The following is a 55,006-nucleotide window of genomic DNA, read 5'->3' as shown; positions in this document are numbered from 1 at the left end:
AACCGCCGACCTACGCCTTGTAAGGGCGCCGCTCTACCAGCTGAGCTAAGCACCCCACCGGATCAATCTGTCAGTTCAACGCATCCTTCAATGCTTTGCCCGGACGGAACTTTGGCACCTTGGCTGCCTTGATTTTAATCGTAGCGCCGGTGCGGGGATTGCGGCCGCTGCGAGCGGCCCTTTTGCCCACCGCAAACGTGCCAAAACCAACCAGCGATACCGAGCCGCCTTTCTTCAGCGTGGTCTTGACGGCGCCGATCGTGGATTCCAGCGCGCGGGTGGCGGCGGCCTTGGAAATGTCAGCGTGCTTTGCGATGTGCTCAATCAGTTCGGTTTTGTTCACAAGGGGCCCCTCGTAGAGAAAAAGAGTTGATCAGATATGTCTCTTCAAAAAATTTTTGTCTCCCCACTCTTGAGGCGGCCAGAACAGGCGCGCGAGGCAAGGGTGCGGGAGACTTCGTTCGCAGCATGAACTGCTGAATGTCATTAAAGCCACGGACTCACACCGTGTCAATACGACAAGCAGCTTTACAGCGCGTGGAGGCGGATTCTAGTCGCTTTTGGCACGCCCCACGGGCAGGGGTTCGTGCCATGGGCCACACATCAGGTGATTTATTCACATCGCCCGTGACGGGTGTCACGTGGCGCTCAATTGGTTACAACGCGGCCGCGATGGCTTTGCCCAAATCCATCGTGCTGGCCGTGCCGCCGATGTCGGGCGTGCGTGGCGCACCGCTTTGGGGAGCCAGCACCTTCTCGATCGCGGCCAGCACCGCGTCGTGCGCATCCTTGTGACCGAGGAACTCCAGCATCATCGCGCCGCACCAGATCTGGCCGATCGGGTTGGCAATGCCCTTGCCCGCAATGTCGGGCGCCGAGCCATGCACCGGCTCGAACAGCGACGGGAACCTGCCCTCGGGGTTGAGGTTGGCACTGGGTGCAATGCCGATGGTGCCGGTGCAGGCCGGCCCCAGGTCACTGAGGATGTCACCAAAAAGATTGCTCGCCACCACCACGTCGAAGAAATCGGGGCGCTGCACGAAGTGCGCGGTGAGGATGTCGATGTGGAACTTGTCCATCTTCACGCCCGGGTAGGCCCGGGCCATCTCGGCCACGCGCTCGTCCCAGTAGGGCATGGTGATCGAGATGCCATTGGACTTGGTGGCGCTGGTCAGGTGCTTCTTCGGGCGCGACTGGGCCAGCTCGAAGGCGAACTTCAGCACCCGGTCCACGCCGGTGCGCGACATCACCGTTTCCTGGACCACGATCTCGCGCTCGGTGCCGGGGTACATGCGCCCGCCGATGCTGGAGTACTCGCCCTCGGTGTTCTCGCGCACGATGTACATGTCGATCTCGCCGGGTTCGCGCGGCGAGCCGTCGCGCCGGACCACGGGCGCAATGATGCCGGGCATCAGGCGCGCCGGGCGCAGGTTGACGTACTGGTCGAACTCGCGGCGAAACAGCAGCAGCGAACCCCACAGCGACACGTGGTCGGCGATCTTGTCGGGCCAGCCCACGGCGCCAAAGTAGATGGCGTCGTGCCCGCCGATCTGGTCCTTCCAGTCGTCGGGCAGCATCTTGCCGTGCTTCTCGCAATAGTCCCAGCTCGAGAAATCAAAGTGGTCGAACTGCAGGTCGATGTTGAACCGGCTGGCGGCGGCCTGCATCACGCGCAGGCCCTCGGGCATGACTTCCTTGCCGATGCCGTCGCCAGCGATGACCGCGATGCGCTTCTTGCCTGTGGACTTGCTCATGGATAACTCCTCTTTGCTGATCAATGGATGAAAAAACCGGTGGCCTCGGCCAGCAGCACCTGCGGCGCCTCCTCGGCAATGTAGTGGCCGCACGGCAATGCGCGGCCCGACACGTCCGAAGCGCGCTCGCGCCACAGCGCCAGTGCGTCAAAGCACCGCCCGACCGCGCCGTGCTCGCCCCACAGCACGCGCAGCGGCATGTCGAGCCGGCGCCCGGCCGCCATGTCTTCGCGATCGTGCACGAGGTCCGGCCCCGCGCCCGCCCGGTAGTCCTCGCAGATGGCGTGCGCCGTGCCCGCAAGGGCAGCGCAACGTTCGTATTCCGCCAGTGCCCCGGGCGCAAACGCCGCCAGGCCCGCGTGGCGGCGGCCCATCACGCTGCGCACATAGCGCGCGGGGTCCGCGTCGATCAGGGCCTCGGGCAGCGGCCCGGGCTGGATCAGGAAAAACCAGTGCCAGTAGGCACGCGCGAAGGCCTCGGTGGTGTTCTGGTACATCGCGAGCGTGGGCGCGATGTCCAGCAACATGAGGCGCTGCACCGCCTGCGCATGGTCGGCCGCGAGCCGGTGCGCCACGCGCGCGCCGCGGTCGTGGGCCAGCACCTGGAAGCGGCTGAAGCCATGGTACGCCATGACCTGCAAGGCATCGCGCGCCATGCGGCGCTTGGTGTAGGGCAGGTGCTGCGCGTCGGACGCGGGCCGGTCTGAATCGCCATAGCCGCGCAGGTCCATCATCACCACGCTGAAGTGCTCCGCGAGGCCGGGCGCCACGCGGTGCCACATGGCATGCGTCTGCGGATGCCCGTGCAGCAACAGCAGCGGCGCGCCCTGCCCGCCCCGGCGCCCATGCAGGCGCACACCGTCCACGTGGACATCAAAGGGTTCAAACGCATCGAGCATGGTTGCATTCTGCGTCGCCGGCACGCCACCATCAAGCAATAATCTGGCAATCAATTATTTCCTGAAAAGAAATTGATGGAACGTCACGAACTCGAGCTTGCACTGGCCATCCGCGACCATGGCAGCCTTTCGGCCGCGGCCGCCGCGCTGGGCCTGGCCCCACCCGCCGTCACCAAGCGGCTGGCCGCGCTGGAAGCGCGCCTGGGCACGCGGCTGTTTTCGCGCACCACGCGGCGCGTCAGCCCCACCGCCGAAGGCGAGGCCCTGTGTGAACGCGCCACCGGCCTGCTCCAGGGCTTCCAGGAGCTGGAAGCCGAGCTGCAGGAGCGGCAAACCCAGCCCGCGGGGCTGATCCGGCTGGCGGCCACCTTTGGCTTTGGCCGGCTCTGGCTGGCGCCCGCGCTGGCCGTGTTCCAGGCGCGCTACCCGCGCCTGTCGGTGCAGCTGCAGCTCACCGAGCAATTGCCCGAGCTGGGTGCCCAGGGTTTTGACGGTGCGGTGTGGCTGTGGTCGGTGCAGGGCCGCCCGGCCAGCCAATGGGTGTCGCGCCGGCTCGCGCGCAACCAGCGCGTCCTCGTGGCCGCGCCGGCCTACCTGCGCGAGCACGGCATGCCCGGGGACCCGCAGGCACTGCAGGAGCACGCTTGCCTGATCACGCGCGAGAACGGCAACGCGCCGGGCCAGCGCTTTGACGTGTGGCAACTGAACCGGGGCCGCGAGCGCACACCGGTGCGCGTGCGGGTGCAGGGGCCGCTGTCCAGCAACTCGGGCGAGGCGGTGCGCGACTGGTGCCTGGCGGGGCGCGGCATCATGCTGCGCAGCCTCTGGGACATCGCGCCGCAACTCGCCTCGGGCCAGCTGGTGCGGGTGCTGCCTGACCATGCCATGGCCGACGCCGACATCCACTGGCTCGCGCCCTACCGGCCCCAGGTGCCACGGCGCATCCGGTTGCTGATCGACTTCCTCGCGGAGCAGTTTCGCGGCGAGCCCTGGAAGCTCACCCCGGCTGCCGCACCACGAGGCTCACCCCCACGGCGGTGAGTGCCATGCCAGCCACGGTGAAGGCGGTGATGCTTTCGCCAAACAGGGCCCAGGCCATCACGGCGGTGCACGGCGGAACGAGGTACAGCAGGCTGGTGACCGCCGTAGCCGCGCCGCGCTGGATCAGCAGGTACAGCAGCGAACTGCCGCCCAGCGTCAGCGCCAGCACCGACCAGGCCATGGCGCCCGCGAGCGCCGGGACCCAGTGCATGGCCTCGGGCTCGAGCAGCGCAAGTGGCAGCGTCACCACAAACGCCGCCGAAAGCTGCACGAAGCTGGCCGTGCGCACGTCGCAGGGCGCCAGGTAGCGTTTCTGGTACAGCGTGCCGGCGGTCATGCTGAGCAGGGCCAGCGCCGCCAGTGCGAGGTTGATCGCGCTGATCTCGCCCAGCCCCAGCTTCTGCCAGACCACCAGCGCCAGGCCTGCGAAGCCCAGCGCAAAGCCCGACCACTGGCGCCGCGACACCTGCCCGCCGCGGGACGACACCCACACCGCGGTCAGCACCGGTTGCAGGCCCACCAGCAGCGCCACCAGCCCCGCCCCCATGCCCAGCTTGACGGCCGACCAGACACCGCCCAGGTAGCCCGCGTGCATGAGCACCCCGGTGACCGCCAGGTGCTTCCACTGGGCGCGCCCGGCAGGCCACACCGCTTTGGACAGACCGGCCCACAGCGCAAAGCACAGCACCGACAGGAAGTAGCGCAGCGCCAGGAAGGTCATGGGCGGCGAATGCGGCATGCCAAAGCGCGCCACGATGAAACCCGTGCTCCAGATCAGCACGAACACCGCCGGCATCGCCCGCACCAGGGCGCCCTCACCCACGGGCTGGCTCATTTGGCGCGGGCCCGGATCTCCGGCAAGGCTTTTTGCAGGTAATAGACCATGGACCAGACCGTGAGCACGGCCGCCAGCCAGATCAGCCAGGTGCCCCAGACGCCGGTGTCGATCACGCCGAACAGCCGCCCGTCATAGAGCAGGAAGGGAATGGCCACCATCTGCACCGTGGTCTTGACCTTGCCCAGCATGTGGACCGCCACGCTCTTGGCGGCGCCGATCTGCGCCATCCACTCGCGCAGGGCCGAGATCGCGATCTCGCGGCCGATGATGATCAGTGCCACGAACACATCGGCGCGCTGCAGGTGCACCAGCACCAGCAGCGACGCGCACACCAGGAACTTGTCGGCCACGGGGTCGAGGAAGGCCCCGAACGACGAGGTCTGGTTGAGCTTGCGCGCAAGGTAGCCGTCGAGCCAGTCGGTCAACGCGAACACTACGAACATGATGGTGGCCGCGAGGTTGCTGATGGAGCGCTCGGGCCAGACGTAGAACACCCCCACGATCAGCGGAATCGCAACAATGCGGGTCCAGGTGAACAGGGTGGGTATCGTGAAGAACATGCCCGATTCTGTCACGAGGCGGCAAGCCCGTCGCGCTACTGGACTTCGGCGAGCGAGCGGATCTGGAACTTCAGGTCGTCGTTGTAGAGGAAAGTCTCGCTGTACTGCCAGGGCCGGGGCAGGTGGCCCACGGGCTCAAACGGCCCCGCGCGGCGGATCGCCTTCATGGCCATCTGCAGCGTCTGCGGCGAGAACTTGGGCACGCGCAGGACCTCGATGTTGCGCACGCTGCCATCGCGGTTGAGCTGCACCTGCAGCACCGGGATCGACTGCAGGCGCTCGGGCACCGGGCCGCTGAAGGTCTCGTCCCCGCTGGTCTGCACGATGCGGCGGGCCACGCGCAGCTTGTACTCGTCCCAGTCGCGCGCCGGTGCCTGGTGCACCACCGGGGGCGGCGCCGCGGGCCCCGGCGCCGTGCCCGCGGCGGGCGGTGCCACGGGGGTGGGCGGCGGCACGGGGGTGTCGGGCGGCATGGGCCGGCTCGCACAGGCCGCCAGGATCGCCACGCAGGCCGTTCCCATCCATTTAATGAAGCGCACGATAAATCTCCTCTGCCAGTTCCCTGGAAATGCCGTCCACGGTGGCGATGTCCTCCACGCCCGCCGAGGCCACGCCGCGAATGCCGCCAAAACGCTGCAGCAGTTTGGCACGGCGCTTGGCGCCGATGCCGGGAATTTCTTCCAGCTTGCTGCCGCCGGTGCGCACGCGCGCGCGCTGCGCCCGCATGCCGGTGATGGCAAACCGGTGGGCCTCGTCGCGGATCTGCGCCACCAGCATCAGCGCGGCCGAGTCCTTGCCCAGGTAGACCTTGTCGCGGCCATCGGCGAACACCAGCTCCTCCAGGCCCACCTTGCGGCCCTCGCCCTTTTCAACGCCCGCGATCAGGCCCAGGTCCAGGCCCAGTTCGGCGAAGACCTCGCGCGCCATGCTGACCTGGCCCTTGCCACCGTCCACCAGCACCAGATCGGGCAGCCGGGCCACGTTGCTGCCCGCGGGCGGCGTGGCATTGGCCGGGTCGCGCCCGGCCTCGGCCAGCTTGCTGTAGCGCCGCGTCAGCACCTGGCGCATGGCCGCGTAATCGTCGCCAGGCGTGATGCCGTCGATGTTGTAGCGGCGGTATTCGCTGTTCTGCATCTTGTGGTGGTGGAACACCACGCAGGATGCCTGCGTGGCCTCGCCCGCCGTGTGGGAGATGTCGAAACACTCGATACGGAATGTGTCCAGGTTGTCGGGCGCCAGGTCCAGCGCATCGACCAGCGCGCGCGTGCGGGCCTGCTGCGAGCCCTCCTCGGCCAGCAGGCGCGCGAGCTGCAGCGCGGCGTTCTTCTGCGCCATTTCAAGCCAGATCCGGCGCTGCTCGCGCGGGTTGTGCACGGCGCTCACGCGCACACCGCTTTGTTCGGTGAGCGCCTCGACCAGCGTCCTGCTGACCGGCTCGCTGGTAATCAGCGCCGGAGGCACCGGCACGCCGATGTAGTGCTGCGCGATGAAGGCCTCGAGCACCCGGGCCTCGACCGCCCCGGGCGGCGCGGCGGCCACGGCGATGGCGCCATCGTCCCTCTCCTCGTCCTCGTCCAGCGCCTGCCAGGCCGCGGCGTCTTCCACATGGGTCGGGAAGTAAGGTCGGTCACCCAGGTGCCGCCCGCCGCGCACCATGGCCAGGTTCACGCAGGCCTTGCCGCCCTGCACCTTGACCGCGAGGATGTCCACGTCCTTGTCGGACACCGTGTCCACCGACTGCTGGTGCAGCACCTTGGACAGCGCCGTCATCTGGTTGCGCAACTCGGCGGCCTGCTCGAACTCCAGGCGGTTGGCGTGCGCCATCATGCGGCCCTCCAGCGCATCGAGCACGACCTGCGTGTCGCCGCGCAGGAAGGCCGCGGCGTTGAGCACGTCCTGCGCGTAGGCCTCGGGGGCGATATGGCCCACGCACGGGCCCGAGCAGCGCTTGATCTGGTACAGCAGGCAGGGCCGCGTGCGGTTGCTGAACACCGTGTCCTCGCAGGTGCGCAGGCGGAACACCTTCTGCAGCAGCTGGATCGACTCCTTCACGGCCCAGGCGCTGGGGTACGGGCCAAAGTAGCTGTGCCGCCGGTCCACCGCGCCGCGGTAATAGGCCACGCGGGGAAACGCCGCGGCCACCACGCGCTCCCCGGCGGCTTGCGGCGCGGGGCTGTCCGCCGGGGCGGCGGCCGCGGGCAGCCGGGCGCCCGTGATCTTCAGGTAGGGGTAGCTCTTGTCGTCGCGAAACAGGATGTTGTAGCGCGGGTTGAGCGTCTTGATCAGGTTGTTCTCAAGCAGCAGGGCCTCGGCCTCGGAGCGCACCGCCGTGGTCTCCATGCGCACGATCTTGCTGACCATGTGGCCGATGCGCGTGCCGCCATGGTTCTTCTGGAAGTAGCTGGACACGCGCTTCTTGAGGTTGCGCGCCTTGCCCACGTAGAGCACGCCGCCCTCGGCGTCAAAGTAGCGGTACACGCCCGGCAGCGCGGGCAGCGCGGCCACTTCGGCAAGCAGGGCGGGCGGGTGAACGTCGGACATAGGCCCGTATTGTCATCAATCCGGCCGGCATCGCGCGGGCATGGACAATCGCGCCATGCGCTGGGACATCTTCTGCAAGGTCATTGACAACCACGGCGACCTGGGCGTGTGCTGGCGGCTGTGCGCCGATCTGGCGTCGCGCGGCGAGCAGGCCCGGCTGTGGGTGGACGAGCCCGAGGCACTGCGCTGGATGGCGCCCGCCGGCGCGCCGGGCGTGCAGGTGGGCCGGTGGGACGCCCACACCGTGTTCCCCGAGCCCGGCGAGGTGGTGGTGGAGGCCTTCGGCTGCGACCCCACTCCTGAATTCATAGCAGCTTATGCCCGCCAGGCAAGGACTACAGGCCACAATGGCTGCTGGATCAACCTGGAATACCTCAGCGCCGAGCCGTTTGTCGAGCGCGTGCACGGCCTGCCCTCGCCCGTGATGAGCGGACCCGGCGCCGGGCTGACCAAGCACTTCTTCTACCCGGGCTTCACGCCCCGCACCGGCGGCCTGCTGCGCGAGCCGGACCTGGCCGGGCGCCAGGCCCGCTTCGACCCCGACGCCTGGCTGGCGGGCCAGGGCCTGGCCCGCGATGGCGCGCGCCTGGTCTCGCTCTTTTGCTACGAACCGGCCGCCCTGCCCGCCTGGATGCTGCAATGCGCGCAGGCGGCGCAGCCCACGCACCTGCTGGTCACGGCAGGCCGCGCCACAGCGGCCGCGCGCGCAGCCCTGGACGCCCTGAGCTCCGCCGACCCGGCCTGGAACCACCGGCACCAGCTGCGCCTGAGCTGGCTGCCGCTGCTGGACCAGCCGGACTATGACCACCTGCTGTGGGCCTGCGACTTCAATTTCGTGCGCGGCGAAGACTCGCTGGTGCGCGCCCTGTGGGCCGGCCGCCCCTTTGCCTGGCACATCTACCCGCAGCACGACAACGCCCACCACGCCAAGCTCGAGGCCTTCCTGGACCAGCTGGCGCCGCCGCCGGACTGGGCCCGGTTCCAGCGCGGCTGGAACGCCACGGCGGCGGGCCCGCTGGCCCCGTTTGAACCGCTGGCGTGGCAGGAGGCCGCCCTGTCCTTGCGGGGCCGGCTGCTGGGGCAAGCCGACCTGGCCACCCAGCTGATTCGATTCGTTTCGAAAAAGCGTTAAAATTCAAGGCTTTGCGAAGCTTGCCCCGAAGGCAACCGGCGCGCCCCCGCTGCATGGCACCCCGACTTGAACCGTCGCCGTGCGGCCCAACCTCAAGACTGTTATGAAAATCGCTCAAGAAATCCGCGCTGGCAACGTGATCATGCACGGCAAGGACCCGATGGTCGTCCTCAAGACCGAATACAGCCGTGGCGGCCGCAACTCGGCCACCGTGCGCATGAAGCTCAAGAGCCTGATCGCCAACTTCAACACCGAAGTGGTGTTCAAGGCCGACGACAAGATGGACCAGATCGTGCTGGACAAGAAGGAGTGCACCTACTCCTACTTCGCCGACCCGATGTACGTCTGCATGGACAGCGAATACAACCAGTACGAAGTCGAGGCCGAGAACATGGGCGACGCGCTCAACTACCTCGAAGACGGCATGACGGTCGAAGTGGTGTTCTATGACGGCAAGGCCATCTCGGTCGAACTGCCCACCAGCGTCGAGCGCGAAATCACCTGGACCGAACCCGCCGTCAAGGGCGACACCTCGGGCAAGGTGCTCAAGCCCGCCAAGCTGGCCACCGGCTTTGAAGTGCCGGTGCCGCTGTTCGTCTCCCAGGGCGACAAGGTCGAAATCGACACCCGCACCGGTGAGTACCGCCGGCGCGTCTGAGGTGGCTCTTTCTCCGGCACCAAGGCTCCCGCGGGAGCCTTTTTTGCGGGCCACGCCCCGCGCGGGGCGCCGGGCGGGCGAACGCTCATGAGCTTCGACCTCGCGTTGCTCGACCGGCCGTTTCGCATGCAGCCGGGCTTGCGCCGCATGGGCCCCGGTGAAGCCCACCTGACGCCGCTGCCCGCCGGCAGCGCGCTGTACCGCGAGAAGCAGCAGGTGCTGCAGGCCGGCCAGTCACGCTGGTGCGTGCCGGGCTTCGACCCCCGGTTTGCTATTGAATCCATAGCGCAACATGCCCGTGCCACCTGGACTCCAGGCACTTTTGATGTAGAAACGCCGCTGGAACTGGCGGTTTCGGAGGATCTGGCGTTGCTGGACGCCGCCACCGGCACCGTGCCCTGGCTGTGCGTGTGCACGCCCTCGCACTGGGCCCCGGAAGACAAGCTGGGGCAGTCGCTCGCCGCGATCCATGGCCCGGTCGCCGACAACGCCCGCCTGCTCGCGGCCAGCGGCGCGCTGGTGCAACTCGTGACCTCGGGCACCGCCTGGGAGCGCTTTGTCTGGACCATCTCGCCCTCGGCCCGCCACGACCAGCACCTGCGGCGCCAGCCGCGCGCCCCCTGGCCCGCCACCGACGATCCCGCTGCTTTCGCAGCCCGGTGCTTTGTGCGCGTGGAACGCCAGACCTTTTTGCCGGTGCCCGGCCAGGCCCAGGCCGTGTTCACCATCGGCGTGACGCTGCAGCCGCTGGCCGAGGCCGTGGCCACGCCGGCGCAGGCCGGCGGGCTGCATGGTGCCCTGCAGTCGATGTCGCCGGCCGTGCTGGCCTACAAGGGCCTGGAAGCCGCCCAGCCGCTGCTGCTGCGCTGGCTGGCCGGCCGCGGGGCTACAGTGCCCGGCGAAACACCAGCACCAGCGCCACCAGGGTGAGCACGGCAATCACGCCGATCAGGGCGATCCAGACCAGGTAGCTGCTGGACACACCACCGCCGCCATGCATCAGCGCAAGCTCAGGCGTGGGCGGCGTGGCCGCCGGCAGCCACTCCACCAGTTCCCCCGCGGACTCGGGGCTGAACAGTTCCAGCGACAGGCGCTGCAGCGGCGCGCCGGCCGCCTGGGCCGGGCCACGCAGCCACAGATCGACACGCGAACCCACCGTGCGGGCATGGGCAAAGGCCGACAGCGGGATCTTGATGCGGTCGTCCTTCCAGCCCAGGGCCTTGCGGAACCGCCCCGCGATGCGCATCACGTCACCCTGGACCCGCACTTCAAGCTCGCCACTGAACGCCGGCACATGAAAGCCCCGGCCCTTGCGGCCCATCAGGCTGGCGGCGTAGGTGCCCTTGACCAGCGAATACACCCCGCTGCGCGAGGCATTGAAGCCGTTTTGCGAGACCCGCCGGCCCAGCAGGTCGCCCACGGTCAGGCGCGTGCCCGAGCTGTCGATCAGCACGTCGTCGCTGGTCAGCGTTTTCTTGATGCGCATGCCGACGATGGTGCGCCGGTCGTAGGGCCCCATGCTGCGGCCCTCGAGCAGCACGTGGTAAGCCGGTGATGTGTCCCCGTTCATGTCATGAATCTCTCTCCGCGGGCAAGGATACCGGAGAAAGTCGCCCCCGCCTCTCCGGGAATGGCCTGAATTGGCGTGAGAATAGCGCCATGGAATCCACCCAAGACCTGCACGACACGCGCCTGGCCGACGCCTGGGCCACCCTCCAGTCCCACGCCCGCGACGGCGTGCCGCTGCACAGCGACGCCAGCCGGCTGGCCTTTGCCGACCCCGAATTCCTGCTGCGCCGCGAGACGCGCGGGATCCGCTTCCAGCTCGAGATGCTCAAGCCCGACCTGGAGCAGCAGGCCCACGGCATCGAGAACACCGTGGTGGTGTTCGGCAGCGCGCGCTTCCACGACGAAGGCCGCGCCGCCGAGCTGGTGGCCGATGCGCTGGCCAGCGGCGACGAGGCCCGCATCCGCCGGGCCAAGAGCCTGGCGCGCAACGCCCACTACTACGAGAAGGCCCGGGCCTTTGGCAAGCTGGTGGCGCAGTACAGCGAGGGCAAGGACCCGGCCGACAAGCTGTTCGTCTGCACCGGCGGGGGCCCCGGCATCATGCAGGCCGCCAACCAGGGCGCGCACGAGGGCAAGGGCATCAGCGTGGGCCTGACCATTGCGCTGCCCATGGAAGAAGCCGCCAACCCCTACGTCACGCCGGCGCTCAATTTCAAGTTCCACTACTTCGCGCTGCGCAAGATGCATTTCATGATGCGCGCCAAGGCGCTGGTGGCGTTTCCCGGGGGCTTCGGCACGCTGGACGAGCTGTTTGAAGTCATCACCCTGGTGCAGACGCGCAAGGCCAAGCCCGTGCCCATCGTGCTGTTTGGCTCCGACTACTGGAAGAAGCTGATCAACTTCGAGATGCTGGTGGACGAAGGCGTGATCTCGCCGGACGACCTCAAGCTGCTGCAGTTCGCCGACGATGCGCAGACCGCCTGGGACCTCGTCAAGGCGTTTTACAAGCTTTGAGCCGCGTGGCCGTGTGGGCGCCCAGCCCGACCACGGCGCCGACAAACCAGAACACGCCGGAGATGCCGATCACGGCGCCGGCCACGCCGAACAGCATGGGCATCAGCACGCTCGATGCGTTGATGGCCATCAGCCGCAGCGCCAGCGCCTCGCCATGCCGGGCCTCGGGCGTGATCTGGTGCAGGGTGCTCATGACCATGGGCTGCACCGAGCCCAGCGCCACGCCCAGCAGCACCGAACACAGCCCCATGGCCAGCGCCGAATGCAGGAAGGGATAGACGCCGAACAGCGCCGCCGTCGCCAGCATCGCCGTGGCAATCACGGCCCATTCCCGCAGGTGGTGGGCCAGCAGCGGCAGCACCACGCGCACGGCCGCCGCCGCCACGGCGAAGGCGCCCAGGATGCTGCCGATCACCGAGGCACTGAGCCCGCGCTCATTGCCCAGGATGGGCACGACAAAGGTGTGCACGTCCCAGCATGAGGAAAGAAACCAGTTGACCAGCAGCAGGCGCCGGAACATGGGCTCGCGCAACAGGTCCCAGGCGCGCCCGCGCGGCTCGCCCCCGGCGCGGATCACCGGCGGCAGTTCCTGCGTGCGCCGCACCCAGAACCAGGTGGCCAGCGGCAGCAGCGCCATGAGCAAGAAGGCAAACCGGAAGCCCGCGTGGTCGATCACCAGTCCGGCCGTGAAGGGCCCGACAAAGTTGGACACCGCCGGGCCAATGGCCAGCCACGAGAACACCTGCTTGAGCTGGGTCGGCCCCGCCGCGGCGCGGCCCACATGGCGCTGCAAGGCGATGGACGCCGCGCCAGTCGCGCCACCGGTCATGAGCGCGCTCAGGCACAGCACCGGGAACACCGGCCAGGCGGCCGCCAGCGCGGCCCCCAGCACCGCCACCACCACGCTGATGGCCATGGGCCGCCGCAGCCCGTGGCGGTCGGCATAGCGGCCGGCCGGCAGGGCCAGGAACACCTGGGTCAGCGCAAACAGCGCCAGCAGCACGCCCACCGCCGCCTCGCTGTGGCCGCGGCGCAGCGCGAACAGCGGCGCCGCCATGCGCATGCCCGCCATGCAGGCGTGCAGAAAGACATGGCCCGCGATCAGGCGGGCCAGGGCGGGGTTCAAGTGTCGGCCTCGTCAGGCGGTGGCAGCAGGGTCTGGGCCTCGGCTTCGGGCAGGGCCTCAACCACCTTGAGCGCGCGGCGCATCTGGTTGGAGCGCGTGGCCGCGTTCTCCAGCGTGACCGAGGCCTTGCGCACCTGCTCCTGCACGGTCTCCACCCATTTGCCGTAGCGGTCGAACTCGGTCTTGACCGCGCCCAGCACCTTCCAGACCTGTGACGCCTGCTGCTCCAGCGCCAGGGTGCGAAAGCCCATGTGCAGGCTGTTGAGCATGGCCAGCAGCGTGGTGGGCCCCGCCAGCGTCACGCGGAAGTCGCGCTGCAGGCTGTCCATCAGGCCGGGGCGGCGCAGCACCTCGGCATACAGGCTCTCGATGGGCAGGAACAGGATCGCAAAATCGGTGGTGTGCGGCGGCGCCAGATAACTCGCGGCAATGGTCTTGGCCTCGAGCCGGATGCGCGCCTCCAGCGCCTTGGCCGCCAGCTCGGCGGCGGGCGCATCGGCGCGCTCATGGGCATCGAGCAAGCGTTCGTAGTCCTCGCGCGGAAACTTCGCGTCGATCGGCAGCCACACTGGCACGCCGTCGCTGCTGCGCCCGGGGAAGCGCACCGCAAAGTCCACGCGCTGGTTGCTGTGCGGGCGGGTTTCGACCTGCTTGCCGTACTGCTCGTTGGTCAGCACCTGCTCCAGCAGCGCTTCGAGCTGCACCTCGCCAAACATGCCGCGGGTCTTGACATTGGTCAGCACGCGCTGCAGGTCGCCCACGCCCTGGGCCAGGGTCTGCATCTCGCCCAGGCCCTTGTGCACCTGCTCGAGCCGGTCGGCCACCTGCTTGAAGCTTTCACCCAGCCGGGTTTCCAGCGTGGTCTGCAGTTTTTCGTCGACGGTGCGGCGCATCTCGTCGAGCTTGGTGGCATTGGTCTGCTGCAGCTGCATCAGCTGCGCCTCCAGCGTGGCGCGCACCTCGCCCAGCCGGCGGGCGTTGGACTCGCTCAGCCCCTGCAGTTGCAGCGTCAGGGTGTCGGCCAGCGTCTTCTGCAGCAACGCAAGCTGCTGGCCAAAGGCATCGATCTGGGTGTTCTGGGTGCGCGTGGCCTCGGCGCCCTGCTTGACCATTGCCTCCTGGAAGCTCGCGAGGTTGAGCGTGAGTTCCTGGCGCGCGCCGCGCGAGGATTCACTGATCTCGCGGCGCAGCTCGCGCTCCAGCCGCTCGTTGGCGGCCAGCAGCTCGGCGCGGGCCGCCTCCTGCGCGCCCGTGGCCGGCTTGCGCAGCAGCAACACGGCCAGCAGCAGCAGGTTGAGTGCCGCCAGCCCGATCAACAGCCAGAGTTCCAAGAGCGCCTCTCGCCTATTTTTTCAGCACTTCAGGGTTCAGCGGCGTGAGCGGCTTGCCCTGCGTCAGGTAGCCGATCAGGTTGTCCGCGGCCAGGTTGCCCATGGCCAGCCGCGTGGGCACGGTGGCACTGGCGATGTGCGGGGTCAGCACCACGTTGGGCACCTTGAGCAGGTCGGGATGCACCGTGGGCTCGCCCTCGAACACGTCCAGCCCGGCTGCCGCAATGCGCTTGTCGCGCAGGGCCGCGGCCAGCGCGGCGTCGTCCACAATGCCGCCGCGCGCGATGTTGACCAGGTTGGCCGTGGGCTTCATCTGCGCGAGCTCGGCGGCGCCGATCGCATGGTGCGACGAGGCCGAATACGGCAGCACCAGCACCAGGTGATCGGCCTGCGCGAGCAGCTCCTCCTTGCTCACGTAGCGGGCCTTGCAGGCCGCTTCCAGTTCGGGCGCCAGGCGCGAACGGTTGTGGTAGATCACCTTCATGCCAAAGCCGTGGGCTCCGCGCCTGGCGATGCCCTGGCCGATGCGGCCCATGCCCAGGATGCCCAGCGTCGCGCCGTGGATGTCGGAGCCCGAGAACATCTCGTAGTTCCACTTGGTCCACTTGCCGGCGCGCAGGAAATGCTCGCTCTCGGTGACCCGGCGCGCGGTGGCCATGAGCAGCGCAAAGCCGAAATCGGCCGTGGTCTCGGTCAGCACATCGGGCGCGTTGGTGGCCAGCACCCCGCGCGCGGTCATCGCGGGAATGTCGAAGTTGTTGTAGCCCACGGCCATGTTGGCCACGATCTTCAGGCCGGGGCAGGCCGCGAGCACTTCGTCGTCGACACGTTCGCTGCTGGTGGTGAAGGCGCCCACCTTGCCCTGCAGCTTTTCGATCAGCTGGGGCTTGGTCCAGACCGTATCAGCCTGGTTGGACTCGACCTCGAAATGCGCGGACAGGCGGTCGATGACCTCGGGGAAGATTGCGCGCGCGACAAAGACGGAAGGCTTGGACATGGTTGAAACCTCAGCGGAACCAGATGAAGGTCATGAAGACGAACAGCGGCACCAGGATGCCGCACGACCAGAGCATGTAGCCAAAGAAGCTGGGCATCTTGATGCCGCGGTCCTCGGCGATGGCCTTGACCATCAGGTTGGGCGCATTGCCGATGTAGGTGTTGGCGCCCATGAACACGGCGCCGGCCGACACGGCGGCCAGCGTCGGCGCCAGCGTGGTCATCAGCACCTTGGGGTCACCCCCCGCGGTGTTGAAGAACACCAGGTAGGTGGGCGCGTTGTCAAGGAACGAGCTCAGCGCGCCGGTGGCCCAGAAATACATCGCGGGATTGGGGCTTCCGTCCGCGCGTGTCACCGCGGACACGATGGCGCCAAAGGGGCCGTCGACCCCGGCCTTGAGCATGGCGATGACAGGGATGATCGTCAGGAAGATGCCGGCGAAGAGCTTGGCCACCTCGGCCATCGGCCCCCACGAGAACTGGTTGTCCGCGTGCACCGTGTCGGGCGTGATCTTCAGCGAGACCAGCGTGATGGCCACCAGGCCCACATCGCGCACCAGGCCGGGCAGGCCCACCTCGGTGCCGAACACATCAAACACCACGGAAGACTTCCAGAAGCCGCTGAGCAGCACCAGCCCCACCACCCCGCCCAGCAGGGCGAAATTGACCATGCCGTCAAAGCCGATGTTGCGCGAATCGGGGGTCGGGTCCATGGCCGACAGTTCCTCGCGGCGGTGATAGAACCAGGAGTCGAGCGCATAGAAGATCGCCAGCAGCGTGCCAACCAGGAACAGCGTCTCGGGGAAGATGTGCCCCACGGTCCAGAAGAAGTCAACGCCCTTGAGGAAGCCCAGGAACAGCGGCGGATCCCCCAGCGGCGTCAGCGAGCCCCCTGCGTTGGAGACGATGAAGATGAAGAACACCACCACATGCGCCGTGTGCCGCCGGTTGTCATTGGCCCGGATCAGCGGGCGGATCAGCAGCATGGACGCGCCCGTGGTTCCCATGAAGCTCGCCAGCACGGCGCCGATGGCCAGAATGGACGTGTTCAGCCCCGGGCTGCCGTGCAGGTTGCCGCGGATGTAGATGCCGCCGGCCACGGTGAACAGGGCGGTGAGCAGGATCACGAACGGGATGTACTCCGCCAGCAGGGCATGGACCAGGCTGGTGCCCGCCACGCCCGGCCCGAAGGCCAGGGCAAAAGGCACCAGGAATGCCAGCGACCAGGCAGCCGCCACCTTGCCGAAGTGGTGATGCCAGAAATGCGGTGCCAGCAGCGGCATCACGGCAATGCACAGCAGGATGCCGGCGAACGGCGCCCCCCACAGCGGCGAGAGCTGGCTGCCGTTGAATTCAGCGGCGGCCGCCAGGCCCGGCCAGAGCGTGATCGCCAGGCAGGTGCCGGCCCATCGTGAAAGTCTCATGCGTGTCTCCAGAAAACGGCCGCGCGCTGTGCCGGTCGGCCCGATTGTGAGTTCCAGCGGCTGAGCATACCCAATCACGGGAACCCTTCATTTCAGCGGCCTGACACGGGCCGGCTGGCCACTGTAGGCCACTGTAGGCCACTGCCTACCACCTGTGCCACGCGCCTCCTACCGGTCCGGCGACGCGGCCTGCCTACAGTCATTTCCATCCCCCGGCGAGCGGCGGGTCCGCAGGCCGGGGGCCCATGTAACTTTTCACTTTCAAACTGGAGAACACCATGAATCAGGATCGCATGGAAGGCAACTGGAAGCAGTTCAAGGGCAAGGTCAAGGAACAGTGGGGCAAGCTGACCGATGACGACGTGGACATCATCGCAGGCAAGCGCGACCAGCTGCTGGGCCGCATCCAGGAGCGCCACGGGCTGGCCCGCGACGAGGCCGAGAAGCAGGTCAAGAACTGGGAGCAGCGCAACCCGGACTTCCGCTTCGAAAAATCCCAATGAACAACCGCCCTGCCGGGAGCCACACCATGAAACAACAGCTCATCACACTCGCGGTTGCGGCCTGCTGCGCCTGGGCCGGCGCCGCCAACGCCATGACCAAGGACGAGTACAAGGCCCAGAAGGACCGCATCGAAGCCGACTACAAGGCCGGCAAGGAGCGCTGCTCGGGCCTGAAGGCCAATGCCAAGGACATCTGCATGTCCGAGGTCAAGGGCGCTGAAAACGTCGCCAGGGCGGAGCTGGAGGCCAGCTACAAGCCCGGTGCCAAGGCCCAGGAAAAGGTCCTGATCGCCAAGGCCGACGCGGCGTACGACACGGCCAGGGAAAAGTGCGATGACCTTGCAGGCAACGCCAAGGACGTGTGCATCAAGGATGCCAAGGCCGCCCATGTGAGCGCCAAGGGCGCCGCCAAGGTGAGTGCCGCGCAGGCCGAGGGCGCCCACCAGACGGCCGATGCACGCAAGGACGCCATGGCCGACACCCAGGAGGCCCGCTACAACGCCGCGGTGGAACGCTGCGACGCCATGGCCGGCCAGGCCAAGGACAGCTGCATCACCGATGCAAAGCGCCGGTTTGGCAAGACGTAGTCTTGCCGCGGGGGTCCCGCAGGGCCCTGGCAAGGGGGCGGCCTGAAGGGTCGCCCCCTTTTTTTCAGTCGAGCCAGCGCGTGAACTGCGCCACCGGCTCACGCGGCGTGTGAAATCCGTTCACCGGGGCAGACTCGTCGGCATAGCCCATCGCCATGCCGCACACCAGCATTTCGTCCGGTCCGGCGCCGATGTGGGGCAGGATGATCTTCGCAAAGCCGTTCCAGGCAGCCTGCGGGCAGGTGTGCAGCCCGCGCGCGCGCGCCGCCACCATGATGCTTTGCAGGAACATGCCGTAGTCGACCAGCGAGCCCCGGCCCATGACGCGGTCCAGCGTGAACATCAGGCCCACCGGCGCGTCAAACAACCTGTAGTTGCGCTGGTGCTGGGCGTGCATCTTGTCCTTGTCGCCCTTGGTGATGCCCAGCAGGCCATACAGGCTCCAGCCGTTCTCGCGCCGCCGGTCGATGTAGGGACTCACCCATTTTTCGGGGTAGTAATCGTATTCCTCGCGGTAGTCGGCCGCCAGCGCCGGGTTGGCATAGATCGCGTCATGCGCCTCGCAGACCTTGCGCACCAGGCTGTCCCGGCTTTCGCCCTGCAGCACATAGGTTTTCCAGGGCTGGGTGTTGGTGCCGGACGCGGCCCGGCTGGCCACCTTCAGGATGTCGGCGATCATCTCGCGCGGCACCGGCCTGGGCAGGAAGGCGCGTGCCGAGAATCGGCTTTCGATCGCGGCGTCGACGCTGGCCCGGTCCTTGATCACGGTGCTGACTTGGGAAAGACTCATTGAAGTTGCTCCAGAACGGCTTTGAGGGGGGCCGGCAGAGGCACCGGCCGCCGGTGCTGACGGTCCACATACACATGGACGAAATGGCCCCGGGCGGCACACAGGGGCGCGCCTTCGGCAAACAGGCCCACCTCATAGCGCACGCTGGAGGTGCCCATGTGGGCCACCCGCAGGCCGGCCTCGATGTTCTGCGGGAAGGCCAGCGAGGCAAAGTAGTTGCATTGCGTCTCGATCACCAGGCCGATGGTCTCGCCGTGGTGAATGTCCAGCACGCCCTGCTCGATCAGGTGCGCGTTGACCACGGTGTCGAACCAGCTGTAGTAGACGACGTTGTTGACATGCCCGTAGGCGTCGTTGTCCATCCAGCGGGTGCCGATGGTGCGAAAAGCCCGGTAGCGGTCACGCGAATCGGGCTCGGGTTTGGCGGGGCGGGGAGTGCTCATGCCGTCCGATTCTGCCAGCGCTGCCAATAGCCCATGGCGACGCGGTACGTGGTGACCTGGACCTGGACCGTGTCCTCGATCCTGTGGCCATAGCCACCGGCCATGGCAAAGGCCAGCGGCACCCGGCGCTGCCAGGCCCAGTCGAACACGCGCCGGTCGCGGGCCTCCAGGCCGTCCCAGGTCAGCTTGAGGCGCCCCAGGCGGTCGCCCTCGTGGGGGTCGGCACCGGCCAGGTAGATGACCAGGCCCGGCTCGAAACGGCGCTCCATCTCGGCCAGCGCGATCTCCAGCGCCTGCAGGTACTCGTCGTCCCGGCAGCCATCGGGCAGGTCGACATCCCAGTCGCTCGCCTCCTTGCGGAACGGGAAGTTCTTCTGCCCGTGCAGGGACAGCGTGAAGACGCTGGGGTCGGCGCGAAACAGGCTGGCCGTGCCATTGCCCTGATGCACGTCCAGGTCCACCACCGCCACCTTCAGCGGGTGCCGGTGGGTGCGCGCCCATTCAGCCTGCATGAGCCGCGCGGCCACGGCGGCATCATTGAACACGCAAAAGCCCCCGCCCTTGTCGGCATACGCATGGTGCGTGCCGCCCGCGATGTTCGCGGCCAACCCCTCCCGGAAAGCGGCGCGGCAGGCCGCGATGGTGGCCCCCACCGAGCGGCGCGCCCGCTCGGCCATGGCCTCGCTCCAGGGAAAGCCGATCTCGCGCATCACCTGTGGCGCCACGGTCCCGTCCTGGATGGCGCGGATGTAGGCCGGGCTGTGGGCCAGGGCCAGTTCGCCGTCGCTCGCGCGCTGCGCGGGCATCAGGCGCAGGCCCGGCACGTGGGCGGCCAGCTGGTCGCGCAGCAACTGGTACTTGGCCATGGGGAACCGGTGGCCCGCCGGCAGTGGCAACACGAACTGGTCCGCATAGAAAACCTGCATGACCGCATTGTGTCGTGGCCCGCCATCCGGGGCGTTTTAGGGGTTGCGCCCCAATATGTTGCAGTGCAGCAAAAATCACTTGCAATGCCACGGGATAACCCTATACTTCAGCCATGCTGCACTGCAACATAACCGGCTCTCCCGGGTTCAGCGCAGATATCGATCCTTACCGCAACTCACTGGAGATATTGATATGTTGACCGCTGAACAAATCCTGGCCGCCCACAAAGCCAACATCGAAACCCTGTTTGGCCTGACCGGCAAAGCATTCGAAGGCGTGGAAAAGCTCGTCGAGCTGAACGTCACGGCTTCCAAGGCCGCGCTGACCGAAGCCGCCGACACCACCCAGGCCGTCCTGAGCGTCAAGGACGCGCAGGAACTGCTCGCGCTGCAAGCCAGCCTGTTCCAGCCCCTGGCTGAAAAGACCGCCGCCTACAGCCGTCACCTGTATGACATCGCTTCGGGCACCGGCGCCGAATTCGGCAAGGCTTTCGAAGCCCAGGCCAGCGACGCACAGAAGAAGTTCATGTCCGTCGTGGACAACGCTTCCAAGAATGCCCCGGCCGGCTCCGAAACCGCTGTGGCCGTGTTCAAGAGCGCCATTGCCGCCGGCAACAACGCCCTGGAATCGGTGCAAAAGGCCGTGAAGCAAGCCACCGACGTGGCTGAAGCCAACTTCAACGCCGTGGCCAACACCGCCGTGAGCGCTGCCAAGACCACCGCCAAGAAGCGCTAAGCCCTCTTGATTGCCGGGAACCCGCCTCCAGCTGTCTGGAGCGGGAACTCTACAAACCAGGAAGCATCCATTCGATACTCTGGTTCATTGAACGAGAGTTCTGCTGATTGTCTCCTCGGGTCCTTTCGACACCTTCAAGGTTCAGGGATCCCTTCAAGGCCCAGTTTTCGGACTGGGCCTTTTTTTATCTGGCGTGGGCTGCGATGGCCTGCCGCAGCTGCGGCAGCGCCTGCCGCATGGCCTGACGCCCGGCCTCGATGGCCCGCAACCGTGCCCCGAAGTCCGCGCCGCGCATGCCCGCCAGGGCCGGCCGGACCACCACGTCGGCCTCGCGCAGTTCCCAGGCATTGATGCTGCGGCCCATGATGGCAAAGGTCTGCAGCAGGAGCTGCAAGGTGTCCCCCGAGGGGTTGCCCTCGGGCGCGCTCGAAATGTCCACGGCGATCACCAGCTCCGCGCCCATCTGGCGCGCGTAGCGCACCGGCACCGGCGACACCAGCCCCCCGTCCACATAATCGCGCCCGGCAATCGGCACGGGCAGGAAGATCGATGGCACGGCGCTGGAGGCCCGCACAGCCGTGCCCGTGTCGCCACGCTGGAACAGCACGCCCTGCCCGCTTTGCAGGTCGGTGGCCACGATGCCCAGGGGCAGCGGCATGTCTTCGATCAGCTTGCGCTGCACCTGGGTGTTCACATAGCGCGCCAGCGCCTCGCCGCGCAGGACGCCGCGGCTGAACAGCGGCAGCATCCAGTCGGTGAATGCGGCCTCTTCCATGGTTTCGGCCACCTGCTGCAGCTGGGCACCGTTGCGCCCGCTCGCATACAGCGCAGCCACCAGGCTGCCGGCCGAAGTGCCGGTGACCAGATCAGGTCGGATGCCAGCCTCCTCGAGCGCCTGGATCACGCCGACATGGGCAAACCCCCGTGCCGCGCCGCCGCCAAGGGCCAGCCCGATCCTGGGGACATGGGGCGCCGCGGCGGGCACCGGCGTGGCCGCCACCGGGGGCGCGGCCGGGCCCATGGCGCAGCCCGCCAGCAACGCCACCGCGAGGCCGCCCGCCACCGCGAGCAAAAGCCTTGCGCGCTCGCCGGCTTTATTAAGAATGATTCGCGTTTGCTTTATCATCGAATCGTTTCCTCACTGCCTTCTTCACCATGATCAAAAAAGCCCTTTGCCTCGCGCTGCTGGCCGCCGCCGGCTTCGCATCGGCCCAGGAACAGGTCGTCAACCTGTATTCGGCGCGCCACTACTCAACCGACGAGGCGCTGTACAGCAACTTCACCAAGGCCACCGGCATCCGCATCAACCGGGTTGACGCCGACGATGCCGGCATTCTCGCGCGGCTGAAGGCCGAGGGCGCCGCCTCCCCGGCCGATGTGATCCTGCTGGTGGACGCGGCGCGACTGTACCGCGGCGATGTGGATGGCCTGTTCCAGCCCATCCGCTCCAGGGTGCTCGAGGACGCGATCCCCGCGCAGTACCACGCCAAGGCCTCGCCCGAGGGCATCACCTGGTTCGGGTTTTCAACCCGCGGCCGGGTGATCGTGTACGACAAGCTGAGCGTCAAGAAGGCCGATGTCGACACCTACGAAGAGCTGGCCGACCCCAAGAACAAGGGCAAGGTCTGCCTGCGCTCGGGCTCGCACCCCTACAACCTGTCGCTGTTCAGTGCGCTCATGGAGCACATGGGCGAGCAGAAAACCGAGGCCTGGCTCAAGGGCGTGGTCGACAACATGGCGCGCGCGCCGCGCGGTGGCGACACCGACCAGATCAAGGCCGTGGGCTCGGGCGAATGCCAGATCGCCGTGAGCAACACCTACTACATTGCCCGCATGATCCGCTCGGCCAACCCCGAGGACCGGGCCGTGATGGAAAAGGTGGGCGTGGTATTTCCCAACCAGGCCAGCTGGGGCACCCACCTGAACATCGCGGGCGGCGCTGTGGCGAAAAATTCAAAGAACCGGGCCAACGCCATCAAGTTCCTGGAGTACCTGGCCAGCCCCGACGCCCAAACCTATTTCGCCGATGGCAACAACGAATGGCCGGTGGCGCGCGGCGTGACCATCGGCAACCCCGCCCTCAAGGCCATGAGCGGCGGCGCGTTCAAGAGCGAGACCATCCCGCTCTCGGCCATTGGCATGAACCAGGCCAAAATCCAGCAGATGCTGGACCGCGTGGGATTCAAGTAGTCCGCACAAGGCCCCGGTGCAGCGGCCTCAGCACAGCAGCTGGCGGCGGGCCCGGTGCAGGCGCACAAACATGCTCTCGGGGCTGATCGCCAGCCGCTTGCAGACCGCCTCGGTGGGCTCGTCGCGCAGCACGCGCCAGTGCATCACGTCGCGCAGGCCCTGGGGCAACTGCTCCAGCCGGGCCAGCACCTGCGCCAGCCGCTCGCGCTGCTCGGCCTGTTCGTCGGGGCGCGGGGCCTCGCATTCGGTCTCGACGGCTTCGCCCTCCTCGCCGCCGTCGTCCAGCGAGGCGTAGCGGCTGCGCTCGCGGATCAAGTCCACCAGCTTGTGCTTCAGGATGGCAACCAGCCAGCTGCGCAGCGCGCTGCGGCCCTCGAACACCGCGCGGCCCGACAGCACGGCCTCGAACACGTCGTGCACCACGTCCTCGGCCAGCATCGGGTCCTGCAGCTTGCGGCGCGCGAAGCGCACCAGGTAATCACGGTGCGCATACATCTCGATGCTGCAGACCGGCGCCGCGCGCAGCGGGGCGGTGGCGGCGGGAGCAAGCGGGGCGGAACGGGTCAGGGTGGCATTCATGGGGTGTCCTCTGGTGACCGGAGTCGTCTGTGTCGATGGCTGTACTGTGGCCACCCCACCTCACGACAAGGTCGCGGAAGATCACATTCCGATAACATTTCGGTAAGAAAGCCGCCAACGGGGCCGACTCCCCCGCCGTGGACACCATGAAACGCATCCTCGTTGCCGAAGACCAGACCGACATCCGCGACCTGCTGGCGCTGAACCTGCGCGGCGCCGGCTATGAAGTGGTCGAGGCCGGGGACGGCCTGCGCGCGCTGGACCTGCAGACCCGCGAACCCAGTGACCTGATGGTGCTGGACCTCATGATGCCGGGCCTGGATGGCCTGGAGCTGTGCAAGACGCTGCGGGCCCGCGGCTCGAGCACCCCCATCCTCATGCTCACGGCCAAGTCCACCGAACTGGACCGGGTGCTGGGGCTGGAGCTGGGCGCCGACGACTACCTCACCAAGCCCTTCTCGCTGGCCGAACTGCTGGCGCGGGTCAAGGCGCTGCTGCGGCGCTCGGAGCTGCTGCGCGCGGCCGAAGCGGCCACGCACAGCCAGCCCGGCGCCATCGTGAACGGTGAACTCGAGATCCAGCCCGTCAAGCGCCAGGTGCGCTCGCGCGGGCAACTGCTGGACTTCACGGCGCTCGAATTCGACCTGCTGCTGCACTTTGCGCGGCACCCCGGCCATGTGTTCTCGCGCGGGCAACTGCTCAACGCCGTCTGGGGCTACACCCACGACGGCTATGAACACACCGTGACCACGCACATCAACCGCCTGCGCGCCAAGCTCGAGGCCGACGCGCTGCGCCCCGAGATGATCCTGACCGTGCGCGGCGCAGGCTACAAGATGCGCGAAGCACCGCCGCCATGACGGTCCGGGCCAAGATCGCCTTCACGATCTTCTTCACGGGCCTGCTCACCGTCATTGGCGTGCTGGTGACCGTGCTGATGGCCTTCCAGCGGTTCGAGCACGAGTCGGCCTACTACCGGGGCGACGCCTTCCTCAAGCGCGTGGTGGCCCAGAACCCCGACCTGCTGACCATGCAGCAGCGCTTTCCCGAGGAATTCATGGTGTTCCTCGCCAACCTGGTGCTCTACGAGCCCGACACCCAGCTCTACCTGCTGGCGGCCGATGGCACCGTGGTGGCCTCCACCTCCGAAAAGCGGCTGCCCCCGGGCTTCAAGGTCCGGCTGGCGCCGGTGCGCGAAGCCGCGGGCGCGGTCCCCATGCCCTATGTGCTGGGCGACGACCCGCAGCGCATGGACACGCGCGCGGTGATCGCGGCCAAGCCCCTGCGCCGCACGGTGATCCGCCCCGATGAGCCGGTGGCCGGCTACCTGTACCTCGTGAGCCAGCCGCGCACCCTGACCGAGGACCGCGTGGCCGCGCTGCGCGGCTCGCTGGCCGAGCCGGGCCTGCTGCTGATCCTCGCGGTGGTGGCGGTGGCCACGCTGCTGGCGGCCTGGGTCACGGCTGCGGTCACACGCCCGCTGGCGCGGCTGACGGCCGCGGTCAGCGCGGTCACGCGCGAAGGGCTGGACGGCATGGCGTCCGGCGCTGCCACGGCGGGCGGCGCGGCAATCGAACTGCCGGACTCGCAATCGCGCGATGAGTTCGGGCAACTGGCCCGCGGCATGGGCGCCATGCTGGCCACCCTGCGCACCCAGTGGAGCACGCTGCGCCGGCTCGACCATTTCCGCCGCGAGGGCGTGAGCAACCTGTCGCACGACCTGCGCTCGCCGCTCACGGCCACCACCGCCTGCCTGGAGACGCTGGACAACCGCTGGGCCGGTGACCCGGCCCGCGCCGGCGACCAGGCGCTGGTGGCGGTGGCCCTGCGCAACACCCAGAACGCCGCGCGCATGGTGCAGTCACTGGGTGACCTGGCGCAGCTTGACGAACCCGAATTCAAGCTGCGCGGCGAGGTGCTGGACCTGGCCGAACTGCTGGACGGCGTGGCCATGCGGTTCGCGGAGCGCGCGGCCCGCCTGGGTGTGACCCTGGTGGCGGCGCCGCCGCAAGACACCCCCGCGCTGGCCACGGTGGACATCGAACTGCTGGAACGCGCGGTGGCCAACCTGGTGGACAACGCCCTGAAGTTCTGCGGCGCCGGCGCCCACATCACCCTGCAGGCGGTGGCCCAGGGCAGCCAGGTGGCGGTGCAGGTGCGCGACACCGGCCCCGGCATCGCGGCCAATGACCTGCCCCACCTGTTCGACCGCTTCTACCAGAGTCGCCAGAGCGTGGCCCCGGCCACCGGCGAAGGCGGCAAGGGCCTGGGCCTGGCCATCGTCAAGCGCATCGCCGAACTGCACGGTGGCCTGGTGCGCGTGACCAGCTCGCCGGGCCAGGGCACGCTGGTCGAGATCGTATTGCCCGCCACCCCTGATCGTTCATAATTGACGTTTACGTCAACGTCAATTCAGGAGCGGTTCATGGAAATCAAGGGCAAGGTATTCATCGTCACGGGCGGCGCCTCGGGCCTGGGTGAAGGCACGGCACGCATGCTCGCGGCCAACGGCGCCACGGTCGTGGTGGCCGACATGCAGGTCGACAAGGGCGAGGCCGTGGCCAAGGACATCGGCGGCGCCTTCGTCAAGTGCGACGTGAGCCAGGAAGCCGACGGCCAGGCCGTGGTGGCCAAGGCCGTGTCGCTGGGCAAGCTGATGGGCCTGGTCAACTGCGCGGGCATCGCCCCCGCCGAGAAAACCGTGGGCAAGAACGGCGCCCACAACTTCGCGCTGTTTTCCAAGACCATCACGGTCAACCTCATCGGCAGTTTCAACATGATCCGCCTGGCGGCCGACGCCATGTGCAAGAACGAGCCCGAGCCCACCGGCGAGCGCGGCGTGATGATTTCCACCGCCAGCGTGGCCGCCTATGACGGCCAGATCGGCCAGGCCGCCTACAGCGCCTCCAAGGGCGGCGTGGTGGGCATGACCCTGCCGATCGCCCGCGACCTGGCGCGCAACGGCATCCGCAACATGACCATTGCCCCCGGCATTTTCGGCACGCCCATGCTGTTCGGCATGCCCCAGGAGGTGCAGGACGCACTGGCCGCCAGCGTGCCCTTCCCCAGCCGCCTGGGCACGCCCGGGGACTATGCCAAGCTGGCCAAACACATCATCGAAAACGACATGCTCAATGGCGAGGTGATCCGCCTGGACGGCGCGATCCGGCTGGCACCGCGCTGAGCCAGCGGCTGGGGGCCAGCGCCGGTTGCCAGCGCCTGGGCGCCGGCCTATAGTCGCGCGACATCCTGGACGGAGTCGCGCGATGCCAAACCGGTTTCTGCTTCTTCTGGCGCTCGCCCTGGGCGCAAACATGGCTCTGGCCAACCCCGCGCTCACGGGATCCTGGCACGGCGCCGTTGAAGGCACTCCCATCGCGATCACGCTCGACGGGCGCGGCGGCGGCCAGGTGGACGGCAGGCCGATCCGCTACCAGGTCCAGGGCACCAGCCTGTGGGTCGAAGACCAGGGCGAACTCGCCGTCTACCAGTTTGAAGTGCGCGGCAACCAGCTGCGCGTGGCCGGTGGCCAGTTGTCCGGCGTGCTGACGCTGACGCGGGGACAAGCGCCCCGGAACTCGGCACCACCGCAGGGCCAGGCCCAGGGCGGAGGCGGTGGCCTCGCGCAGGCCCTGGTGGGCAAATGGTGCAAGGCCTCGAGCTTCACGGCCAATGCCGGCGGCGGCTCGCAAAGCTCGGCCTGCTTTGAGCTGCGGGCCGACGGCTCCTATGTTTACGGCTCGCAGCGCAGCGCCTCGGCCTACGGTGGGGGCATGTGGGGCGGCACCACCGGCAGCAGCGGCGACGCCGGGCAATGGAGCAGCACGGCCGACAGCATCACCGCGCGCTCCAACGGCGGCCAGACCCACACCTACCGGCTGGAGCGTCGCAACCACCCCAAAAACCGGGACCCGATGCTCTGCCTGGACGGCGACTGCTACGTCACTTACTGGCGCAAGGCGCCGTGGTAGCCCCCGGGTGCAGGGCCGCCAGTTCGCCGCGGAACAGCGCGCTGAGCTGATCCACCACGGCCGCCACCCGGGCCGGGACAAACCGGCCGCTGGGCATGACCGCATACAGCGGCGCCGGCTCCCCGGCATGCTGCGGGAACAGGCGCTGCAGCGCGCCGCTGCGCAAGGCCTCGGCCAGGGCCAGTTCGGACTGGTAGATGATCCCGCGGCCCTGCAGCGCCCATTGGTGGGCGATCGAGGCATCGTTGCAGTTCAGCCGGCCACGCACCCGCACCGGCCGCAGCGCTTCCAACGGCGCGCCGGGCGCCCCGAACAACCAGGTGTCGTGCCGCCGGCCGCGGATGTGATAGACCAGACAATCGTGGTTCACGAGCTCCGCGGGCTCGGCCGGCCGGCCAGACGCCGCCAGATAGGCCGGGCTTGCGCACGCCATGCGGCGGGCCGGCGCCAGCAGCCGCGCCGTGTGGCTCGAATCGCCCAGCGGCCCATGGCGCAAGGCGAGATCGATGCCCTCGCGCACCAGGTCCACATGGTCGTCGCTCACCTGCAGCTCGATCTCGATGCCGGGGTGGGCCGCCGCAAAGCCGGCCAGCCAGTTGGCCACGATCTCGCGCGCCAGCGTGGCTGCGACGCTGATGCGGATGCTGCCGGCCAGGCCCCGCGCGCCTGATCTCACCTGGGCCTGGCCCCGGGACAGAAGGTCGAGCGCGCGGCGCGCGTGGTCGATGATGACCTCCCCTTCGGCCGTGGCGCGCACCGAGCGCGTGGTGCGCTCGAACAGGCGCACGCCGAGCGATGCCTCCAGGCGCTTGAGCGCCGCGCTCACGGCGGCGGTGCTGAGCCCGCAGCGCTTGCCGGCCGCCGTCAGGCCCCCGGTCTCTGCCGTTGCCAGCAGCACGCGCAGGTCGTCCAGATTGTCAAATTCCATGAAAGAGTCAATTCTTGCAACGGCGATTGTGATGCACGGGGCCGCCCCGTATAGTCATCCCAGGCCCCGGTGGCGCGTGCCCGGGCCCACCACAACAACCAGGAGCCTCCATGAAACACACCCTTGCCGCGCTCGCCACGGCCGCCCTGCTGGCCGCCTGCGCCAGCGCGCCGTCCAACTTCAGCTACACCGTGCCGCTGCAGCCCGAGGGCTCCTCGGGCTACACCGAAAAGCCGGGCTGGGCCACCACCAAGTTCGCGGTCGCGGCGGCCAACCCGCTGGCCACCGACGCGGGCTACCAGATCCTCAAGGCCGGTGGCTCGGCCATTGACGCGGCCATTGCGGTGCAGATGGTGCTGGGCCTGGTGGAGCCGCAGTCCAGCGGCATTGGCGGCGGGGCCTTCCTGCTGCACTACAACGGCAAGGATGTGGAGGCCTTTGACGGCCGCGAAACCGCGCCCGCCGCCGCCAGCGAGAAGGTGTTTCTGGGCGCCGACGGCAAGCCGCTGTCGTTCTACGACGCCGTGGTCGGCGGCCGCTCCGTCGGCACGCCGGGCACGGTGCGCATGCTGGAGATGGCGCACCGGCAATACGGCAAGCTGCCCTGGGCCACGCTGTTCCAGCCCGCCATCACCCTGGCCGAAGGCGGCTTCAAGGTCAGCGCGCGGCTCAACACCCTGGTCAAGGGCGACAAGTACCTCAGGAACGACCCGCAGGCCGCCGCCTACTTCTACGATGCCAAGGGCGAGCCCTGGCCCGTGGGCCACACACTGAAGAACCCGGAATTTGCAGCGGTGCTGCGCCAGATCGCGGCCGAAGGGTCCAAAGGCCTGCTCGAAGGCCCGGTGGCCCAGGCCATCGTCGCCAAGGTGCAGGGCCATGCGGCCAACCCCGGCAAGCTCAGCCTGGCCGACCTGTCGGGCTACCAGGCCAAGAAGCGCGCACCGATCTGCCACGACTACCTGGCGCAGGCACCGGGCGCGTCGCATGAGTACCGCATCTGCGGCTTCCCGCCGCCCAGCTCCGGCGCGCTGGCCGTGGGCCAGATCCTGGGCATCCTGAGCCACACCCCGGCGGCCTTCCAGCCGCTCGAAGACGGGCTGCCCGGCGCCAACTGGCTGCACCTGTACACCGAGGCTTCGCGCCTGGCCTTTGCCGACCGCGGCCTGTACGTGGCTGACCCCGACTTTGTGCAGCCGCCCGGCGGCAGCTGGATGAGCCTGCTTGACGACAGCTACCTCGCCAGCCGCGCCGCGCTGATCGAGGAGCAGAGCATGAAGGTTGCGCAGCCCGGCAACCCCGGCGCGGTCAAGACCAGCTACGCCCCGATGCCCGGCCAGATCGAGCACGGCACCAGCCACATCAGCATCGTGGACCCGTATGGCAACGCCATCGCCATGACCACCACCATCGAGGACGTGTTTGGCGCGCGCCAGATGGTCAAGGGCTTCTTGCTCAACAACGAGCTGACCGACTTCAGCTTTGCGCCCGCCGACGCCCAGGGCAAGCCGATTGCCAACCGGGTGCAGGCCGGCAAGCGCCCGCGCTCGTCCATGGCGCCGACGCTGGTGTTTGACAAGGCCACGGGCCAGCTCGTGATGAGCGGCGGCAGCCCCGGCGGCGCGCTGATCATCCACTTCACGGCCAAGACCCTGTACGGCGTGCTCAACTGGGGCATGACGCCGCAGCAGGCCATCAACCTGCCCAACTTCGCCTCGCTCAACGGCCCCACCATCCTGGAAGAAGGCCGCTTCCCGGCCGCCACGGTCGAGGCGCTGCGCCAGCGCGGCGCCGACGTGACCGAGCGCAACATGACCAGCGGCCTGCAGGCCATCACGCGCGGACAGGCCCATGGCATCCCGCTGTGGCTGGGCGGCGCCGATCCGCGCCGCGAAGGCATCGTGATGGGCGATTGAGCATCAAAAGTGGCTGGAGTCCAGGACTGGCGGCTACTTCCAGCTATTGATTCAATAGCAAATCAGGCGGCCTGACGCGCTCGGGCCGCCTCAAACGTCGATGGCGGCGGCGGAGCCGGCCTGCTTGCGCAGCTCGAACTTCTGGATCTTGCCGGTGCTGGTCTTGGGCAACTCGCCAAACACCACGGCGCGCGGCACCTTGAAGCCCGCGAGGTGCTTCTTGCAGTGGGCCACGATGTCGGCCGCGCTGGTGCCGGCCCCCGCCTTGAGCTCGACAAAGGCACAGGGCGTCTCGCCCCACTTGGGGTCGGGCCGTGCCACCACGGCGGCGGCCAGCACGTCGGGGTGGCGGTACAGCACGTCTTCAACCTCGATCGACGAGATGTTCTCGCCGCCCGAGATGATGATGTCCTTGCTGCGGTCCTTGATCTTGATGTAGCCGTCGGGGTACTGCACGGCCAGGTCGCCGGTGTGGAACCAGCCGCCGGCAAACGCCTCCTGCGTGGCCTGGGGGTTCTTGAGGTAGCCCTTCATGGTGATGTTGCCGCGGAACATGATCTCGCCCATGGTCTCGCCGTCCTGCGGCACGGGCTGCAGGGTCTCGGGGTCGATCACGCGCGCATCGCGCTGCAGGTGGTAGCGCACGCCCTGGCGCGCGTTGAGCCGGGCGCGCTCGCCAATGTCCAGGCCCTCCCAGCCGGCCTGGGTGGCGCAGGCGGTGGCCGGGCCATAGACCTCGGTCAGGCCATACACATGGGTCAGGTCAAAGCCCAGCCGCTCCATGCCTTCGATCATCGAGGCCGGGGGCGCCGCGCCCGCCACCATGGCCTTGACGCCACGCGGCAGGCCGGCCTTCATGGCGTCGGGCGCATTGACCAGCATGCCGTGCACGATGGGCGCGCCGCAGTAGTGCGTCACGCCATGGGTCTTGATGGCGTCGATGATGGCGCCCGCCTCGACCTTGCGCAGGCACACGTTCACGCCGGCGCGGGCCGCCACCGTCCAGGGGAAGCACCAGCCATTGCAGTGGAACATGGGCAGCGTCCACAGGTACACCGCGTGCTTGGGCAGGTCCCACTCAAGGATGTTGCTGATGGCATTGGTGGCCGCGCCGCGGTGGTGGTAGACCACGCCCTTGGGGTTGCCCGTGGTGCCGCTGGTGTAGTTCAGCGCAATCGCATCCCATTCGTCGGCGGGCAGTTGCCAGGCAAAGGCCGGGTCGCCACCGGCCACGAAGGCGTCATAGGTCAGGCTGCCAATGGGCGTGACCGCGCCGGTGTAGACCGGGTCCTGGACATCGATCACCAGCAGCGGCCGCTGGCCCTGGCGCAGGGCCAGCGCCTTTTGCATGACCGGCGCGAACTCCGGGTCGACGATCACCACGCGGGCCTCGCCGTGGTCGAGCATGAAGGCCACGGTCTCGGGGTCCAGCCGCGTGTTCATGGCATTGAGCACGGCCCCGGCCATCGGCACGCCGAAATGGGCTTCGACCATCGGCGGCGTGTTGGGCAGCATCACGGCCACGGTGTCGCCGGGGCCCACACCGGCCTGGCGCAGCGCGCTGGCCAGTTGCCGGCAGCGCGTGTACAGCTCGCCCCAGCTGCGGCGCAGCTCGCCATGCACCACGGCCAGCCGCGCCGGGTAGACCTCGGCCGTGCGCTCGATGAACGACAGTGGCGACATGGGCGCGAAATTGGCCTCGTTGCGCGGCAGGTCCTGGTCGAAAATACTCGTCATGCTTGTCTCCATGTTCCCGGTGAGCCGGTGTGCCCCTAGCGTAACGGCGATACCCGCGCGGCGCGTTAGGTAAGAATACGGAACGTAGTTCCCCCCACCCATGGCCATCCCCCAGTCCTTCATTCAAGAGTTGCTCGCGCGCGCCGACGTGGTGGAGATCGTCGGCCGCTACGTGCAGCTCAAGAAGGGCGGCGCCAATTTCATGGGCCTGTGCCCCTTCCATGGCGAGAAGTCGCCGAGCTTCAGCGTGAGCCCGTCCAAGCAGTTCTATCACTGCTTTGGCTGCGGCAAGAACGGCAATGCCATCAGCTTCCTCATGGAGCATGCGGGCATGAACTTTGTGGAAGCCGTGAAGGACCTGGCCCAGCAATACGGCATGCAGGTGCCCGAGGACGACGCCAGCCCGCAGGACCGCGAGCGCGCGGCGCAGCAGCGCGAGAAGCAGGCCACGCTGACCGATGTGCTCGAGAAGGCCGGCGAGGCCTACCGCAAGCAGCTCAGGAATTCGCCCCGGGCCATCGACTACCTCAAGGGCCGCGGCCTGAGCGGCGAGGTGGCCAGGCAGTTCGGCCTGGGCTATGCGCCCGAGGGCTGGCGCAGCCTGGCCAGCGTGTTCCCCAGTTACGACGACCCGTTGCTGGCCGAAAGTGGCCTGGTGATCGTCAACACCGACGACAACGGTGGCGACCCTTCGACAGGCTCAGGACAGGCCAGGCGCTACGACCGCTTCCGCGACCGCATCATGTTCCCGATCCGCAACGTCAAGGGCGAATGCATCGGCTTTGGCGGCCGCGTGCTGGGTGACGGCACACCCAAATACCTCAACTCCCCCGAAACCCCGGTGTTCAGCAAGGGCCGCGAACTGTACGGCCTGTTCGAGGCGCGCCACGCCCTGCGCGAGGCCGGCTATGTGCTGGTGACCGAGGGCTACATGGACGTGGTGGCCCTGGCGCAGCTGGGCTTTCCCAATGCGGTGGCCACGCTGGGCACGGCCTGCACCACCGACCACGTGCAAAAGCTGTTCCGCTTCACCGACAGCGTGGTCTTCAGCTTCGACGGCGACGCCGCCGGCCGGCGCGCCGCCCGCAAGGCGCTGGACGGCGCCCTGCCCTATGCCACCGACGTGCGCTCGGTCAAGTTCCTGTTCCTGCCGCCCGAGCACGACCCCGACAGCTACATCCGCGCTTTTGGCGCCGATGCCTTTGCCCGCTATGTGAGCGAGGCCACGCCGCTCAGCCGCTTCCTGATCGAGGCCGCGCGCGAGGGCTGCGACCTGGACACCGCCGAGGGCCGGGCCCACCTGGCCGCCAACGCCAAGCCGCTGTGGAGTGCCATGCCCGACGGCGCGCTCAAGCGCCAGCTGATGGGCGACCTGGCCGAGCTGGTGCAGCTGGGCGCCCATGAACTCACCGAGCTGTGGGGCCTGGGCGCACCGGCCCGCGGCCAGCGCCCGGCAACCGGCCGCTACGATTCTGAGAGCAAGCCACGCCGGACTGGCGGGGACTCCCGGGCCAAACCCTGGCAAAGCGCAGCCCCGAGGCCCCGTTTGGGGCGGACCCTGCCGGCCAGCCGGGCCGGCCGCGCGCTGCAGATCGTGCTGACCGACCCCCAGGCCTGGGACCACCTGAGCAACGACGACCACCACCTGCTCAGCGAGCTGCCGGCGCCCTACGGGCCGCTGTTTGCCTGGATCGAGGGCCAGAGCCACGACCATGGCCCCCAGCCCTGGGCCGCGCTGCGCGAGGCCCTGCGCGGCCACGAACACGAGGCCTTTGCCGTGGCCGAGGTGGCCAAGGTGCCGCCCGAGATCGAGAGCGACATGGCCGAGCTCAAGGGCATCCTGGAGACCGAGCGCAAGCTGCGGCGCGACGAGGAAATGAGCCGGCTGGCCGCCGCGGCCCCCTCCGACCCCGAGGCCTACGCCCGCCTGCGCGCCCTCCTGGACGCCGAAAAAGAGCCTTCCAGGTCTTGAATTCCCGCCATGGCGGTATAATGTAAGGTTGCTATCGGCAAGAGCGACAGCAGTACCTCCGGAAACCGGCCAACCGATGCCACAGCGCACGACCCGCCAACCCACCGCAAGGGCTGCACACCAAATGTTCGCCCACCCATCTTGCCCCTGAGACCCCGGCGCGGCCCCCTCCGTGTTGCCCGCTGGCCGTCTTGCCACCCGCGCCGGGAGTTGTGGCGCTTTGTGTTTCCTGTTTTTGATGCCCCGAGGTCCTCATGCCCGCTCAAAAGTCGAAGAAGCCCGTGTCGTCCGCGAAAACCGTTGCCAAGACCGTGTCCAAGAAACCGGCTGCCAAGCCCGCCGCCAAACCGGCGGCCAAGGCAGCCCCCAAGGCTGCCGCCCAGCCTGCTACGAAAGTGAAATCCGTGCCCGCATCGAAGTCCCCTGCCAAAGAAGAACCCAAGAAGCCCGTGAAGGCCGCCGCCACCGAAGAAGTCGTCAAGAAAAAGCCCGGCCGCCCGCCCAAGGCCGTGACCGCTGACGGCAGCGCGCCCGCCAAGACCGGCGCCAAGCGCGGCCGCAAGCCCAAGAGCGCCACCGAAAACAAGTCCGGCGAAGACATGGACATGTCCGACATCGAGGACGATCTGGCCGGGGAACCGGTGGCCGAGACCACTGAAAAGGTCAAGCCCCTGCGCATGAAGATCAGCAAGGCCAAGGAACGGGCCCTGATGAAGGAGTTCGGCCTGGACGAAACCGTGCTGACCGAAGAGGAAATGCTCAAGCGCCGCTCGCACCTGAAGGCGCTGCTCAAGCTGGGCAAGACCCGCGGCTACCTCACGCACGGCGAAATCTCCGACCACCTGCCCGACAAGCTGGTCGATGCCGAGACGCTCGAAGCCGTGATCTCCATGCTCAACGATCTGGGCGTGGCGGTGTACGAGCAGACGCCCGACGCCGAGACCCTGCTGCTGACCAACACCGGCCCGACCCCGGCCACCGAGGAAGAGGCCGAGGAAGAAGCCGAGGCCGCCCTGTCCACGGTGGACAGCGAGTTCGGCCGCACCACCGACCCCGTGCGCATGTACATGCGTGAGATGGGCACGGTCGAGCTGCTCACGCGCGAAGGCGAAATCGAGATCGCCAAGCGCATCGAAGGCGGCCTGATGGCCATGATGGAGGCCATCAGCGCCAGCCCGGCCACCATTGCCGAGATCCTGCGCCTGGCCGCCGAGATCCGCGAGGGCAAGGTCGTGATCTCCACCGTGGTGGACGGCTTCTCCAACCCCAACGAAGCCGATGACTTCGTGGCCGAGGAAGACTTTGACGAATACGACGAAGCCGACGACGACGACGGCAACGGCGGCTCCAAGGCCCTGACCAAGAAGCTCGAGGAGCTCAAGACCCAGGCGCTGGAGCGCTTTGACCGCATCACCACCCTGTTCGAGAAGGTCCACAAGATCTACGACAAGGAAGGCTACGGCACGCCGGCCTACCAGAAGGCCCAGGCGGCCCTGAGCGAAGAGCTCATGACCATCCGCTTCACGGCCAAGACCATCGAGAAGCTGTGCGACCTGGTGCGTGGCCAGGTGGACGATGTGCGACGCAAGGAGCGCGAGCTGCGCCGCATCATCGTCGACAAGTGCGGCATGCCCCAGGAAACCTTCATCAAGGACTTCCCGCCCAACCTGCTGAACCTCAAGTGGGTCGAGAAGCAGGCGGCCGCCGGCAAGCCCTGGAGCGTGGTGATGGAGCGCAACATTCCGCCGATCCAGGAGCTGCAGCAGATGCTGGCCGACCTGCAGTCGCGCGTAGTGGTGCCGCTGGGCGAGCTCAAGGCCATCAACAAGCGCATGAACGAAGGCGAACGCAGCTCGCGTGACGCCAAGAAGGAAATGATCGAGGCCAACCTGCGCCTCGTGATCTCCATCGCCAAGAAGTACACCAACCGCGGCCTGCAGTTCCTGGACCTGATCCAGGAAGGCAACATCGGCCTGATGAAGGCGGTCGACAAGTTCGAATACCGCCGCGGCTACAAGTTCTCGACCTACGCCACCTGGTGGATCCGCCAGGCCATCACGCGCTCGATCGCCGACCAGGCGCGCACCATCCGCATCCCGGTGCACATGATCGAGACCATCAACAAGATGAACCGCATCAGCCGCCAGCACCTGCAGGAGTTCGGCTTCGAGCCCGATGCGTCCATCCTGGCCGAGAAGATGGAAATCCCCGAGGACAAGATCCGCAAGATCATGAAGATCGCCAAGGAGCCGATCTCCATGGAAACGCCGATCGGCGACGACGACGATTCACACCTGGGCGACTTCATCGAGGACCAGGCCAACACCGCGCCCATCGAGGCCGCGATGCAGGCCGGCCTGCGCGATGTGGTCAAGGACATCCTCGACAGCCTGACCCCGCGCGAAGCCAAGGTGCTGCGCATGCGCTTCGGCATTGAAATGTCCACCGACCACACGCTGGAAGAAGTGGGCAAGCAGTTTGACGTGACGCGCGAGCGCATCCGGCAAATAGAAGCCAAGGCCCTGCGCAAGCTCAAGCACCCCAGCCGCTCGGACAAGCTGCGCAGCTTCATCGACACGCTGTAAACCCGGCGTTTCAAGCCAGATGGCGCCCCAGTCCGCATCCAGCGGGCATGGGGCGCTATTTTCTTGGGAGCACGCGGCACACGGTATGCACGTGATCCATGCAAACCTGACACAAAGTCGGCACACTGGCGGCATGCAGCCTTCACGCCGCCAACTGCTTGCCCTTTCTGCCTGCGGGTCAGCCCTCGGGTTCTGTCCCTGGCTTGTCCGCGCCGCCCCGCCTTCCCCGGCCACCGTCACCGACGAGACCTGGCACGACGCCGCGCGCCAGCGCCAGTTGCCGGTGCGCGTGCGCTGGCCCGCCGGCACGCCGCCGCCCGGAGGCTGGCCCGTGGTCCTGTTTTCGCACGGGCTGGGCGGCACGCGCGATGGCGGCAGCGTCTGGGGCCAGGCCTGGGTTGACGCCGGCCTGGTGGTGGTGCACCTGCAGCATCCGGGCAGCGATCTGGACGCGGTGCGCCTGGCCGCCCGCTCCTTCGCGGACCAGCGGGCCCTGCGCCAGGTGGGCAGCCCCCAGCAACTGCTGGCGCGGCTGCGCGATGTGGGCTTTGCGCTCGACGAAATAGGCCGGCGTCATGCGGCAGGACAGGATTTGTGGGCCCAGGCCCGGCCCGGTGCGGTGGGCATGAGCGGCCATTCGTTCGGGGCCCACACCGCACTGGGCATCGCGGGCCAGCAGTACCCCGGCTTTGGCGGGATCAGCGAGCCCCGGCTGGCGGCCTTTGTGGCCTTCTCGCCCACGCTGCCCGTGGTGGGCGATGCGCGGCAGGCATTTGCGCGCATCACGCGTCCCACGCTGTGCGTGACGGGCACGCGCGATGACGATGTGGTTGGCGTGGGTGCCACGCCCGAGCGCCGCATCGGCGTCTATGCGGCCCTGCCTGCCGGCCACAAGGCCCAGCTGGTGCTGGCGGATGCCGACCACATGACCTTTGGCGGGCAGACCGGCCGCGCCGCGGAGATCGTGCGCCGCGAGGAAGTCACGCGCCGCCTTCAGCCCCGGCACCACGCCCTGGTGGCCGCCATCACCACCGACTGGTGGCGCGCGCAACTGCTCGGTGATACCGCCGCGCAAGCGCGGCTGGCGCGGCCAGCAGGCCTGGCGGCCGGCGACACCTGGCAGGCGGGCTGAGGGAGGCGAGCCGCCGGGCGTGTTCAGCGGCCATCTGGATTCACAGGCCTTTCAAATTCGAGATCTGGGCCAACCGTGCCTTGACGGTTGGCTCCCGCTCCGGGTCGCTCAGCAAACCGGGCAGCGCGTCGTGGAATGTGGGTGTATTCAACAGGGCTGCCACCGATCGGCCCACGTGCGTGCTGACCGCGTCGTTCGCGGCCACCACTTCTTGCACGACGGCGGCGCGTCCTTCCATCACCGTCATGATGTCTTCGAGGTCATGACTGGCGTACACGTCATTCTGACCGCGGTCTTTGAAAGCTTCAAACTTGGTTGCCAGAAAATGCGGTGCCGACAAATGACGGACCTTGAATCCAGCGGCCAGTTCCACCGACAACGCCGCCTCAAAACCCACCCGGTACCACGGGTTGGCAAAGCCCAGCACCTTGTCGTCCAGGGGCACCAGGTCCAGTTGCATGCGGTTCCAGAACCAACGAAACGGCGGGGTATTGTCGGCCATGGTCTGCGTGAAGCCACGCTCCATCAAACCCTTTGCCAGACGGTGATACGCCGCCAGCGATGCCACTTGCACAATGGCATCCACATCTTCGGTGGGACGCACATCCATCAAGTCAGCATCGTCCACCAACAGACCCGTGGCACAGCCACCAACGAACACCACCTGGTCGCACAGCGAACCCATGGCCCGCGCCATGCCAGTCAACAGGCTCAGGTTCGGATTAGCCATGCATCGGCCCTTTCGCCTTTCTGGGAGCGGCCGGATCAATCAGTGCCTCTAGACGCTCCAATGCCATGCCGCGTTCGCGCGCCTTGCCGACCCGCAGGGCGTCGAACAGCGCCAGCATTTCATACAGCTTGGCGTCCTGCATGGCCGCGAAGGGCACGCTGGGGTGCAGTGGCTCCACCCCCACGCCGCGCACCGATCCATTGGGGTGCGGCCATACAAAGTCTGTGCTGCCCGGCGCAAACACACCGGCAAACGCGGGCGCGCTATGGGCCGTAGGTACACCCACAGCCAGCGGCAGACGCACACCAGGGAAGGCGTATTTGGCACCGTACAAGGCAAATTCGGCCAAGTTGTGTGAATGCGGACGCACTGCGTTGTCTGACCTTGCGGATCCTCCAAGCGTGGAGGCAACAGGCACCCTTTTTCTGGTGACCCTGTAAATGCCCATGGGCTCCTGTGCGCTCATTACCGTGTCGATGTCATTCCCAAGGCTTGGCGGTATCACCGCATGGTTTTGCAACAGCAATCCCGCTTGCAGTCCGCGTTTGATGCAGGCATGCGCCTCCGAGGCGCTGATGCCCAGCTCCTGCGCCAACCGCGCATACGTCCAGCGCTGCTCACCCCAAGCCACCAGCTTGAGGGCCACCAGGAAGTCTTGGGGTTTGAGTTGCATTACATTCAATATTCGTGAATCGCGAATATTGAATGTAAATGAATTGGCGTTCAAAGGCAAGTTGCAGATGTTCGGTGGAAGGAGGAGTTTCGCCGCCGCTCCCACTCCCGCCCATCCTCAGCTCCCGTAAAAAAACCGCTCCTCGGTGATCTTCCCTCCCTGCACGGTGTAGACCCCCATCTCGTCCATCTGCGTGCGCTGGCCGCCTTTGGGCGTGACGTCCATGGTGAAGCGCACGATGAACTGGTTGCCGTTGACGTACGGGCCTTCGACCTTGACACTGTGGATGTCGTGGTTGGCATACCACCACGCGCCCTTGGCCTCGACGCCGGCGCGGCCCTCGACGCGCGCCATGTCGCCTTCCATGGCCTCGACCGACACCACCGAGTCGGCCCAATACTGTTGGCCCGCGGCCTCAAATTCTCCCTTCTTGCACAGGGCGGTGAAGGCGTTGGCGAGGTCTTGTGTGGTGGCTGTGCTCATGGCGGTCTCCTTGACGGGTTGAAAGGCCGCCAGTGTGCGGCGGCCTCACGACAGCATGGTGTCAGGAGCCTGCCGGGTCAAGCAGGGGCAGGGTCACCACCACCTCCAGCCCCGGCTGCGCATTGCGCACCTGCAGGTCACCGCCATGCGCCACCGCCACCAGCTTGCACAGGTACAGGCCCAGGCCCACGCCGCCCGTGGCGCGCCCGCGCGAGGCGTCTGGCCGGTAGAAGGCCTCGGCCAGGTGCGGCAGCGCGGCGGCGTCCACGCCGGGGCCATGGTCGCGCACGGTGATTTCAACGCCCTGCCCCCGGCCATCGGATGGCACCAGCGCCCGCGCGCTGATGCGCGGGGCCTGCGGCTCGCCCGCGCTGTGGCGCACGGCGTTGTCCAGCAGGTTGCGCAGCAGCAGGCGCATGCGCGTGCGGTCCAGCGGCAGCGCGGGCAGGCCCGGCGCCACGTCCAGCCGCACCCTGGGCGCATCGGGGTGAACCTCGGCCAGGGCCTGCACCACCTCGTGCACCAGGGCTTCGAGGTCGGTGGGCTCCAGCTGCAATGCGGCATGGCCCTGGCCCAGGCGTTCGCTTTCCAGCAGGTCGGTCACCAGGCCGGCCATCTCCTGCAGGTCGCGCAGCAAGGCCTCGCGTCGCGCGGCGGACTCGCCCTGCTCCGGCAACAACTCGGTGTTCAGGCGCGCCCGCGTAAGCGGGCTGCGCAGCTCGTGGCTGATGGCCAGCAGCAGGCCGCGCTTGGCCTCCAGCATCTGGTGGATGCTGTGGGCCATGGCATTCACATCGCCGGCCAGGTCGCCCAGCTCGTCATGCTTGCGGATCGGGATGGGCTGGTCAAACTGGCCGCGGCCAAAGCGCTGGGCCCCGGCGCGGATGTCGTCCAGCGGGCGCAGCAGGCGCCGCACCCAGACAAAGGCCAGCCAGGTGAGCAGCAGCAGCACGGTCAGGGTGATCCAGCCGACCGAGCGCGGGTGGTCGCGCCAGGGCTGCAGGTTGGCGCCAAAGTCGATGCGGTGGCCGTCGGCGGTGATGCGGGTGAGCAGCGGGGCCGCATGCGGGCGCGCCGGGTCGTCGTCCAGCCACACCTCGCGCCGCCAGTGGTCGGCGTCTTCGGCGCCCGGGCTCAGCCAGTTGACCCGCGGGCCGCTGATGCGCACGGTGATGGGCAGGCGCTGCGTGAGAGCGAGTGCGCGCGCCGTGTCGGGCGGGCTGCCGATGTCGGCGGCCAGGCGGTCCACATAGTCCATCAGCAGCGGGCGGGCGGCTTCGCGCCAGCCCACGCCCAGGGCCTTTTGCATGCCGAAGATGAAGGCCGCGCTCATGGTCAGCGCCAGCACGATGAACAGCAGCACCAGCCGCTTCTTGAGCGAGTGCCGCATGCGGTGGTGCATGCGCTGGTGCCAGTGCTGATGGCGCGGCCCGGTGGGTCCATGCGGACCCTGCTGCGGGGAGTGGCGGGGCCAGCGCATGCGTCAGACGGCCGGCGGCGCCTGCACATGCAGGGCCAGCGTGTAGCCGGCGTTGCGCAGCGTCTTGATGGCCTCCAGTGGCTCCAGCTTCTTGCGCAGGCGGCTGACCACGATGTCCACGGCCCGCGTGTAGAGCTCGGCCTCGTGGCCGCGCAGGTGGTTGAGGATGTCGTCACGGCTGAACACGCGGCCCGGCTCGCGCGCCAGCAGGTGCAGCAGGTCGAACTCGGTGCTGGTCAGCTCCAGCGCCTCGTCATGGCCGCTGGCCTGGCGCGTGGCCGTGCGCGTGGTGGGATCGACCACCAGGCCCTCGAAGTGCAGCCGGCTGTCGGGCGCCGCGGCCGGGCTGCGGCGACGGCGCAGCACGGTCTGCAGGCGCGCCACCAGCTCACGCGGCTCGAACGGCTTGGGCAGGTAGTCGTCGGCGCCCAGTTCCAGGCCCACCACGCGGTCCATGACCTCGCCGCGCGCCGTGAGCATGACGATGGGGATGTCGCTTTCGCGGCGGATGGTGCGGCACAGTTCAAAGCCGTCCATTTCGGGCAGCATCACGTCGAGGATGGCCGCGTCAAAGGCGCCGCGCCGGCTGTCCTGGCGCAGCAGCGCCAGGCCGGCGCTGGGGCGCAGCGCCTGCACCAGCTGCATTTCATAGCGGGCAAAGTAGGCCGCCAGCGGCTCGCCCAGCTGGGCGTCGTCATCAATCAGCAGGATGCGGGGCATGCCGCGAATTCTCCCACCGCCGGTGGTGCTGCACGATGAAGCGGCGCAGCTGCTGCTGGCGCTCACCCGGCAGCCGGTCAAAGGTGTGCGCGGCCTCCACCAGCGCGCTCAGCACGGCGGGCGCTGAAGGGTGCGCCAGGCGGCCCAGCAACTGCTGCGCATGCTGCAGGTCAAAGCGCGGGCCCCACACCAGGGCCAGCAGCTCGGCGTGCGGGTCCTCGGCCTGCTGAAGCAGCGGGGCGGCCCGGCTCCAGGCGCCGCCAAAGAGCGTGGTCAATGCCGTCATGGCGGCACCCCGCTCAGCCGCGGTGCCAGAAGCCGTGGCGGCCCTGCATGAACTCGCGCACGCGGGCTTGCTGCTCGGGCTTGAGGCTGTCGTAGAAGTCGCCCATGGCGGCGATCACCTCGGGGCTTTGTGCGGTGATGGCGGCGGTTTTCTCGGCGATCAGGGCCTGGGCCCGGCTGCGGTCGAACTTGTCGCCCTTGACCAGCGCCTGGATTTCGGCGCGCGGGTCGGTGGTGCTGCCCTTGAGCGCGGCGCGCTGGGCCTGGAGCTTGTCGGCCAGCACGCCCAGGCGCTGCTTCTGCTCGTCATTGAGGTCGAGCTTGGCCGAGACCCGCTCGATCATCTTGCCGCGGAACTTGGCCTGGTCTTCCGCGCTCATCTGCCAGCCGTGGCCGTCGTGGCGGTGGCTGCAGGCGCTCAGGCCACCCACGAGGATGGAGGCGCCGAACAGGCCGAAAAGGGTACGTTTGATCCAGGGTCGCATGACAGGGTCCTTTCAGGGAATGTGTTGAACAGGCCCTGATGGTGCCCACGCCCCGCCGCGCGGTCATCGCCGCGCGGTTTCGGTTTGTTTCGTTATTTTTCAGCCCTCAGAACTCTTCGGTGTCCACCTCGCTGGTGGCCTGGGCGTCATAGCGCGGGCCGGACACGGTCTGCGGGTTGATGAGGTCTTCGAGGTGGGCCAGGGTTGCCGCGCTGAGCGTGATGCCGGCTGCCGCGATGTTGTCGCGCAGGTGGGCTTCGCTCGTGGTGCCCGGAATGGCCAGCACATGCGGCGCCTTGTGCAGCAGCCAGGCCAGCGCCAGCTGGGCCGGCGTGCAGCCCTGCTCGCGCGCCAGGGCCTGGTAAGGCGTGAGCAGCGCGAGGTTGGCCGGGTAATGCTCGGGCTTGAAGCGCGGCATGGCGCGGCGGATGTCCTTGGCGTCCAGCGCGTTCACGTCGGTCACCGTGGCGCACAGGTAGCCACGCGCCACCGGGCTGAAGGCGACGAAGGCCGTGCCCAGCTCGCGGCAGGCGTCCAGCACGGCGATCTCGGGGTTGCGCGTCCACAGCGAGTACTCGGTCTGCACGGCCGCGATCGGGTGCACGGCATGGGCCTTGCGCAAGGTGGCGGCGGACACCTCGCTCAGGCCAATGCTGCGGATGTGGCCCTTGCGCACCAGGTCGCTCAACGCGCCCACGCTGTCTTCAATCGGCACCTTCTTGTCCCAGCGGTGCAGGTAGTACAGGTCGATCACGTCGGTCCTGAGCCGGCGCAGGCTGGCCTCGCACTCGCGCCTGAGCGTGTCGGGCCGCCCGTCGATCACCCGCGTCATCTTGCCCTCCACGGGGATGATGGCCATGCCGCATTTGCTGGCCAGCGTGAAGCGGCTGCGGTGCGGCGCCAGCACCTTGCCCAGCCGCTCCTCGTTGCGGCTGCCGCCGTAGAGCGTGGCGGTGTCAAAGAAGTCGTAACCCGCGTCCAGCGCGCCGAGCAGCACGCGCTCGCCTTGCGGCTCGCTGACCGGCGGACCATAGGCATGGTCCAGGTTCATGCAGCCCAGGCCGATGGGTTTGACGTTGAAGGGGCCCAGGGGGCGTTGGGTCATGGTTTTTGGGTCAAAAGTGGCTGGAGTCCAGGCGGGGCGGGCACTCTCAGCTATCAAAAAAGGAGCGTTTCAGCCCAGCTGCTGCTCCAGGCCGTGCAGCACTTGGTAGCACGGCAGCACGCTGGCCACGCTGGCGTTGGGCTCGCGGCCTTCGCGGATGGCGGCGAAGAACTCGCGGTCCTGCAGCTCGATGCCGTTCATGCTCACGTCGACCTGGCTCACGTCGATTTTCTCTTCCTTGCCCTCTTTCGTCGATTGCGACAGGTCGTCGTAGCGCGCGATGTAGGTGGCCGTGTCGCCGATGTAGCGGAAGAAGGTGCCCAGCGGGCCTTCGTTGTTGAAGCTCAGACTCAGCGTGCAGATCGCGCCATTGGCCGCCTGCAGCTGGATGCTCATGTCCATGGCAATGCCCAGCGTGGGGTGGATCGGCCCCTGAATGGCATTGGCGCGCGCGATGGGGCTGCCGCACTGGTAGGCGAACAGGTCCACCGTGTGGGCCGCGTGGTGCCACAGCAGGTGGTCGGTCCAGCTGCGTGGCTGGCCCAGCGCGTTCATGTTGGTGCGGCGGAAAAAGTAGGTCTGCACATCCATCTGCTGGATGTTGAATTCACCGGCCTTGATCTTCTTGTGCACGAACTGGTGGCTGGGGTTGAAGCGGCGCGTGTGGCCGCACATGGCGACCAGGCCGCTGGCCTGGGCCTTGGCCACCACGGCTTCACCGTCCTTCAGAACGTCGCACAGCGGAATCTCAACCTGCACATGCTTGCCCGCGGCCAGGCAGGCCAGGGTTTGCGAGGCGTGCATCTGCGTGGGTGTGCACAGGATGACGGCGTCCACCTCCTTGAGCGCCAGGCTCTCGGCCAGGTCGGTGGTGACGTGGCCGATGCCGTATCTGGCGGCGACCTCCTTGGTCTTGTCCAGGTCGCGGCTGATGACGCTCACGCACTCGACGCCGTCAATCAGCTGGATCGCGTCCAGGTGCTTGGTGCCGAAGGCGCCGGCACCGGCCAGGGCTACTTTGATGGTCATGCGGGTTCCTTATGCGTTCTCAAGAATCAGATGGCCCACGGCGGTGTTGCTCGCGGGCACATGGTAGAAGCGGTGCTTGACGGTGGGTGCGGAGCCTGCAGGGTCGGCCAGGTCGGCCATGGCGCCGCGCGCGATCAGCCACATCACCAGCTCGATGCCTTCGCTGCCGGCTTCACGCACGTAGTCGATGTGGGGCTTGCGCGCCAGCGCGGCGGGGTCGGCAATCATCTGGTCGAGGAAGGCGTTGTCCCATTCCTTGTTGATCAGGCCGGCGCGCGGGCCCTGCAGCTGGTGGCTCATGCCCCCGGTGCCCCAGATCTGCACGTTGAGGTCTTCGTCATAGCTTTCCACGGCCTTGCGGATGGCCTTGCCCAGGTTCAGGCAGCGCTGGCCGCTGGGCACCGGGTACTGCACCACATTGACCGCGAACGGGATCACCGGGCAGGGCCAGGCGCCCTGTTGCGGGTCCTGCTCGCCGCACATCAGGCTCAGCGGCACCGTGAGGCCGTGGTCCACGTCCATCTTGTTCACGATGGTCAGGTCAAAGTCCTGCTGGATCACCGATTGCGCGATGTGCGCCGCCAGCGGTGCATGCCCCTTGACCCTGGGCACGGGCCGGGGGCCCCAGCCCTCATCGGCCACGGCGTATTCATCGGCCGTGCCAATGGCAAAGGTCGGGATCATGTCCAGGCTGAAGGCCGTGGCGTGGTCGTTGAAGACCAGAAAGATCACGTCGGGCGGGTTGTCCTTCATCCACTGCTTGGAGAACTCGTAGCCCTTGAACAGCGGCTGCCAGTAGGGTTCGTGGGTCTTGCCCAGGTCCATGGCCGCGCCGATGGCGGGCACATGCGAGGTAAAGACGGAGGCGGTAATGCGTGCCATGGGTTTCCTTTTACAGCAGGCCGTATTTGCCCGAGCCCTGCGGCTGGTGGGCGGGCTGGGCGTCGCCGTCTTCACCGGTGTAGCGGTTGCCCTGCACCGAACGGCCACCGGCGATCATCATGTTGCGGTACTCCTCCTCGGTGCGGCCGGTCATGCTGCCCGCCATCTGCTGGAAGCTCTTGCCATGCGTGGCGCCCAGCTTGGCCAGGAAGTAGATGTTGCCGCCCAGCGCAATGCAGCGGTTCAGGTCCGCGGCCAGCACGGCCAGCTTCTGTTCCTCGGTCATGGGCCATTCGTCCAGGTAGGCGCGCTGGTCGGCCTTGAAGCGCTCGCGGTTTTCGGCCTTCATCAGGCTCATGCAGAACTGGTTGAGCCAGTAGCCCTTGCGGCTTTGCTCGGCATCAAAGATGGTGGTGCCGGGGACGTCGAGGTAGGGTTTGTCGAGAGGCATTTTTACTTTTCCTCCGGCCAATACAGACACATGGGATTGTCCACCAGCAGCTTGCGCTGAAGCTCGGGCGTGACGGCGATGTGGGGGATGAAATCCACCAGCAGGCCGTCGTCGGGCATGTGGTCCTTGAGGTTGGGGTGGGGCCAGTCGGTGCCCCAGAGCACACGGTCAGGGAAGGTTTCCACAATGCGGCGCGCGAAGGGAACCACGTCGGCGTAGGCGTTCTGCTGGCCATCCAGGGCCGGCGGGCCCTTGACCGACAGACGCTCGGGGCAGCTCACCTTGCTCCACACATTGGGGTGCTCGCGCATGAAGCGCACAAACAGCTCGAACTCTTCCCCATCCAGCGGCTTGCTGACGTCGGGCCGGCCCATGTGGTCCACCACCACCGTGGTCGGCAGTGCGGTGAAGAAGTCCCACAGCTCGGGCAGGTCCACGGCCTCGAAATAGATCACCACATGCCAGCCCAGCGGCGCTATGCGTGCGGCGATTTCCATGAGTTCGTCCTTGGGCGTGAAGTCCACCAGCCGCTTGACGAAGTTGAAGCGCACGCCACGCACGCCGGCGGCGTGCATGTCCTGCAACTGTTCATCGGTCACGCCGCGGCGCACCGTGGCCACGCCGCGGGCCATGCCCTGGGCCGCCCGGCACGCGTCCACCATGGCGCGGTTGTCGGCACCGTGGCAGGTGGCCTGCACGATCACGTTGCGGGCAAAACCCAGGTGGTCGCGCAGCGCGAACAGCTGGGCCTTGCTCGCGTCGCAAGGGGTGTACTTGCGCTCGGGTGCGAAGGGGAATTCAGCGCCCGGGCCAAACACATGGCAGTGGGCATCCACGCTGCCAGCGGGCAGCTTGAAACGCGGCTGGCTCGGGCCGGCATACCAGTCGAGCCAGCCGGGGGTTTTGGTGAACTCAGTCGACATAGCGCAACCCGGCGGCGGCCAATGGCTCGCGCATCTTGTACATGTCCAGGCCCAGAACGCCGCTGGCCAGCTTGGCGCGCTTCTCGGCCTCGAAGCTCTCGCGCTTTTGCGCGGCGGCCAGGGTTTCCGCCGCACGCGCGGCGGGCACGCAGACCACGCCGTCGTCATCGGCCACGATCACGTCGCCGGGCGTGACCAGCATGCCCGCGCAGACGATGGGGATGTTGACCGAGCCCAGGGTGGCCTTGATCGTGCCCTTGCTGCTGATGGCCTTGCTCCAGACCGGGAAGTTCATTTCCTGCAGCGTCTTCACATCGCGCACACCGGCGTCGATGATGAGCGCGCGCGCGCCGCGGGCCTGGAAGGAGGTGGCCAGCAGGTCACCAAAATAGCCGTCGGTGCATTCTGCGGTGACCGCCGCCACCACCACGTCACCGGGCTGGATCTGCTCGGCCGCCACATGCATCATCCAGTTGTCGCCGGGCTGCAGCAGCACGGTCACGGCCGTGCCGCTGACCTGCGCACCCGGGTAGATCGGGCGCATGTAGGGCTTGAGCAGGCCCACCCGGCCCATGGCCTCGTGCACGGTGGCCGAGCCCAGCTGGGCCAGCCCGTCGGCGGCCGCGCGGTCGGCGCGGGTGATGTTGCGGTAAACAACGCCTAGTTCAAACATGTCAGATCCCCTTTGCTTTCAGCCGCGCATCGAGCCGCGGAAACACGCGCCGCACGTTGCCTTCGTAAATCTGGTGCCGGTCGTCAGCACTCAGGATTTTTGACGCCTCGATGTAGCGCTTGGTGTCGTCGTAATAGTTGCCCGTGGTCGGATCGATGCCGCGTACAGCCCCGATCATCTCGGAAGCAAACAACACGTTCTTGACCGGGATCACGGTATTGAGCAAATCAATGCCGGGCTGGTGGTACACGCAGGTGTCAAAGAAGATGTTGTTGAGCAGGTGGTCTTCCAGCAGCGGTTTTTTCATTTCCTGCGCCAGGCCGCGGAAACGGCCCCAGTGGTAGGGCACGGCACCACCACCGTGGGGAATGAGGAAGCGCAGCGTGGGGAAGTCCTTGAACAGGTCGCCCTGGATGCACTGCATGAAGGCCGTGGTGTCGGCGTTCAGGTAGTGCGCGCCCGTGGTGTGGAAGCAGGCGTTGCAGCTGGTGCTCACGTGGATCATCGCGGGCAGGTCGTACTCCACCATCTTCTCGTAGATGGGGTACCAGTGCCTGTCGGTCAGCGGCGGGCTGGTCCAGTGGCCGCCAGAGGGATCGGGGTTGAGGTTGATGCCCACGGCCCCATAGTCCTTCACGCACTTTTCCAGTTCGGGGATGCAGGTGGCCGGATCCACGCCGGGGCTTTGCGGCAGCATGGCCACGGGCACGAAATGATCGGGGAACAGGGTGGACACGCGAAAGCACAGCTCGTTGCAGATCGCGGCCCAGGTGCTGGACACGTTGAAGTCGCCAATGTGGTGGGCCATGAAGCTGGCGCGCGGCGAGAACAGCGTGATGTCGCTGCCGCGATCCTTCATGAGCCGCAACTGGTTGGCCTCAATGCTTTCACGCAGCTCGTCGTCGCTGATCTTCAGGTCTGCCACTTTGGGCATGGCCGCCGGGTCCTTGATGCCGGCGATCTGCGCATTGCGCCAGTTCTCCAGCGCCTTGGGCGCCGTGGTGTAGTGGCCGTGGCAGTCGATGATGAGGCTCATGGCTTGGTATCTCCTTGGTTGTTCAGATTCGGGCCGGTTCCATACCCTGGCGGCGCTTGGCCTCGTCGGCCAGCGGCCCGCTCATGAAGTCCAGCATGGCCGCCACGGCCCGCGCCTGCGGCGAGCCTGCCACCACCCCCACCGGAACGCCGGCCGAGAAGGTGGTGATGATCTGGATGGCTGGCGGCAAGGGGCCCACAACGGTGATGCCCTGCACGTTCAGCAGCTCGCTGAGCTGCTGGAAGCCCAGGGCCACGTCGCCACGCGCCACCAGTGAACCCACGGGCACACCGGGCGGGGCCTGGACCATGCGGCCCTCGATCTGCGGCGCGATGCCCCAGCGCTCAAAGAGCCGGGCCAGCGCGACCCCGCTGGGTCCGGTGGAATAGCTCAGGCTGGGCGCCGCCAGTACGGCGGCGCGCACCGCCTCCTCCGAGCTGATATCGGGCAAGGGCGTGCCCGCACGCACCGCCACCGCCACGCCCGAGCGCACCAGGTCCACCCGGCTTCCTGCCTGGAGATGGCCGGACGCCACGAGCTTGTCGATGGCGTCCGAGCCGAGAATCACCACGTCAAACGGTTCGCCCGCCTGCACGCGCCGGGCCGCATCGACACCGCCGACCGACTCGATGGCGACCCGATGGCCCGAGGCGGCCTCAAACGCCGAAGACAACTCCGCCAGCACCTGCCGGGTCGCCATGGACGAAATGCCCTTGATCACGCTTTGCATGCACACATTTTGTGCGGCCCCACCCGTGCGAGGAAGCCACCTGCCCGACTAGCAGGTATAGCGCTTTGGCATAATTTGCCCAAAGTTATACAAAACACTACAGGCCTGATTCTTCCGTCATGGATCTCAAGCAACTCGAGTATTTCGTCCGCGTCGCCGAGCTGGGCAGCTTCACGCGCGCGGCCATCGCGCTCGACGTGGCCCAGCCCGCGCTGAGCCGCCAGGTGCGCCTGCTCGAGGTGGAACTGCGGCAGAACCTGCTCACACGCAATGGCCGCGGGGCCTCCCCGACCGAGGCCGGCAAGCTGCTGCTGGAGCATGGCCGCGGCATCCTGCACCAGGTGGAGCGCGCCCGCGAGGAACTCGGGCGCGTGCGCGGCGCGCTGGCGGGCCGGGTGGCCATCGGCCTGCCGCCCAGCGTGGCCAAGGTGCTCACGGTGCCGCTGATCCGGGAGTTCCGCCGGCGCATGCCCGAGGCCACGCTGTCCATCACCGAGGGCCTGTCGGCGGCCATGCAGGAGTCGCTGGCCAACGGGCGGCTGGACATCGCCCTGCTCTACAACGCGGCGGCTTCGTCCGATATCGAGGCGACCTTGCTGCTCGAGGAAGACCTGTACCTGGTGCAGCGCCAGGGTGACGCATCGGCGGCGCTGCTCAAGCAGCCGGTGACGCTGCGTGAGCTGGCCAGCCTGCCCCTGGTGATTCCGAGCCGGCCCAATGCCATCCGCATGATCGTGGAGGCCGAGCTGGCCAGCCTGGGCAGCCCGCCCGAGATTGCGCTGGAGATCGACGGCGTGGCCGCCATTCTGGAACTGGTGGCCGATGGCGCCGGCAACGCGGTGCTGTCGCGCAACGCGGTCTACACCTCGGCTCGCCCCAAGGCCTTTGCCATGCGGCCCATCACAGGCAGCGGCGCCGGGACGCAGCGCCTGCGCAGCAAGCTGTCGATCGCCACCAGTTCGCAGCGCCCGGCCACACTCACGCAAAAAGCGATGCTGGAACTGATCCAGCAGACTGCCAAGGCACTGATTTCAGCGCGCTGACAACCCGCTCATTTGCTGGCCCGCGCAGCCAGCAAGCAGTCGGCATAGTCCTGCCAGCGGGCGCCCTTGGCCACGCTGGCAAAGGCCCCGGCCCGGGCCTGGTCGGCCACCCACTGCTGCTTGTCGGCAATGGCCTGGGCCATGAAGGGTTCAAAGCCCGCTTCGCGCACGGTGTTGGCGGATTCGCGCATTTCCTCGGCCCGGCGCTGGCCGTGCTGCACCACGCGGCTGAAGAAGTAGGCGCCTTGCTTCTCCCAGTCGATCGACGGAAACGTCTCGGCCAGCGTGGGCAGCACATGGTCTTCCACGCCGTAGGCGCGCGCGGTGCTGTAGCTTTCAATCACCAGGGCCTCCAGGCCCTTGATCATCACGCTGCGGCACATCTTGATGGCACTGGCCACGCCAAGCTTGTCGCTCACGGCCTTGGCATCCATGCCCCAGCCATTGAGCAGACCGGCAAGAGACCCGGCCTGCGCGCCACCCAGCAGCATGGGCACCTTGATGCCATAGGGCGGCACCGAGGTCATGACGCCGGCTTCCACATAGTGGGCGCCGGTGGCGTCAATCAAGGCCGCGGCCTGCTGCTTGGTGCCCGGCGACGCCGAATTGAGGTCCAGGAACACGCAGCCCGCGCGAATGTGTTGCGCGGCTTCGCGCGCCACCGCGAGGGTGTTGGAGGCCGTGACCGCCGAAATGACCAGGTCGCTGGATTCACACAGCGCGCGCGCCGAGCCATGGGCGGTGACGCCATTGCGCGAAGCGTGGTCCAGCTCTGCGCCGCGTCGCTCTGGCTGGTCAAACTTGAGGTCCCAGGCGCCCATGGCGGTCACGCCGGGCTGGTCCTTGAGCCCCAGGCAAAAGGTCTTGCCCACCTCACCGTAGCCGATCAGGCCAATCCGCGGCAACTTCATTGCATGTCTCCTTCAGGTGCTCACTGGCGGGCGATTTTCGCGCGGGCAATCACCTCCTGCCAGCGGCGGATGTCCGCGTCCAGGTGGTCGGCCAGCTGGGCCGGGCTGCTGCCCCGGGCGTTCAGGTTGAGGTCGAGCAGGCGCTTCTTCACGTCGGGCAAGGCCAGGGCCGCCTGCACCTCGCGGCTCAGGCGCCCCACCACCGCGGCCGGGGTGCGGGCCGGCGCGGCCAGGCCGTTCCAGGAGCCCACGCTGAAGCTGGCCAGTGCCGCCCGCTCTCCCGTGCCGTGGGCACCTGCGGCAACTGCGGCGCCCGCGTCGCCCCGAGCACGGCCAGCGGGCGCAGGGCCCCGGCGGTGATCTGGGGCATCAGCGGACCCAGGATGTCGACCTGCGCGTCGATCTGGCCGCCGCGCAGTGCATTGATGACCGGCGGCGTGCCGTTGAACGGCACCACCTGCACGTCGATCGCAGCGGCGGCCTTGAACAGCTCGGCAGCCAGGTTCTGCGTGGTGCCGATCTGGGGCGTGCCGATGTTGATCTGGCCCGGGTGGGCCCGCGCATGGGCCAGCAGTTCGGCCAGGCTGCGAAACCGGCTGCCCTCGCTGACCACCAGGGCAAGGTCAAAGGTGGCCAGCAGCGACACCGGCGCAAAGTCTTTCTGGGTGTCAAACGGCAGCGACTTGAACAGCGCCGCGCTCACCGCCGTGCCGCTGCTGATGAGCAGCAGGGTGTTGCCATCGGGCTCGGCGCGCGCGACCAGCTCGCCGGCCACAATGCCGCCGGCGCTGGGCCGGTTGTCGATCACCACGGGCTGGCCCAGGGCCTCGGCCAGCTTCTGGCCCACGGTGCGGGCCGTGATGTCGGCCGCGCCGCCCGCGCCATTGGGCACCACGATGCGAAGGGGCCGCGAGGCCGTCTGGGCCCGCGAGCTCTGCGCAGCCGCCAGCAGGCTCAGCGCAAGCAGGTGGCGCCGGTTCACAGCCTCAGCGCGAACAGGGTGATGGACGGGAACAGCGTGAGGATCACGATGCGGATCAGGTCGCTGGCCACAAAGGGCATGGCGCCGCGGAAGGTGTGGCTCATGGGGATGTCGCGCGCGATCGAGTTGATCACGAACAGATTCATGCCCACCGGGGGCGTGATCATGCCCACCTCCACCGCGATCAGCACCAGGATGCCGAACCAGATGGCGAACTGCTCGCCATGGATGCCGTAGTCCAGGCCCGACACGATGGGGAAGAAGATCGGGATGGTCAGCAGGATCATGGACAGCGAGTCCATGAAGCAGCCCATGATCAGGTACAGCACGATGATGGCCGACAGCACCGCCCACGGGCTCAGGCCCGACGACGCCACGATGGTGGCGGCCTGCTGCGGCAACTGGGACAGCGCCAGGAAGGTGTTGTACACACTGGCACCCAGCACGATCATGAAGATCATGCCCGTGGCCACGGCCGTGCCAATCAGGGCCTGGCGCAGCTTGGCGCGGTTCATCGAGCCGTTCAACCAGGCCACCAGACCGGTGCCCGCCGCGCCAATGCCCGCACCTTCGGTCGGCGTGAAGATGCCGCCATAAATGCCGCCCACGACCACAAGGAACAGCGTGAGCACCGGCCAGACCTTGCGGGTTTCGCGCCAGCGCTCCTTCATGGGCATGGGCTCGGCCTTGCCGGCGCTGCCGGGGCTCACGCGCACATAGATGGCCACCACGATCATGTAGCCGATCATGGCCAGGATGCCGGGAATGAAAGCCGCCAGGAACAGCTTGGCAATGTTCTGCTCGGTCAGGATGGCGTAGATCACCAGCACGATGGACGGCGGAATCAGGATGCCCAGCGTGCCCCCCGCGGCCAGGCAGCCCGTGGCCAGCGCGCCAGAGTAGCCGCTCTTGCGCAGTTCAGGCAGCGCCACCTGGCCCATGGTGGCGGCCGTGGCCACCGACGAGCCGCAGATCGCGCCAAAACCGGCGCAGGCGCCAATGGCCGCCAGCGCCACGCCACCGCGGCGATGGCCCAGCCAGGCCTGCGCGGCCTTGAACAGCGCGGCCGACATGCCCCCGATGGACGCGAACTGCCCCATCAGCAGGAACAGCGGCACCACCGACAGCGAGTAGCTGGAGAAGGTGGCGTAGGTCACCTGCTTCAACTGGTTGAGGATGGGCGAGATCTGCCCATAGACCATCCACGCCCCGCCAAAGCCGCACACCAGCATCGACAGGCCGATGGGCACGCGCAGAAATATCAGCGCCATCAGGATCGGGAACGACCACAGCGCGAGTTCCATGCCGCTCATACATGGCCTCCGGCTTCTTCAGCCGACCAGCCGGCAGGTGCATGGGCGATGCCGATCTCGACCAGGGTCTTGGTCAGGTAGGTGATGCAGCCAATCACGGCCCCGGCGAGTGACACCGCGTAGGCCCACCAGACGGGGATCTGCAGGATGAAGGTGGTCTCCCCCTCGCCGTGCTTGTCCATCATGGCAATGCCCAGGCGCCAGGTCAGGATCACCCAGATGGCCAGCATCAGCACATCGCTGAACACCGTCAGGAACCGCTGGGCCCAGCGCGGCAGGTGCATGTAGATGATGTCCACCATGGCATGGCCGTTCTTGAGGTAGCACCAGGGCAGGAAGAAGAAGACCACCACGGCCGTGGCCATCTCCACCATTTCGAAATCGCCGGGCACCGGGCCCAGCCCGATGGAGATGAGCGCGCGGCCACTGACGCTCACCACCACCATGACGGCGATGGCGGTCAGCAGCAGGCCACCCAGATAAGCCAGCCATTCGGCCGTGCGGTAAACAAGTTTGACCATGTTGGATGCAGCGCGGGGCACCTGAGTGCCCCGCTGGAGTGGGTTGACGGGAGGTGCCGGCTATCTTACTTGGAGTACTTCTCGACCAGCGCCCGGGCCTCGGCCGCCAGCTTGGCGCCGTCAATGCCCTTGCCCTTCATCTCGGCCACCCAGTCGGACTCGACCACGCTGGCCGTGCGGCGCCAGCGCTGCGTTTCGGCCACGTCGAGCGCGACGATCTTGTTGCCGGCCTTGACCGCAATCTCGTGGCCCACCTTGTCGCCATCGTCCATGGCCTTGCCAAACATGGCCGCGGCCACCATGCCGGAGTTGTCGTCGATCACCTTCTTGAGGTCGGCCGGCAGCTTTTCATAGGCTGCCTTGTTCATCGCAAAGGCGAAAGTCTGGGTGTACAGGCCGTACTTGCCCGCGAACGTGGTGTGGTTGTGCACCAGCTGCGAGACCTTGAGCGCCGGCGTCACTTCCCAGGGGATGGTGGTGCCGTCGATCACGCCCTTGGACAGCGCCTCGGTCACGGCCGGCACGGGCATGCCCACAGGCGTGGCACCCAGCTTGGTCAGCATGTTGTTGATGATGCGCGAGCCGCCACGGATCTTCATGCCGCGCAGCGAGTCCATGCTCGTCACCGGGTCCTTGGTGTGGAACAGGCCCGGGCCATGGGTGTGCACGCAGATCAGCTTGACGTCCTTGAACTCGTCCATGTCGTATTTCTCGACATATTCCTGGAAGGCCC

Annotated in this window: 56 protein-coding genes, 1 tRNA gene and 1 pseudogene (2 of these 58 running past the window's edge); 18 read left to right on the top strand and 40 right to left on the bottom strand. The window is 67.6% G+C overall.

The window, feature by feature from the left end; all coding sequences use genetic code 11:
- The 4 genes from KF796_10040 to KF796_10025 form a co-directional block, all read right to left on the bottom strand.
- Positions 1-55: transfer RNA gene (locus KF796_10040), tRNA-Val, on the bottom strand (it extends 21 nt beyond the left edge of the window).
- 15 nt (positions 56-70) lie between these two features.
- Positions 71-343 (bottom strand): HU family DNA-binding protein, encoded by a 273-nt coding sequence (locus KF796_10035; GenBank protein ID MBX3586977.1) that lies wholly within the window; start codon positions 341-343, stop codon positions 71-73.
- A gap of 313 nt (positions 344-656) precedes the next feature.
- A complete protein-coding gene (locus KF796_10030) occupies positions 657-1,754 on the bottom strand; it encodes a tartrate dehydrogenase (protein ID MBX3586976.1) in 1,098 nt (365 codons plus the stop codon).
- A gap of 20 nt (positions 1,755-1,774) precedes the next feature.
- On the bottom strand, positions 1,775-2,653 hold the full coding sequence (locus KF796_10025) for an alpha/beta hydrolase (protein ID MBX3586975.1): 879 nt from the start codon (positions 2,651-2,653) through the stop codon (positions 1,775-1,777).
- A 75-nt stretch (positions 2,654-2,728) separates the two neighbouring features.
- On the opposite strand from KF796_10025, the gene KF796_10020 reads away from it, so the two are divergent.
- Positions 2,729-3,694, top strand: coding sequence for a LysR family transcriptional regulator (locus KF796_10020; GenBank protein MBX3586974.1), 966 nt, complete (start codon positions 2,729-2,731; stop codon positions 3,692-3,694).
- Here KF796_10020 and KF796_10015 read toward each other — a convergent pair.
- Genes KF796_10015 through KF796_10000 form a run of 4 tightly spaced genes read right to left on the bottom strand, consistent with a single transcriptional unit; the run spans position 3,651 to position 7,633 of the window.
- The gene (locus KF796_10015; protein ID MBX3586973.1) at positions 3,651-4,490 is read right to left on the bottom strand and encodes a DMT family transporter; all 840 of its coding nucleotides are present in this window, start codon (positions 4,488-4,490) and stop codon (positions 3,651-3,653) included. The genes KF796_10020 and KF796_10015 overlap by 44 nt on opposite strands.
- 35 nt (positions 4,491-4,525) lie before the next feature.
- The gene (gene pgsA, locus KF796_10010; GenBank protein MBX3586972.1) at positions 4,526-5,092 is read right to left on the bottom strand and encodes a CDP-diacylglycerol--glycerol-3-phosphate 3-phosphatidyltransferase; all 567 of its coding nucleotides are present in this window, start codon (positions 5,090-5,092) and stop codon (positions 4,526-4,528) included.
- A 35-nt stretch (positions 5,093-5,127) separates the two neighbouring features.
- Positions 5,128-5,613: a hypothetical protein gene (locus KF796_10005; protein ID MBX3586971.1), complete on the bottom strand. Its 486-nt coding sequence runs from the start codon at positions 5,611-5,613 to the stop codon at positions 5,128-5,130.
- A 4-nt stretch (positions 5,614-5,617) separates the two neighbouring features.
- Positions 5,618-7,633 carry an excinuclease ABC subunit UvrC gene (locus KF796_10000; GenBank protein ID MBX3586970.1) on the bottom strand — a complete coding sequence of 672 codons (2,016 nt, stop codon included), beginning with the start codon at positions 7,631-7,633 and terminating at the stop codon, positions 5,618-5,620.
- 55 nt (positions 7,634-7,688) lie between these two features.
- On the opposite strand from KF796_10000, the gene earP reads away from it, so the two are divergent.
- The 3 genes from earP to KF796_09985 all read left to right on the top strand — a co-directional run bounded on the left by earP (position 7,689) and on the right by KF796_09985 (position 10,353).
- Positions 7,689-8,765 (top strand): elongation factor P maturation arginine rhamnosyltransferase EarP, encoded by a 1,077-nt coding sequence (gene earP, locus KF796_09995; GenBank protein MBX3586969.1) that lies wholly within the window; start codon positions 7,689-7,691, stop codon positions 8,763-8,765.
- Positions 8,766-8,868: 103 nt separating this feature from the next.
- Entirely contained in the window at positions 8,869-9,423 is a 555-nt protein-coding gene (gene efp, locus KF796_09990; protein ID MBX3586968.1) for an elongation factor P, read from the top strand.
- 87 nt (positions 9,424-9,510) lie between these two features.
- On the top strand, positions 9,511-10,353 hold the full coding sequence (locus KF796_09985; GenBank protein MBX3586967.1) for a DUF3445 domain-containing protein: 843 nt from the start codon (positions 9,511-9,513) through the stop codon (positions 10,351-10,353).
- Here the strand turns inward: KF796_09985 and KF796_09980 are convergent.
- Positions 10,310-10,993 (bottom strand): hypothetical protein, encoded by a 684-nt coding sequence (locus KF796_09980; protein MBX3586966.1) that lies wholly within the window; start codon positions 10,991-10,993, stop codon positions 10,310-10,312. The two genes, KF796_09985 and KF796_09980, sit on opposite strands and share 44 nt — an antisense overlap.
- Positions 10,994-11,082: 89 nt before the next feature.
- Here KF796_09980 and KF796_09975 point away from each other — a divergent pair, with 89 nt between their 5' ends.
- A complete protein-coding gene (locus KF796_09975) occupies positions 11,083-11,946 on the top strand; it encodes a TIGR00730 family Rossman fold protein (GenBank protein ID MBX3586965.1) in 864 nt (287 codons plus the stop codon).
- On the opposite strand, the gene KF796_09970 is transcribed toward KF796_09975, so the two are convergent.
- From KF796_09970 to KF796_09955, 4 genes are read right to left on the bottom strand one after another with little or no spacing between them, the layout of a single operon-like run.
- Positions 11,924-13,072 carry an MFS transporter gene (locus KF796_09970; protein MBX3586964.1) on the bottom strand — a complete coding sequence of 383 codons (1,149 nt, stop codon included), beginning with the start codon at positions 13,070-13,072 and terminating at the stop codon, positions 11,924-11,926. The two genes, KF796_09975 and KF796_09970, sit on opposite strands and share 23 nt — an antisense overlap.
- Positions 13,069-14,403 carry a DNA recombination protein RmuC gene (gene rmuC, locus KF796_09965; GenBank protein MBX3586963.1) on the bottom strand — a complete coding sequence of 445 codons (1,335 nt, stop codon included), beginning with the start codon at positions 14,401-14,403 and terminating at the stop codon, positions 13,069-13,071. The genes KF796_09970 and rmuC overlap by 4 nt, the downstream gene beginning before the upstream one ends.
- 13 nt (positions 14,404-14,416) lie before the next feature.
- Positions 14,417-15,400, bottom strand: coding sequence for a D-glycerate dehydrogenase (locus tag KF796_09960; GenBank protein ID MBX3586962.1), 984 nt, complete (start codon positions 15,398-15,400; stop codon positions 14,417-14,419).
- A 10-nt stretch (positions 15,401-15,410) separates the two neighbouring features.
- The gene (locus tag KF796_09955; protein ID MBX3586961.1) at positions 15,411-16,823 is read right to left on the bottom strand and encodes a sodium:proton antiporter; all 1,413 of its coding nucleotides are present in this window, start codon (positions 16,821-16,823) and stop codon (positions 15,411-15,413) included.
- A gap of 278 nt (positions 16,824-17,101) precedes the next feature.
- Between KF796_09955 and KF796_09950 the strand changes: the two genes are divergently transcribed.
- Both KF796_09950 and KF796_09945 read left to right on the top strand, forming a co-directional pair.
- Entirely contained in the window at positions 17,102-17,326 is a 225-nt protein-coding gene (locus KF796_09950; protein ID MBX3586960.1) for a CsbD family protein, read from the top strand.
- A gap of 26 nt (positions 17,327-17,352) precedes the next feature.
- Complete coding sequence (locus tag KF796_09945; protein MBX3586959.1) at positions 17,353-17,913, top strand: hypothetical protein; 561 nt, start codon at positions 17,353-17,355, stop codon at positions 17,911-17,913.
- A 64-nt stretch (positions 17,914-17,977) separates the two neighbouring features.
- Here the strand turns inward: KF796_09945 and KF796_09940 are convergent, their stop codons facing one another.
- From KF796_09940 to KF796_09930, 3 genes are read right to left on the bottom strand one after another with little or no spacing between them, the layout of a single operon-like run.
- Entirely contained in the window at positions 17,978-18,703 is a 726-nt protein-coding gene (locus KF796_09940) for a nitroreductase (GenBank protein MBX3586958.1), read from the bottom strand.
- On the bottom strand, positions 18,700-19,146 hold the full coding sequence (locus tag KF796_09935) for an acyl-CoA thioesterase (GenBank protein ID MBX3586957.1): 447 nt from the start codon (positions 19,144-19,146) through the stop codon (positions 18,700-18,702). Before KF796_09935 ends, KF796_09940 begins: the two co-directional genes overlap by 4 nt.
- Entirely contained in the window at positions 19,143-20,072 is a 930-nt protein-coding gene (locus tag KF796_09930) for a histone deacetylase (protein ID MBX3586956.1), read from the bottom strand. The genes KF796_09935 and KF796_09930 overlap by 4 nt, the downstream gene beginning before the upstream one ends.
- Positions 20,073-20,265: 193 nt before the next feature.
- Here KF796_09930 and KF796_09925 point away from each other — a divergent pair, with 193 nt between their 5' ends.
- Positions 20,266-20,808 (top strand): phasin family protein, encoded by a 543-nt coding sequence (locus KF796_09925; GenBank protein MBX3586955.1) that lies wholly within the window; start codon positions 20,266-20,268, stop codon positions 20,806-20,808.
- Positions 20,809-20,992: 184 nt separating this feature from the next.
- Here KF796_09925 and KF796_09920 read toward each other — a convergent pair whose 3' ends face one another.
- Positions 20,993-21,934: a patatin-like phospholipase family protein gene (locus tag KF796_09920; GenBank protein ID MBX3586954.1), complete on the bottom strand. Its 942-nt coding sequence runs from the start codon at positions 21,932-21,934 to the stop codon at positions 20,993-20,995.
- 29 nt (positions 21,935-21,963) lie between these two features.
- Here KF796_09920 and KF796_09915 point away from each other — a divergent pair, with 29 nt between their 5' ends.
- Positions 21,964-22,998: an extracellular solute-binding protein gene (locus KF796_09915; protein ID MBX3586953.1), complete on the top strand. Its 1,035-nt coding sequence runs from the start codon at positions 21,964-21,966 to the stop codon at positions 22,996-22,998.
- A 27-nt stretch (positions 22,999-23,025) separates the two neighbouring features.
- On the opposite strand, the gene KF796_09910 is transcribed toward KF796_09915, so the two are convergent.
- Complete coding sequence (locus KF796_09910; protein ID MBX3586952.1) at positions 23,026-23,577, bottom strand: sigma-70 family RNA polymerase sigma factor; 552 nt, start codon at positions 23,575-23,577, stop codon at positions 23,026-23,028.
- A gap of 137 nt (positions 23,578-23,714) precedes the next feature.
- On the opposite strand from KF796_09910, the gene KF796_09905 reads away from it, so the two are divergent.
- The 4 genes from KF796_09905 (at position 23,715) to KF796_09890 (ending at position 27,548) form a co-directional block, all read left to right on the top strand.
- Complete coding sequence (locus tag KF796_09905; protein MBX3586951.1) at positions 23,715-24,437, top strand: response regulator transcription factor; 723 nt, start codon at positions 23,715-23,717, stop codon at positions 24,435-24,437.
- Positions 24,434-25,966, top strand: coding sequence for a HAMP domain-containing histidine kinase (locus KF796_09900; protein ID MBX3586950.1), 1,533 nt, complete (start codon positions 24,434-24,436; stop codon positions 25,964-25,966). The genes KF796_09905 and KF796_09900 overlap by 4 nt, the downstream gene beginning before the upstream one ends.
- A gap of 36 nt (positions 25,967-26,002) precedes the next feature.
- Positions 26,003-26,761, top strand: coding sequence for a 3-hydroxyacyl-CoA dehydrogenase (locus KF796_09895; GenBank protein MBX3586949.1), 759 nt, complete (start codon positions 26,003-26,005; stop codon positions 26,759-26,761).
- 130 nt (positions 26,762-26,891) lie between these two features.
- Positions 26,892-27,548 carry a hypothetical protein gene (locus tag KF796_09890; protein ID MBX3586948.1) on the top strand — a complete coding sequence of 219 codons (657 nt, stop codon included), beginning with the start codon at positions 26,892-26,894 and terminating at the stop codon, positions 27,546-27,548.
- Here KF796_09890 and KF796_09885 read toward each other — a convergent pair.
- Complete coding sequence (locus tag KF796_09885) at positions 27,520-28,476, bottom strand: LysR family transcriptional regulator (GenBank protein ID MBX3586947.1); 957 nt, start codon at positions 28,474-28,476, stop codon at positions 27,520-27,522. The genes KF796_09890 and KF796_09885 overlap by 29 nt on opposite strands.
- A gap of 110 nt (positions 28,477-28,586) precedes the next feature.
- Between KF796_09885 and KF796_09880 the strand changes: the two genes are divergently transcribed.
- Complete coding sequence (locus KF796_09880) at positions 28,587-30,392, top strand: gamma-glutamyltransferase family protein (protein MBX3586946.1); 1,806 nt, start codon at positions 28,587-28,589, stop codon at positions 30,390-30,392.
- Between the two features lie 90 nt (positions 30,393-30,482).
- On the opposite strand, the gene KF796_09875 is transcribed toward KF796_09880, so the two are convergent.
- Positions 30,483-32,129, bottom strand: a complete 1,647-nt coding sequence (locus KF796_09875; protein ID MBX3586945.1) for an acyl-CoA synthetase — start codon at positions 32,127-32,129, stop codon at positions 30,483-30,485.
- Between the two features lie 100 nt (positions 32,130-32,229).
- On the opposite strand from KF796_09875, the gene dnaG reads away from it, so the two are divergent.
- The 3 genes from dnaG to KF796_09860 all read left to right on the top strand — a co-directional run bounded on the left by dnaG (position 32,230) and on the right by KF796_09860 (position 37,818).
- A complete protein-coding gene (dnaG, locus tag KF796_09870) occupies positions 32,230-34,101 on the top strand; it encodes a DNA primase (GenBank protein ID MBX3586944.1) in 1,872 nt (623 codons plus the stop codon).
- 254 nt (positions 34,102-34,355) lie between these two features.
- Complete coding sequence (gene rpoD / locus KF796_09865; protein ID MBX3586943.1) at positions 34,356-36,686, top strand: RNA polymerase sigma factor RpoD; 2,331 nt, start codon at positions 34,356-34,358, stop codon at positions 36,684-36,686.
- A gap of 133 nt (positions 36,687-36,819) precedes the next feature.
- Complete coding sequence (locus KF796_09860) at positions 36,820-37,818, top strand: hypothetical protein (protein MBX3586942.1); 999 nt, start codon at positions 36,820-36,822, stop codon at positions 37,816-37,818.
- Positions 37,819-37,858: 40 nt separating this feature from the next.
- Here KF796_09860 and KF796_09855 read toward each other — a convergent pair whose 3' ends face one another.
- The 15 genes from KF796_09855 to KF796_09785 all read right to left on the bottom strand — a co-directional run bounded on the left by KF796_09855 (position 37,859) and on the right by KF796_09785 (position 49,503).
- On the bottom strand, positions 37,859-38,548 hold the full coding sequence (locus KF796_09855) for a hypothetical protein (GenBank protein ID MBX3586941.1): 690 nt from the start codon (positions 38,546-38,548) through the stop codon (positions 37,859-37,861).
- Entirely contained in the window at positions 38,541-39,281 is a 741-nt protein-coding gene (locus KF796_09850; GenBank protein ID MBX3586940.1) for a hypothetical protein, read from the bottom strand. Before KF796_09850 ends, KF796_09855 begins: the two co-directional genes overlap by 8 nt.
- Before the next feature lie 57 nt (positions 39,282-39,338).
- Positions 39,339-39,704: a nuclear transport factor 2 family protein gene (locus tag KF796_09845; GenBank protein ID MBX3586939.1), complete on the bottom strand. Its 366-nt coding sequence runs from the start codon at positions 39,702-39,704 to the stop codon at positions 39,339-39,341.
- Positions 39,705-39,765: 61 nt separating this feature from the next.
- Positions 39,766-41,184: a HAMP domain-containing histidine kinase gene (locus KF796_09840; GenBank protein MBX3586938.1), complete on the bottom strand. Its 1,419-nt coding sequence runs from the start codon at positions 41,182-41,184 to the stop codon at positions 39,766-39,768.
- A 3-nt stretch (positions 41,185-41,187) separates the two neighbouring features.
- Complete coding sequence (locus tag KF796_09835) at positions 41,188-41,904, bottom strand: response regulator transcription factor (GenBank protein ID MBX3586937.1); 717 nt, start codon at positions 41,902-41,904, stop codon at positions 41,188-41,190.
- The gene (locus tag KF796_09830; GenBank protein MBX3586936.1) at positions 41,882-42,190 is read right to left on the bottom strand and encodes a hypothetical protein; all 309 of its coding nucleotides are present in this window, start codon (positions 42,188-42,190) and stop codon (positions 41,882-41,884) included. Before KF796_09830 ends, KF796_09835 begins: the two co-directional genes overlap by 23 nt.
- A 13-nt stretch (positions 42,191-42,203) precedes the next feature.
- Entirely contained in the window at positions 42,204-42,674 is a 471-nt protein-coding gene (locus tag KF796_09825; GenBank protein ID MBX3586935.1) for a Spy/CpxP family protein refolding chaperone, read from the bottom strand.
- Between the two features lie 106 nt (positions 42,675-42,780).
- The gene (locus KF796_09820) at positions 42,781-43,779 is read right to left on the bottom strand and encodes an aldo/keto reductase (GenBank protein MBX3586934.1); all 999 of its coding nucleotides are present in this window, start codon (positions 43,777-43,779) and stop codon (positions 42,781-42,783) included.
- A gap of 69 nt (positions 43,780-43,848) precedes the next feature.
- On the bottom strand, positions 43,849-44,808 hold the full coding sequence (locus KF796_09815) for a Gfo/Idh/MocA family oxidoreductase (protein ID MBX3586933.1): 960 nt from the start codon (positions 44,806-44,808) through the stop codon (positions 43,849-43,851).
- 9 nt (positions 44,809-44,817) lie between these two features.
- Entirely contained in the window at positions 44,818-45,690 is an 873-nt protein-coding gene (locus tag KF796_09810; GenBank protein ID MBX3586932.1) for a protocatechuate 3,4-dioxygenase, read from the bottom strand.
- A gap of 10 nt (positions 45,691-45,700) precedes the next feature.
- On the bottom strand, positions 45,701-46,141 hold the full coding sequence (ligA, locus tag KF796_09805) for a protocatechuate 4,5-dioxygenase subunit alpha (protein MBX3586931.1): 441 nt from the start codon (positions 46,139-46,141) through the stop codon (positions 45,701-45,703).
- 2 nt (positions 46,142-46,143) lie between these two features.
- The gene (locus KF796_09800) at positions 46,144-47,064 is read right to left on the bottom strand and encodes an amidohydrolase family protein (protein MBX3586930.1); all 921 of its coding nucleotides are present in this window, start codon (positions 47,062-47,064) and stop codon (positions 46,144-46,146) included.
- The gene (ligK, locus tag KF796_09795; protein ID MBX3586929.1) at positions 47,054-47,737 is read right to left on the bottom strand and encodes a 4-carboxy-4-hydroxy-2-oxoadipate aldolase/oxaloacetate decarboxylase; all 684 of its coding nucleotides are present in this window, start codon (positions 47,735-47,737) and stop codon (positions 47,054-47,056) included. The genes KF796_09800 and ligK overlap by 11 nt, the downstream gene beginning before the upstream one ends.
- Position 47,738: 1 nt before the next feature.
- Positions 47,739-48,773: an amidohydrolase gene (locus tag KF796_09790; GenBank protein ID MBX3586928.1), complete on the bottom strand. Its 1,035-nt coding sequence runs from the start codon at positions 48,771-48,773 to the stop codon at positions 47,739-47,741.
- A gap of 22 nt (positions 48,774-48,795) precedes the next feature.
- Positions 48,796-49,503: a substrate-binding domain-containing protein gene (locus tag KF796_09785; GenBank protein MBX3586927.1), complete on the bottom strand. Its 708-nt coding sequence runs from the start codon at positions 49,501-49,503 to the stop codon at positions 48,796-48,798.
- Positions 49,504-49,622: 119 nt separating this feature from the next.
- Between KF796_09785 and KF796_09780 the strand changes: the two genes are divergently transcribed.
- On the top strand, positions 49,623-50,546 hold the full coding sequence (locus KF796_09780) for a LysR family transcriptional regulator (GenBank protein MBX3586926.1): 924 nt from the start codon (positions 49,623-49,625) through the stop codon (positions 50,544-50,546).
- Positions 50,547-50,554: 8 nt separating this feature from the next.
- Here the strand turns inward: KF796_09780 and KF796_09775 are convergent, their stop codons facing one another.
- The 5 genes and pseudogenes from KF796_09775 to KF796_09755 all read right to left on the bottom strand — a co-directional run.
- Positions 50,555-51,457, bottom strand: coding sequence for a DUF1932 domain-containing protein (locus KF796_09775; GenBank protein ID MBX3586925.1), 903 nt, complete (start codon positions 51,455-51,457; stop codon positions 50,555-50,557).
- A 20-nt stretch (positions 51,458-51,477) separates the two neighbouring features.
- A pseudogene (locus KF796_09770) lies at positions 51,478-52,439 on the bottom strand (tripartite tricarboxylate transporter substrate binding protein).
- Positions 52,436-53,752, bottom strand: a complete 1,317-nt coding sequence (locus tag KF796_09765; protein ID MBX3586924.1) for a TRAP transporter large permease — start codon at positions 53,750-53,752, stop codon at positions 52,436-52,438. The pseudogene KF796_09770 and the gene KF796_09765 overlap by 4 nt, the downstream one beginning before the upstream one ends.
- Positions 53,749-54,273 (bottom strand): TRAP transporter small permease, encoded by a 525-nt coding sequence (locus tag KF796_09760; GenBank protein ID MBX3586923.1) that lies wholly within the window; start codon positions 54,271-54,273, stop codon positions 53,749-53,751. Before KF796_09760 ends, KF796_09765 begins: the two co-directional genes overlap by 4 nt.
- A 65-nt stretch (positions 54,274-54,338) precedes the next feature.
- Positions 54,339-55,006: the 3' portion of a TRAP transporter substrate-binding protein gene (locus KF796_09755; GenBank protein MBX3586922.1), read on the bottom strand. The gene runs 361 nt beyond the window's last position; 668 of the gene's 1,029 nt are visible here — the last part of the coding sequence; its start codon lies off the right edge, out of view — the gene reads right to left on this strand; its stop codon occupies positions 54,339-54,341.

Origin of the sequence: Ramlibacter sp., from assembly GCA_019635435.1 — a bacterium.
In the GTDB taxonomy this organism is placed as follows: Bacteria; Pseudomonadota; Gammaproteobacteria; order Burkholderiales; family Burkholderiaceae_C; genus JAHBZM01.
The sequence above is the reverse complement of the archived record's forward strand: the minus strand, read 5'-3'. Positions and strand labels throughout refer to the sequence as shown.

Coding starts and splice junctions, on each gene's coding strand:
- KF796_09855 (MBX3586941.1), bottom strand. CDS start 38,548: ATGGCTAATCCGAACCTGAGCCTGTTGACTGGCATGGCGCGGGCCATG.
- KF796_09940 (MBX3586958.1), bottom strand. CDS start 18,703: ATGAGTCTTTCCCAAGTCAGCACCGTGATCAAGGACCGGGCCAGCGTC.
- KF796_09920 (MBX3586954.1), bottom strand. CDS start 21,934: ATGATAAAGCAAACGCGAATCATTCTTAATAAAGCCGGCGAGCGCGCA.
- ligK (MBX3586929.1), bottom strand. CDS start 47,737: ATGTTTGAACTAGGCGTTGTTTACCGCAACATCACCCGCGCCGACCGC.
- ligA (MBX3586931.1), bottom strand. CDS start 46,141: ATGCCTCTCGACAAACCCTACCTCGACGTCCCCGGCACCACCATCTTT.
- KF796_09835 (MBX3586937.1), bottom strand. CDS start 41,904: ATGCCCCGCATCCTGCTGATTGATGACGACGCCCAGCTGGGCGAGCCG.
- KF796_09780 (MBX3586926.1), top strand. CDS start 49,623: ATGGATCTCAAGCAACTCGAGTATTTCGTCCGCGTCGCCGAGCTGGGC.
- KF796_09945 (MBX3586959.1), top strand. CDS start 17,353: ATGAAACAACAGCTCATCACACTCGCGGTTGCGGCCTGCTGCGCCTGG.
- KF796_09980 (MBX3586966.1), bottom strand. CDS start 10,993: ATGAACGGGGACACATCACCGGCTTACCACGTGCTGCTCGAGGGCCGC.
- dnaG (MBX3586944.1), top strand. CDS start 32,230: ATGGCCATCCCCCAGTCCTTCATTCAAGAGTTGCTCGCGCGCGCCGAC.
- KF796_09825 (MBX3586935.1), bottom strand. CDS start 42,674: ATGCGACCCTGGATCAAACGTACCCTTTTCGGCCTGTTCGGCGCCTCC.
- KF796_09875 (MBX3586945.1), bottom strand. CDS start 32,129: ATGACGAGTATTTTCGACCAGGACCTGCCGCGCAACGAGGCCAATTTC.
- KF796_09890 (MBX3586948.1), top strand. CDS start 26,892: ATGGCTCTGGCCAACCCCGCGCTCACGGGATCCTGGCACGGCGCCGTT.
- KF796_09955 (MBX3586961.1), bottom strand. CDS start 16,823: ATGAGACTTTCACGATGGGCCGGCACCTGCCTGGCGATCACGCTCTGG.
- KF796_09790 (MBX3586928.1), bottom strand. CDS start 48,773: ATGAGCCTCATCATCGACTGCCACGGCCACTACACCACGGCGCCCAAG.
- KF796_09845 (MBX3586939.1), bottom strand. CDS start 39,704: ATGAGCACAGCCACCACACAAGACCTCGCCAACGCCTTCACCGCCCTG.
- KF796_09935 (MBX3586957.1), bottom strand. CDS start 19,146: ATGAGCACTCCCCGCCCCGCCAAACCCGAGCCCGATTCGCGTGACCGC.
- KF796_09975 (MBX3586965.1), top strand. CDS start 11,083: ATGGAATCCACCCAAGACCTGCACGACACGCGCCTGGCCGACGCCTGG.
- KF796_10030 (MBX3586976.1), bottom strand. CDS start 1,754: ATGAGCAAGTCCACAGGCAAGAAGCGCATCGCGGTCATCGCTGGCGAC.
- KF796_09840 (MBX3586938.1), bottom strand. CDS start 41,184: ATGCGCTGGCCCCGCCACTCCCCGCAGCAGGGTCCGCATGGACCCACC.
- KF796_09785 (MBX3586927.1), bottom strand. CDS start 49,503: ATGCAAAGCGTGATCAAGGGCATTTCGTCCATGGCGACCCGGCAGGTG.
- efp (MBX3586968.1), top strand. CDS start 8,869: ATGAAAATCGCTCAAGAAATCCGCGCTGGCAACGTGATCATGCACGGC.
- rpoD (MBX3586943.1), top strand. CDS start 34,356: ATGCCCGCTCAAAAGTCGAAGAAGCCCGTGTCGTCCGCGAAAACCGTT.
- KF796_09815 (MBX3586933.1), bottom strand. CDS start 44,808: ATGACCATCAAAGTAGCCCTGGCCGGTGCCGGCGCCTTCGGCACCAAG.
- KF796_10025 (MBX3586975.1), bottom strand. CDS start 2,653: ATGCTCGATGCGTTTGAACCCTTTGATGTCCACGTGGACGGTGTGCGC.
- KF796_10015 (MBX3586973.1), bottom strand. CDS start 4,490: ATGCCGGCGGTGTTCGTGCTGATCTGGAGCACGGGTTTCATCGTGGCG.
- KF796_09860 (MBX3586942.1), top strand. CDS start 36,820: ATGCAGCCTTCACGCCGCCAACTGCTTGCCCTTTCTGCCTGCGGGTCA.
- KF796_09880 (MBX3586946.1), top strand. CDS start 28,587: ATGAAACACACCCTTGCCGCGCTCGCCACGGCCGCCCTGCTGGCCGCC.
- KF796_10000 (MBX3586970.1), bottom strand. CDS start 7,633: ATGTCCGACGTTCACCCGCCCGCCCTGCTTGCCGAAGTGGCCGCGCTG.
- KF796_10020 (MBX3586974.1), top strand. CDS start 2,729: ATGGAACGTCACGAACTCGAGCTTGCACTGGCCATCCGCGACCATGGC.
- KF796_09950 (MBX3586960.1), top strand. CDS start 17,102: ATGAATCAGGATCGCATGGAAGGCAACTGGAAGCAGTTCAAGGGCAAG.
- KF796_09820 (MBX3586934.1), bottom strand. CDS start 43,779: ATGACCCAACGCCCCCTGGGCCCCTTCAACGTCAAACCCATCGGCCTG.
- KF796_09885 (MBX3586947.1), bottom strand. CDS start 28,476: ATGGAATTTGACAATCTGGACGACCTGCGCGTGCTGCTGGCAACGGCA.
- KF796_09760 (MBX3586923.1), bottom strand. CDS start 54,273: ATGGTCAAACTTGTTTACCGCACGGCCGAATGGCTGGCTTATCTGGGT.
- KF796_09895 (MBX3586949.1), top strand. CDS start 26,003: ATGGAAATCAAGGGCAAGGTATTCATCGTCACGGGCGGCGCCTCGGGC.
- KF796_09925 (MBX3586955.1), top strand. CDS start 20,266: ATGTTGACCGCTGAACAAATCCTGGCCGCCCACAAAGCCAACATCGAA.
- KF796_09930 (MBX3586956.1), bottom strand. CDS start 20,072: ATGCAGGTTTTCTATGCGGACCAGTTCGTGTTGCCACTGCCGGCGGGC.
- KF796_09830 (MBX3586936.1), bottom strand. CDS start 42,190: ATGACGGCATTGACCACGCTCTTTGGCGGCGCCTGGAGCCGGGCCGCC.
- KF796_09915 (MBX3586953.1), top strand. CDS start 21,964: ATGATCAAAAAAGCCCTTTGCCTCGCGCTGCTGGCCGCCGCCGGCTTC.
- pgsA (MBX3586972.1), bottom strand. CDS start 5,092: ATGTTCTTCACGATACCCACCCTGTTCACCTGGACCCGCATTGTTGCG.
- KF796_09985 (MBX3586967.1), top strand. CDS start 9,511: ATGAGCTTCGACCTCGCGTTGCTCGACCGGCCGTTTCGCATGCAGCCG.
- KF796_09910 (MBX3586952.1), bottom strand. CDS start 23,577: ATGAATGCCACCCTGACCCGTTCCGCCCCGCTTGCTCCCGCCGCCACC.
- KF796_10005 (MBX3586971.1), bottom strand. CDS start 5,613: ATGGGAACGGCCTGCGTGGCGATCCTGGCGGCCTGTGCGAGCCGGCCC.
- earP (MBX3586969.1), top strand. CDS start 7,689: ATGCGCTGGGACATCTTCTGCAAGGTCATTGACAACCACGGCGACCTG.
- KF796_09900 (MBX3586950.1), top strand. CDS start 24,434: ATGACGGTCCGGGCCAAGATCGCCTTCACGATCTTCTTCACGGGCCTG.
- KF796_09810 (MBX3586932.1), bottom strand. CDS start 45,690: ATGGCACGCATTACCGCCTCCGTCTTTACCTCGCATGTGCCCGCCATC.
- KF796_09960 (MBX3586962.1), bottom strand. CDS start 15,400: ATGTCCAAGCCTTCCGTCTTTGTCGCGCGCGCAATCTTCCCCGAGGTC.
- KF796_09765 (MBX3586924.1), bottom strand. CDS start 53,752: ATGAGCGGCATGGAACTCGCGCTGTGGTCGTTCCCGATCCTGATGGCG.
- KF796_09775 (MBX3586925.1), bottom strand. CDS start 51,457: ATGAAGTTGCCGCGGATTGGCCTGATCGGCTACGGTGAGGTGGGCAAG.
- KF796_09800 (MBX3586930.1), bottom strand. CDS start 47,064: ATGTCGACTGAGTTCACCAAAACCCCCGGCTGGCTCGACTGGTATGCC.